The sequence below is a fragment of the Shewanella sp. Sh95 genome (genome assembly GCF_001308045.1).
In the GTDB taxonomy this organism is placed as follows: Bacteria; Pseudomonadota; Gammaproteobacteria; order Enterobacterales; family Shewanellaceae; genus Shewanella; species Shewanella xiamenensis.
In genome coordinates this window covers 1-57,671 of the sequence record NZ_LGYY01000232.1, presented here as the reverse complement: position 1 = coordinate 57,671, position 57,671 = coordinate 1, and the positions used below count along the sequence as shown (strand labels likewise).

Genomic DNA, 57,671 nt, shown 5'->3' with positions numbered 1-57,671 from the left:
TAGATACTGTCCAGCGCTGCTCGGCTTTGAGCCAGCCGATATCAATGTTAGATTGCACGCCCGTGTCTTTGATCACTAATTGCAGATGCTGTGCCAACAGTTTGTCGTCATCTAAAGTGCCAATGTCGGCTAAGGGATGGCTCGGGTGGCAAACCAGATGCAGCTCTTGTTCACATAGAGGCTCGGATAAATAGCCTTTGGGTGGGATGCCTGCACAAATGGCGATATCGACTTTATTCTGCAAGATCAGCTCCTGCGTCCCAGTGATCACTGAATCAAGCATAATAATGCGAGTACCACGGCTATGGGGCAGAAAGTCACTTAGCGCACATACAAGGCTTTCCATCGGATAGACAATTTCACGGGCAATGGTCAGCGTTGGCTCCCAACCTTGCTCTAGGTTGCTAGCAAGTTGTTCTAATTCATTCACAGATTGAGTGACATGGCGTGAACGTCGCAGTAACACTTCGCCCTGTGGCGTCAGATAGGCTTTACGCCCACGGACTTCGAGTAGCTCAATTCCCAATTGATGTTGCAACTTGGCGACAGCATGGTTGAGAGACGATTGGCTCTTGTTGAGTTTTTCTGCCGCCTGCGCGTAGCCGCCATAATCGACGACGGCCTGTAAAATACGCCATTGCTCAAGGGTGGATTTAGCGCGAGTCATGGAGATCCTAATGTCTAACGACAATTTTCTAAAAAAACGATAGGTTTAGCCCTATAGTGGCGAGTCATGATCGTTTTTTCAATAGTATCGGTGATTTAATTGGAAGACGATAATCGCGGCGATGTGCAGCGGTATGATTATTACTGACGGTAAGATTACGCGTGGATATTGTTTGCTGGTGTGTGCAAATCACCGTTCCCATTGTGTTAAACCGCTAAAAAGCACAATGGCTAGCGTTAGCGTGCGATCCTAAAACAACGATAATCCTCTGGATAAGCGATGCCGCATCAACGGGATCGCCAATAGTAGCGTGTAGTTGCTCACTTAAGGTGAGTGCAGCCTCATTGACTACCAACAGATTAAAAAGCCCAAGTTTATCTTGGCAGTCTTGTGTGGATAAATAGACAAATTTAGCTAATTGCGTTTGCCACAGGGATTGATAATAGCGTGGGCCTTCATTAGCGATTGCATTGAAACTATATGCATAGTCAATTGGTTGTTCCCAATTTGCGCCAAAACTCTTACTAAACTCTGCTTGTAGATCGGGATAGCTTTGCTGTTTTAAAGACTGATAAAAATTAAGCGCCACTTTAGCGCGAAAAACATTAAGTTGTTTGGTATAGGCCTTGGCGAGTATCTCCCTTGGCGCTATATGTTGAATATCATATTTTGGAAAGAGTGTTTCGTGTAATACATTGGCTAGCCAAAGGCTTGGTAACTGATTTGAATCGAGACTCGGGCCTAAGGTATTGTTTAGATAAAAATGGCTTCCCCGTGCAAGTGCTACAACAGCTTGGGCTAACGCATTGCAAAAACGTTCAATATCTTTGTCACTGTTGAGTGTGGGATTAAGCTCGAGTGCCTGTTGACCAAACTGTTGGCCAATTACACTTTGTCTGAGGGTATGTTGACTGGCACTGGCATGCCGACTATTTACGTCAAGATACACTTCACCAAGCAAACGATGTTGGTGGTAAACCCGGATGATTTGTTGCTGCCGTTGAGCCGCGGTTGATGCAATATGCCCATCTATCACTTCAAAACTCAATCCATACTCACCGAGAATAGCAAAAGCATTATCGAGCACTTCGCCAGTGTGTAAGGAAATCTGTTTGGCACTACTTAGCTGCGATAATTTACGGCCGACATCCCAAGGTGCGACTCCAATTGATTCAGTTTGGCTGTCGAGAAACTGTTTTACTAACGCAGGAGAATTGAGTTGCTGTTCAGCTAAGCTGTAACTGGCAAAATCGATAAAGTTTGCGTCATTTGCCATTTGTTGACGCAATTCTGCAATACGATGCAATGCGAGTTGGTTATGCTCGCGGGCACGACCTTGATAGGCCTGCCACAGAATTTGCCGACAGTGGCGATCGGGTTGTTTTAAGAGATAACCGACAATCGTGCCGGAAAATGTTGTATTTGATGTTTCTGTGGCGTTGTCGGTTGCATCAACGGCGACATTTTCTGTGTTGGCAGTAGTAACCTCAGTTGGCAGTTGGCATTGGGTTGCTTGAACCGCTAAATGAAATTGTTGACTGCCTAATCCTTGTCGAATAGTAGCTTGTGCTGTGTGCAGTTTGGCCTTATCAAGGGGAGATTGATGTTGACGTAGTAATGCGACTAATTGTTCACCGAATAAGAGTTGATCTTGGGTGAGATGCTCATCATTGCTATGTTTATCAGCCGCATCAGTGAGCTCATCGACAAGTTGGTTGAATGTTGCTTGGCTCAGCAGGTCGTTTAGGATATCGGCAAGGCGCAACTGACATTGCAGTAGTCCTTGGCGTTCTTCGCCCGAGAGGGATAAACCTCGGTAGTAGTTGAGTCTGTCATTAATGTTATTAAGCCCTATGGTGTGTTGCTCTAATACCAAGGCTTTATCTGAGAGCGTTAAAGTGGGCAAATTATGTGTATTGGCATAGCGGCTAAAGGCGCTAGTCAAGTCAATATTAGGATGACGTAAACACTGTTCCACTAGCAGAGGTACAGGGCTTGGTGCAGCAGAGGCTGCACCAATAGAGGATAATAAACACCAGCCAAACAGGCTAGCCGTAAACAATGTTTTTGGCATAGGCAACGGGGCAGTGACTCTCATGGTATGGGATGACATGGCTTTAACATGCCTAAGTGTATCATGCCTTAATTCAAATCTTGATTCGGCTGATTTTTCACTGCAATAATCGTTGCACGTTTCGGTGCGGGGTAACCCTCGATAGTCTTAGTGATATCGTTAGGGTCAAGATATTCAACCAGTGATTCATTTGGCATCCAATCGGTTCGGCGCTGCTCGGCAAGGGCGGTGACATCGGTATCGACACAACGTATGTCGGTGAAATCACATTTTTTAAGCCAGAGCATCAGTGCCGCAACGGATGGAATAAACCAAACGTTATTCATTTTGCCATACCTATCTTGCGGGACGAGTACGGCGTTTTCATCACCATCAATCACTAACGTCTCTAATACTAATTCTCCCCCCATACGTAACTGATCGCGTAATTGCAACAAGTGATCAATGGGTGAGCGTCTGTGATACAAGACGCCCATGGAGAATACCGTATCGAAGGCATCCAATGGCGGAAGTTCTTCAATACCAAGTGGCAACAGGTGCACAGGGTGATTCTCACCACTCAAGCGTTTAACCGCTTCAAATTGGCATAAAAACAGCGGGGAAGGGTCGATACCCACGACACGCTTAGCGCCGGCCCCTAACATACGCCACATGTGATAGCCGCTACCGCAACCTACATCGAGTACTGTACGGTTTTGCAGGGGCGAAATATGCGGTTTAACCCGATCCCATTTCCAATCGCTGCGCCATTCGGTGTCGATATGAATGCCGTGAATATGGAATGGACCTTTACGCCAAGGCATAAAGAGCCGCAGTAAATTCTCGAGTTTTTCCTTTTCGCCTGGCGTGAGCTGCTCACCCGTGCCTATCGTGACACTATCAACAAAATCGACTTTATCTGGGCTTGGATAGTGCAGTTTATTAAGCACTTTTTCCCATTTCGGGAGGTTGCCGTGTTTGTGTTCTCTTTGCCATTTACCGAGGATTGCTGGCAAGGTTTCAAGCCAATGTTGTAAATTTGAGTCGGCGATTTGTTGATAAAAGGAGCTAAAATTAATCACTTGATGGCCACCATAGAAGCAAAGTTAAAACATTGGAACCATGTACTAAAGTGACTAAACCCTTGGCGAGTTAAGCGCTGTTGATGCGTACTTAAGGTATCTGGTTTCATGACATTTTCCAGCGCACTACGTTTTTGACTGATTTCGAGCTCGCTATAGCCATTGGCTCGTTTAAAGTCGAGATGCAGTTCTTCAAGTACACTTTGAATTGGCGCATCATCAAAGCGAATTTTTTCCGAGAGTACTAAGATCCCTCCTGGATTTAAGCCTTGATAAATCTTGGCAATAAGTGACTCTCTGTCCTCGGGAGGTAAAAATTGTAGCGTAAAGTTGAGCACCACTAAGGAGGCGTTTTCGATGTGAATATCGCGAATATCACCGCAGATCAGCTCAACCTCAGTATCACTGACATAGGCATTGAGGTTTTCTTGGCAGCGCGTCACCATAGACTCACTATTGTCTACGGCAACAATTCGGCAGTCACGGCCTTGGATCTGGCGGCGAATGCTCAATGTTGCAGCACCTAAAGAGCATCCTAAGTCGTAAATCTGGGTATTAGGTTTAACAAAACGATCCGCAAAATCGCCGATAGTATTGATAATTTGTGTGTAACCAGGCACTGAGCGGCGGATCATGTCACTAAAGACACCCGCAACACGGCTATCAAACTGGAAATCGCTAATGTGCTCGCTCGCTTGAGCGTAGATAGTATCTTGGGAAGCGTTCATTTGGGAATGTCTCGAAAATTCAACCCCGCATTTTAACGAATCCCGTTGACTAGCAGCAAGTCTCGGGCTAGTAATTTGCCAGAAATTTCTGTCTAATATGCGATAAATAACAAAGTATTTACATTGTACATCAGGTACTAGGGACCCCAGTTGAAGTTAGTGTTCCAGCTTATTGTGATCCTGTGTTGTGTTTTTTCGAACAACACAGTTAATGCCAGTCAAGGACCGACTGATTCGCTTATCGTGGTGATGGGGGAAGACAGCTTTCCCTATCAATTTGTGGATAACGAGGGCGAAGCCACGGGGTTATTAGTCGATCTTTGGAAGGAGTGGGGTAAACGTACCGATACCTCACTTGTTTTTGTTGCGCGACACTGGAATGAATCCCTCGCACAGTTACAACAGGGAAACGCCCAAGTGCATATTGGCATGGGTAAAACCCCGGAGCGTGAACAACTATTTGATTTTGCCGATCCGATTGCTGATGTTCGCACCTATTTGTATTTACATAAATCCTTGCAGGGCAAAAAAAACATTAAAGAATTGGTGCCTTACCAGATTGGAATTGTGTCCGGTTCTTCCCATGAAGCGGAATTACGCCGTATCGAACCTGCGTTAGTATTTAAATATTATGAAAGCCGTGAAAAGCTACTTGCAGGTGTGGCGGCGGGTGACACAGTGGTGTTTGCTGGGCTCGACGGTTATCTTCGCGACCCTTCCTCTAACCAAACGATCGCAGCAAATTTTCCTCTCAATATACGTATCCCCATCAAAGCGATGCAATTTGTGCCTGCGGTGATGAAGCACAATACCGCCTTACTGAATAAAATTAAGGCGGGCTTTAATGCTCTTGACCCTAAATTTATCCAACAAACTGAGCGTCGCTGGTTGGGTTACCACGGCCAAAAAGCGGGACTGATAGTCGCAATGCAACTGGGAGTTGAACCTTTTGTTGATTTAGGTGTTGATGGTTTACCCCATGGTTTTTATGTAGATCTTTGGCGACTATGGTCGGCTAAAACGGGGATTGATGTCGATTTTATCTCAGGCGATATGAACGGCAGTGTTAACGATGTACGTCAAGGGTTAGCCGATGCTCATATTGGTTATCCCGAGAGTGATGACATGAAAACGGGGTTAACTCGCGCGTGGCAATTGTATACGGTAAAGAGTCGACTGTTTTTGTATCAGCAGCAATTAACTGATTTACATCGCTTAAAAGGTAAACGTATTGGTGTTGTGCCAACGGCGCCATATTTAGTCCAGTTACGCAAAGCTCTGCCGGATGTGTCATTGCGTTACTATGACAGTATGGATGCGATGGTCGCCGGTGCAAGAGCGGGAGAGATTGTTGGGTTTGTTGCAGCGGGAGCATGGACTACCCATTATCTTCTGCAAAACAAAGCATGGGCCGATTTTAATCAATACCCTGAGCTGGAATTTCCTACCGATATCTATGTGTTAACTCGAAGCGATGATCCAGGACTGACTCAACGGATCAGCAATGGATTTCACAGCATTAGCATGCAGGAATTTGCTGATGTTGAACAAAAATGGATGCTTAACCCTAAAGACCGTATTTTTAATCAGGCAGGCTTACGCAGTATCCAACTCTCAAGCAGCGAACAAAACTATCTTTCACAATTGGGTGAACTCAAACTGGGTTATCTTAAGCAGTGGCCGCCCATGGAGTTTAGTGATGAACAAGGGCAATTCGCGGGCATTAATAGTGATATCGTAAATATGTTCGCCCAGCAATTGCATCTTAAGATCCAACCCGTTGCGTTTGATGATTGGCAGTCGCTTATTCGCGCATTGCGAACAGGAGAGATTGCACTGGCGGGCAGTATTGCTAAAACCGCTGAGCGGCAACAGCATGTGGTTTTTAGTGATACCTATTGGCCATCGCCATGGGGGCTAGTATCGCAGCTTGAACAAGTCTCTGTCTTTAATTTGGCACAATTGGCAGGTCAGAGAGTGGCCGTGGTTGAAGGCTATCATCTTGTCGCTCAACTAATGATGCTACAACCTTCGCTGAAGCTCGTATTGGTACCCGATACGCACTCAGGGCTTTTAGCGGTAAATGAAGGTAATGCCGATGTGTTTATTGATAAGGTGGTGACGCTAGCCTCTGAGTTAAAAACAGGCCAGTATCCTTTACTTAAAATGTCACTCTTAAGCGATTTAGCCGACCAGCATAGTCATTTTGGTATAAATCCGCAATTTACCCCATTGGCACCATTAATCAACCGAGTATTAGCGCAGATCGATCAGCAAAAGCAGCAACAAATCTATTCCCATTGGGTGAATTTCGCGATTGCCACTGACGATGGGCAATACTTGCGTTGGATCCGCTATTTATTGCTTGGAGCGTTGAGTTTATCGGTGGTGATGATCGCGGTATTAGTGGTTAATCGTCGTCTAAATCGTGAGATCACGCGCCGTATTGCGGCGGAAAAACGTTTGCAATACGTTGCGAACCATGATGCATTAACCCAGTTACCTAATCGAGGCTTACTCGATGATCGATTATCGCAGGCACTATTAGCCCATCGTCGCGATCAGAGCCATTTTGCGCTGCTGTTTATTGATTTAGATGGATTCAAACAAATCAATGATCAGCATGGACATCCAATAGGTGATGCCTTGCTTCTACGGGTGGCGGGATTACTGACGCAAGCCGTTCGCCATTCTGATACTGTGGCTCGATTTGGCGGCGATGAGTTTGTTATCCTGCTAAATCGTGTGCAAGATCTCGATGCCGCGACCCAAGTTGCTGATAATATTCTGCACTCGCTTTCATCGCCCTTCACTTTTGAAGGCGTAAAGGTAGAAATTGCTGTGAGTATCGGTGTGGTGATTTATCCCCGCGATGGTGATACGGCGATTGAATTATTAAAAAAAGCGGATCAATTAATGTATCAAGCCAAAACGGCGGGTGGGCGTTGCTACCGCGTGGCTTGATGTTTTTTTGTACGTTTATGCATAGATAGTGCGTTCGCCTCTAGTCAAGGGCGTAAAACTGTTTGATACTTCACCGCCTAAAAGTGAAGTACTTTGGTAATCGGCATTATTTGACTATAATGCCGGTTTTATCTCGTTTTGATTATTTCCAAAGCACCGGTTTCCGGATAAAGGATAGAGTTAGATGCGCAGTCATTATTGTGGAGACGTCAATAAGTCTCACGTTGGACAAGAAGTTACCTTGGTAGGTTGGGTTAATCGTAGCCGTGATTTGGGTGGCGTTGTCTTTTTAGATTTAAGAGACAGAGAAGGTCTGGTCCAAGTGGTTTACGATCCAGATTTACCTGAGGTGTTCAATGTGGCTAGCACACTGCGCGCTGAGTTTTGTGTGCAGGTAAAAGGTGTGGTTCGTACCCGTCCTGATAGCCAAGTTAACGCGCAAATGAAAACTGGCGAAATTGAAGTGTTAGGTAAAGCACTGACTATTATCAACAGTTCAGAGCCACTGCCGCTGAGCTTGGATAACTATCAAAACAACAGTGAAGAGCAGCGTTTAAAATATCGCTATTTAGATTTACGTCGCCCAGAAATGGCACAGCGGTTAATGTTCCGCGCTAAAGTGACCAGTGCAGTGCGTCGTTTCCTCGACTCAAACGGCTTCTTAGATATCGAGACGCCTATCCTGACCAAAGCAACGCCAGAAGGTGCCCGTGACTATTTAGTGCCAAGCCGCACTTACAAAGGTCAATTCTTCGCGCTGCCACAATCACCGCAGCTGTTTAAACAGTTGCTGATGATGTCAGGCTTTGATCGTTACTATCAAATCGTAAAATGCTTCCGTGACGAAGACTTACGTGCTGACCGTCAGCCAGAATTTACTCAAATCGATATCGAAACCTCATTTATGACGTCTGAGCAGGTGATGGCTAAGACTGAAGAAATGATGCGTGGTCTGTTCCTTGAGATGCTGAACGTCGATTTAGGCGAATTTCCACGTATGACCTATAACGAAGCCATGCGTCGTTTCGGTTCAGATAAGCCAGATTTACGTAACCCATTAGAACTGGTTGACGTGGCTGACTTACTCAAAGAAGTGGAGTTTGCAGTATTCTCAGGTCCAGCCAATGACGAAGAAGGCCGTGTTGCGGCGCTGCGTATTCCTGGCGGTGCAAGCCTGTCTCGTAAGCAAATCGACGATTACACAAAGTTTGTTGGCATATACGGCGCCAAGGGCTTAGCGTGGATGAAGCTAAACGACCTGACTCAAGGCCTAGAAGGCATTCAATCGCCTGTGCTTAAGTTCTTGAATGAGAGCATTGTTAACGAAATCATAAGCCGCACTGGCGCACAAACTGGCGATATTATTCTGTTTGGTGCTGATCAAGCGACTGTGGTTGCTGAATCGATGGGTGCACTGCGTCTTAAAGCCGGTGAAGACTTTAATCTGCTTGAAGGTCAATGGCGTCCTTTGTGGGTGGTTGACTTCCCGATGTTTGAGAAGATCAACGGCAGCTTCCACGCGGTTCACCATCCGTTTACTGCGCCACGCGGCGTGACACCACAAGAGCTGGAAGCCAATCCGGCTAACCGTGTGTCCGATGCCTACGACATGGTATTAAACGGCTGTGAATTAGGTGGTGGTTCGGTACGTATCCACAACCAAGAGATGCAATCTGCGGTATTCCGCATTCTGGGCATTACCGACGAAGAAGCGAAAGAGAAATTCGGCTTCCTACTCGAAGCGCTGCGCTACGGTACGCCACCACATGCGGGTCTGGCATTCGGTTTAGACCGTATTATCATGCTGATGACGGGCGCAAGCTCCATCCGTGATGTGATGGCATTCCCGAAAACCACCACAGCGGCGTGCCCGTTAACCAATGCGCCAGGTTTTGCTAATCCACAACAATTAGCTGAACTAGGTATTTCCGTGGTGAAAGCCGCGAAGACTGAAGACTAATCTTTAGCGATTATCGAGTACCGAGGCGCAAGCCTCGGTCTATTTTTACCCCGTCATTTCATTTCTTATCAATATCTGCGTTATCGACGTCACTTAATTTGCCGTCATTCACTGTGTAAAGGAACATTGAGTAAAGGCGCCTTATTCGAGGCACCGTCAAGGTTACCTTAGGCTATTGATAAGATGTGCAATGGCTACATGTAGAGGAGAACTCCCATGGCAGGTCATAGTAAGTGGGCCAACATTAAACACCGCAAAGCAGCGCAAGATGCCAAGCGCGGTAAACTCTTTACCAAATTTATCCGTGAACTAACGGTTTCGGCCCGCGAAGGCGGCTCAGATCCCGATTCAAACCCCCGTTTACGTATCGCCATCGATAAGGCGCTGGGTGGCAATATGACCCGCGATACCATTGAGCGCGCGATTAAGCGCGGTGCTGGCGAGCTTGAAGGTCAGCAGCTCGAAACCATTATTTACGAAGGTTACGGCCCAGGCGGCACAGCGGTGATGGTGGAAACCATGACAGATAATCGTAACCGTACCGTCAGCGGCGTACGTAATGCCTTTAGCAAATCGGGCGGTAACTTAGGAACCGATGGTTCGGTTGCCTATTTGTTCACTAAGCGCGGCGTGTTGTCCTATGCGCCGGGCACCGATGAAGATGCCCTAATGGACGCGGCGCTCGAAGCGGGCGCTGAAGATGTGGTGAGTTACGATGATGGCGCGATTGATGTATTTACTGAACCAACCGCGTTTTACGGGGTGAAAGATGCCCTCGATGCCGCAGGGTTTGTCAGTGATAACGCCGAAATCGCGATGATAGCCTCGACCAAAGCCGAGTTAGATGCCGAGACTGCCGAGAAGTTTATGCGCCTTATTGATACCCTTGAAGAGCACGATGATGTGCAAGAGGTGTATCATAATGCGGAAATTTCTGATGAGATTATGGAAAGTTTGGGTTAAGCCAACTTGGGGAGGTACAAGTGTTTGCAAGCTAGATGCTGAGAAGACAACGTGTCTCCTTTGGTTGAATGAACGCGAGCAGGTTTTGAGTGGTTCTTTAATGGTTCTTTAATCAGTCATGATTTGGTTGAGGCGCTGTTAAGGCGCAAATCGACCGATTTACGTAAGGCGCACGCATAAGGAAACAATGGCAATTATTTTAGGTGTAGACCCGGGATCGCGGATCACAGGTTACGGCGTTATCCAATGCCAAGGGCGGCAGCAACTTTATTTAGGCAGTGGCTGCATTCGTACCTCGGGTGATGATCTGCCGTTAAGATTAAAGCAGATCTTTGATGGGATCAGTGAAATTATTCGCCAATATCAACCCGATGAGTTTGCCATTGAACGGGTGTTTCTGGCTAAAAATGCTGACTCAGCCTTGAAATTGGGTCAAGCCCGTGGCGCAGCAATTGTCGCAGCAACCGTGGCGAATTTACCTGTTGCAGAATACAGCGCAACACAGATAAAAAATGCGGTGGTAGGGACGGGACGTGCCAAGAAAGAGCAGGTTCAACATATGATCCAGCAATTGCTAAAGCTCCCAGCCGCACCACAGGCAGACGCCGCGGATGCACTCGGCGTTGCAGTATGTCATTATCACACCAATCAAAGTTTGGTTGCCTTAAGCGGCCGAGCGACAACAAGAACATATGGACGGTACAGATGATAGGTCGTTTACGTGGAGTGTTAATTGAAAAGCAAGCGCCAGAGGTGTTGATTGATGTAAACGGGGTCGGTTACGAATTACAAATGCCGCTGACCAGCTTTTATGAGCTCCCTGAACTCAATCAACCGACCACGGTTTATACCCATTTTGTGGTGCGTGAAGACGCCCAGCTGCTGTATGGTTTTATCACCAAACAAGAGCGTTCACTGTTTCGCTTATTGATTAAGGCTAACGGTGTTGGCCCAAAACTCGCATTAACAATTCTTTCTGGCATGACGGCCAGTGAATTTGTGGGCTGTGTTGAGCGCGATGATATAGTGACACTGGTAAAATTACCCGGTGTTGGTAAAAAGACCGCCGAGCGGTTATTGGTAGAAATGCGCGATAAACTCAAGAGCCTGATGGAGGCGTCAGTGGGCTCCGAGCGTGAGTTTGTGCTGCAGTCTAATTATTCACCTGCACCTATGGTCAACAGTGCTGAAGAGGATGCGATTTCAGCGTTGATCTCCCTCGGCTATAAACCGCCACAGGCGAGCAAAGCGGTTTCAGCAGCCTTTAAAGAAGGCATGGACAGTGAGACCTTAATTAAGGCCGCGTTAAAATCGATGCTCTAACGCATGGTTTTGATTGAGGCAGTTTATTGCGGTGCGCGATTTTTGCAGCCAAGCAGGCTGCAACTGCAGCAAAATAGCAAGTGCCGCATGCCAAGAATGCAATGCGGTAACAGGAATAGGTAAATGATTGAAGCAGATAGACTGATACAGCCACAGCTGCAAGGTCAAGATGATGTTATCGATAGGGCAATGCGCCCTAAATTGCTCGATGAATACACTGGGCAGGATGATACGCGTGCCCAATTAAAAGTGTTTATTCAAGCGGCGAAGAATCGCGAAGAAGCTTTAGATCATATGTTGATCTACGGCCCGCCAGGTTTAGGTAAAACCACCTTGGCGATGATTGTCGCCAATGAAATGGGCGTCAATATAAAATCGACCTCGGGTCCCGTGTTGGAAAAAGCCGGGGATTTAGCGGCGCTGCTGACTAACCTCGAAGCAGGTGATGTACTCTTCATCGATGAAATCCATCGATTAAGTCCTGTGGTTGAGGAGATCCTGTATCCGGCGATGGAAGACTATCAACTGGATATCATGATTGGTGAAGGACCTGCGGCGCGTTCCATTAAGCTCGATTTACCACCTTTTACTTTAGTCGGCGCGACCACGCGGGCGGGGGCCTTAACCTCTCCGCTAAGGGCGCGTTTTGGCATTCCATTGCGACTTGAGTTTTATAATGTCAAAGATTTAAGCACCATTGTGACCCGTTCTGCACAAGTGATGGGATTAGCCATTGATAGTGAGGGCGCGACCGAAATTGCCAAACGTTCGCGCGGTACACCAAGGATTGCCAATCGATTACTCCGGCGGGTGCGTGATTATGCGGAAGTGCAACACGATGGGGCTGTGACTCGACATGTTGCTGAGCTGGCGCTCAATTTACTCGATGTCGATGGCGAAGGCTTTGATTATATGGACCGCAAATTGCTACTCGCGATTATCGATAAGTTTATGGGCGGCCCCGTGGGTCTTGATAACCTTGCGGCAGCAATTGGTGAGGAGCGCGAAACCATTGAAGATGTGCTCGAACCTTTCCTTATTCAACAAGGTTTTATCCAACGCACTCCCCGTGGTAGGATCGCAACGGCCAGAGCGTATTTACACTTTGGAATGATAAAACCAGAGTGATCGCTAAATAGTGTTATCTATTGCTTAATATAAAAGCGACTTAGGTCGCTTTTATATTTTTTGAATAGAAATAGATGAAAGCTGGATTTAATTTAATCCTTATTGTTTTTATTAGCTTTTTACGTAATCTCTGCTAGTAATTTAAGTGCTGCGTTATTTAGTGTTGTTTGATCGTATATCATCTATCTTCTTCGTATTTTCGTTATCTTTATGCATTTTTATTCCTTAACGATTGACCCAATAGCAAATTAGTTCTCAATTTATAAATTGACAACCAATTGTTGCATTTATGTTTGAATCTTCCTGGGTTTGCATAAAAACCACACATTATTCATTTTGTATCTACTAACTCACCAAAACCACTTATGTTTTCTCAATTCTTAGTATTGCAAAGATTGCTAATATGCATATTTTCTCATAATTAATCGATACATTATTCTGTGCGCAAGACGGTTTACCTTTGGTAAAGTGTGATGTGAATCACACTTTTGAAGTGTTTAAATGTTTTTTAAATGTTGCGCCGTTAACAGTTCTTGTGTCTATCTAAAATTGGTTTTATTGGTGTTTTATGCTGAATAAATCTAAAAGAAAGTGCATACGATCTTTTTGAAACAAATAAAAAACAAAGTGACTAAATAAATTAAACATTTTGATTTTTAAAGTTAAAAAAATGAACGTTGACTGAATGAAAGTGAATCCTCAGTATCAAGCGCAACAGTCGTACAGCAATAGTTGTACATACTGTAAGCATAAAAATAATAGTAAGATCTAGGGAGCATTCATTCATGATTAAAAGAACCAAAGTTGCGTCGGCTATCAATTTAGCTGTCGTTAGCTCAATTGCTGCTGGTACCTTCGTGGTATCAAGCGCATTTGCAGCTGAAGAGACTGCAAAAGTCGAGCGTATTGAAGTCACGGGTTCACGTATTCAACGTCAAGATATGGAAACAGCTTCTCCTGTTACCGTTATTGATGCTGCTGCAATCAAAGCCGAAGGCTTTACCTCTGTAGACCAAATGCTACAAGTACAAACCTCAATGGCAGGTGCTGCGGTAGGTTCAACCACTAACAACGGTGCTGACGGTGTTGCCCAAGTTGACTTACGTGGTATGGGCTCGCAACGTACTCTCGTACTATTAAATGGCCGTCGCATGGTGAACTCAGGTTCAGGCGCTAACAGTTCTGTGGATTTAAACTCTATCCCTGTTGCGATGATCGCTCGCGTTGAAATCCTGAAAGACGGTGCTTCAGCGGTATACGGTTCTGATGCGATTGCTGGTGTAGTGAACATCATCACCAAAAAAGATTTTGAAGGTTTCCAATTAGACTTCAACGGTAGCGGCACCGACAAGGGTGACGGCGAAAACGGTGATGTGAGCGCACTGTATGGCTTTAACACCGATGGTGGTAACTATACATTTGGTGCAGCATATGCAGACCGTCGTGGTGTAATCCAAGGTGACCGCGATTGGACTGAGCCAGGTGCAAGTTCTTATATCCCAACAGGCACCTTAGGCGGTAAAGTTCAAGATGCAAATGGCAACTGGGTTGACCGTACTTATGGTTATGATTTTACACAAGATAGTTACTATCAAACTCCAAATGAGCGTCGTAGTTTATTTGCAAACATGACCCAAGAGTTAGGTAATGATGTGGTATTAACTGCTGACGCTATCTACACTAACCGTCGATCTAATCAGCAAATGGCCGCACAACCTGCTGAAGTTTTCTTAGATGTTTGTAAAACGGCAGGTCAAAAGGATTGTTTAACCCTTGATCAAGCAATGATCGCCGGTGGTATCACTGCAAATAAAGATGATCAAGTTAGTTACCGTCGCCGTACTAATGACGTTGGTCCACGTATTTACACTCAAGATACTGATACTTGGCGTTTATCTGGTGGTTTAGCGGGTACTCTAGATGTACATACTGGTATGAACTGGGATGTGACTTACACCTATGGTAAGAACCAAGCTAAAACCGCAGTAGAAAACTCAATCAACGGCTCTGATATGAAAGCTTCAGTGCTGGCAAATCAAGCTGCATGGTTCAGTGGTGCTCCATTAACTCAGCAAATGATTGACGCGATTAGCTACACTGAAGAAGCTAAAGGGGGTAACGAGCAACAAACGCTATCTGCTGGCTTAAACGGTGAGTTATTCGACTTGAGTGCAGGTGCTGTAGGTTTCGCTATCGGTGCTGAGTACCGTCGTGAAAGTGGTTTCTACACGCCAGACGAAGTGGTTATCGCTGGCGAAAGTACTTCAGCTCAGCAAGACCCAACTAACGGTAACTACAACGTAGTATCTTTCTTCCAAGAAGTGAGCGTACCATTTACGGAAAAACTGACAGGTGAATTCGCGCTGCGTTTAGACGATTACTCAACCTTCGGTAAAGCGACTACTTGGAAAGTTGGTTTAACTTACACTGCGACTGATGAATTGATGGTTCGTACTGTGGCTGCTACGGGCTTCCGTGCACCAAGCGTTGCAGAATTGTATGGTGGTAACTCTGGTTCATTTGATTACTTAACGGATCCATGGGGTAATATTAAGGATGCACAGATCCTTGTAAACCGTACTTCAGATCCAAACCTGAAGCCAGAAGAGTCAGAGTCATATACTGCTGGTTTAGTGTACTCTCCTAGCTATATCGACGGTATGTCTGTGACATTAGACTACTGGCGTTTCAAGGTAAGTGATGCAATTGCTCGCGCTAATACTCAAGACGGTTTAGATGCGTGTTTCGCGGGAGATACAGCAGCTTGTGACAAGTTTAATATTGGTGCCGGTGGCGATTTAACCAATCTGTCAAATGCGCTGACAAACGTAGGCTCTCAAGATACAAGCGGTATTGACTTTAACTTAGCCTATAGCTTTGAGTTAATTGGTTTAGATTGGAAAGTAAGCAACGATACAACCTACTTAGTGCAATTCGAGCAGGACGGTGTTGATTACACTGGCACTATTGACGGTAACTTCGGTGCATACTCTCGCGTACGTAACAACTTCAGCATCAGTGCTGGTCAAGACGATTGGAGTGTCATGTACTTCAACCGTTACATTGGTGATATGCGTGATCTTGAAGGTGGTAACAAAGTGGGTGATATCGTTTATCATAACATTTCTGGTACCTATCACGTTAACGACAGCACTGCAGTTAGCTTAGGTGTGAAGAACTTTACCGATGAAAAACCATTGACTGTATCTAACGGTAGTGATGGTGGTACTGTTCCAGAAGTTTACGACACTATCGGCCGTACCATTTACGGCGGTGTGACTGTTAAGTTCTAATTTTAATTTGAACCCACTCTAAAAAGCGCCTTCGGGCGCTTTTTTGTTTTGGTGCAAAAGGTTACAAGCGTTATCTATCGCTGCCAACTTGATCACAATTAAGTAAATACTGATTTTTAATCTTCTTCTTATACTAGAGCCAAACATCTAGGTATGGTAACATAAATGATATTGATTATCGTTTGGTGTTTTGAGATGAGTAGAATACTGTTAGTCGATGATGATCCATTATTCCGAGTGTGGTTAACTGATGTGCTCCGAGCACAAGGACATGAGGTTGAATGTGCCGTTAACGGTGTTGATGGGCTTTCACGCATTTGCTCCTTTGCGCCCGAGATTGTTATGCTCGATCTGGTGATGCCGCAAATGGATGGTTTTGAGCTTTTACAGGCAAGGGATTGTTTGACGCCGATAATGATGTTGTCAGCCCGCGATAATGAAGAAGACAGGATCAGAAGCTATGAACTCGGTGCGGATGACTTCTTAGCTAAACCCTTTAGTATTAAAGAGTTATTGGTACGTTTACAGGCGATTGAGCGACGGTTAGTGCAGCGGCATAAGCCACTAATGGCGATAGATCAAACCGCAGCCATTCAATCGATTAAGTTTGACGAAACCGCCTACAGGATAACCATCGACAAGCATGCCGTGGAGTTAACCCAAACTGAGTTTAGGTTATTTAAGTACCTGTTTGAACGAAAAGGGCAAGTGATCACTAAGCAAGAGCTGCAAAAGTCAGTTTTGCAGAAGGACTTAGGGCGGTTTGATCGTAACTTGGATATGCATATCAGTAATACAAGGCGCAAACTGGCAAATACTCGTTTACCGCGGACATTAATCAATACGGTACGTGGTCAAGGATACAGTTTTTCCGCTTGATGAGTTGTGAAGGGCTAACAAACTAGGCACTGGATGAATTACAGCGTGACTGATGGCTTCTTAGGCAATTTTATTCGCTTTCATTTTCCCCAGATACGGATTTGGTTTATTCTAACGGGCATTATAGTAGATGCGTATTTTGCATCATTACCCTCACATGAATAACCAAGTAGGAATCAGTATGCGGATCAGTGCCAATTTTGATGGCGGAAATATCCAAGTCATTAATCTTGATAATAAAGACGATATTCAACTGGCAATCCGTCCCGATGCGGGCGGTGAGTTTTATCAATGGTTCAACTTCCGATTCGAAGGTGATGTGGGAAACCAGTACACCTTAAATATTATCAATGCGGGCACCGCTTCCTATCCTAAGGGCTGGCAGGATTACCACGCAGTCGCCAGTTACGATCGTCAGCATTGGTTCCGTGTACCAACTCAATATATTGATGGCAAACTCAGTATCCAGCTTGAACTTGATTGTGATGCGATTCAAATCGCTTACTTTGCGCCGTACAGCTATGAGCGTCACTTAGATTTACTCAGCAACGCGCAATTACATCCCGATGTAAATCTTGAACATTTAGGCTTAACCTTAGATGGCCGTGATATTACCCTGATGAAAGTGGGCGATGGCAATCCTGATAAACGCAATATTTGGATCACCGCAAGGCAACATCCCGGTGAGACTATGGCGGAATGGTTAGTCGAAGGCTTAGTGAATCGTCTGCTGGATAATGATTGTCCAACCGCAAAAGCACTGCTCGATAAAGCGAACTTCTACATTGTGCCTAATATGAACCCGGATGGCAGCGTAAGAGGCCATCTGCGTACCAATGCGATTGGGGTTAACCTTAACCGTGAATGGCAAACCCCGAGCTTAGAAAGAAGCCCTGAGGTCTACCATGTAGTGCATAAGATGCAGCAAACGGGCGTAGATTTATTTTACGATGTCCATGGTGATGAAGGTCTTCCCTATGTTTTCCTCGCGGGTTGCGAGGGGGTACCAGCTTACAATGAGCGATTGGCGCAGCTGCAAGCGGACTTTAGTCAGGCACTAACCTTGGCCAGTGCCGATTTCCAAACCGAGTTTGGGTACGCTAAAGACGAGCCTGGTCAAGCCAACTTGACCGTGGCGTCTAATTGGGTGGCGCAAACCTTCGATTGCTTGTCGAACACCTTAGAAATGCCTTTTAAAGACAACAACAACCTGCAGGATCCGTTTGTGGGTTGGTCACCTGAGCGCAGTATTTATTTAGGCGAAGCGTCATTGATTGCCATGCTCGCCGTGGTTGATAAGTTAAGATAGGTGCGACTATGGCATTAATCGAATGTCCAATCTGCCGTAAACGGATGTCGAGCAAAGCGCCAGCTTGCCCGCATTGTGAGGCAAAAACCAATGGTGACAATAGCTCGCTCGCTCGGATCAGTCATATCCAAAAGTCCAGCAGCTTAATGAACCAAAGCTTTGTCGCCATGACGCTGTTTATTGCGGGGGTGGTGATTTGGTTTTGGGGCGGTGAGCCCGCTGAAGGTTTACGCGCGACCATTGGCGCCATCTGTTTTGTCTTTGGTTTTGTGGGCTATTTAATTACCCGCGTTAGAATCGTATTACATAAGCGAAAGAGTGTATGACCGACATTAATCAAGTAATCGACCAAATGCCTGAAGAAGTCTATGAAAGGCTGCGTAGCGCTGCTGAATTAGGCAAATGGGAAGATGGCACAGTATTGACCGAAGCCCAGCGTGAATCGACTCTTCAAGTGGTGATGCTCTATCAGGCGCGCCGCTTAGATCAAACGGAGCATTTCACCATAGGTGCTGGCGGAAAATTAAATGAGCTGTCAAAGGCGGAGTTGAAGAAACAATTCCGTGGCGAGTCGATAGCCGAGTTTAAAGCTGACGACCTGTAATCTCAGTTGACGCAACGTAGTAAAAAGCCCACTAATGTGGGCTTTTTACTACGCAAAGTTGCGATCCTTAATCGGGGCTGAGCTCACCAACTAAGTTTTGTAACATAGCAGCCTTAATTTCGCTCGGCTTTAAGTTTTTCGACAGCAGATAATGCAACTTAGCCAATGCAGCCTCAATGGTCATATCTGCGCCACTGATCACGCCTGCTTTAGCGAGGGCATTTCCCGTTGCATAACCGCCCATATTCACTTTGCCTTGGAAACACTGAGTCAGGTTCACTAACACAATTCCCCGTTCATCCGCTTGCTTTAGGGTATCGAGTAATGCCGTATCCTGTGGCGCATTACCTACACCAAAGGTCAGTAAAATGAGCGCCTTAACGGGTTGCTGCAGAATATTCTCAAAAATCTGCGTGGAGATACCTGGGTAGAGGGTGACCACACCTACGGGTTGCGGACTGATATTAGCGACTTCTAACGGTTTATCGCTTGGCGTGGCAATTTTACCTGCGCGCAGATTAATTTTGATCCCCGCTTCAAGCAGTAAGGGGAAGTTTGGTGAGGCAAATGCATCGAAGCCGTCGGCGTGGGCTTTGGTGGAACGATTGCCACGGAATAGTTTGTTATTAAAGAATAAGCACACTTCAGCCACTGGATAATTAGCAGCGATATACAAAGAGTTGAGTAGGTTGGTTTGGCCGTCGGAACGCAACTGCGCCAAGGGGATTTGTGAGCCGGTGACAATAACAGGCTTTGACAGGCCTTGAAGCATAAAGGATAAGGCCGATGCCGTGTAGGCCATTGTATCAGTGCCGTGGAGGATCACAAAGCCATCGTACTTGTCATAATTGGCTTTGATATCATCGGCAATCATTTGCCAGTCGGTCGGTGCCATGTTTGATGAGTCGATGAGCGGGCAGTACTCGTGGATCACAAACTCAGGCATTTCAGCATGGTAAAACTCGGGCATGGATTGGACGCATTGGGTCAAAAATCCTGCTACTGGTGCAAAGCCATTATCGGTTTTTTGCATGCCTATGGTGCCGCCCGTGTAGGCGACATAAATGGAGCGTTTAGTCATTCTTGTCGTTATCTTAGCTGCAAGTGAGCTAATTATACGATTTTACAGGCATAAACCCAATAAAAAAGCCCGAGGTATCGGGCTTTTGTGTCTTTCATCTTGAGTCTGCGCTAGTTGATCGCACAGCTGTCACAATATACATACACATGATTAGGGTCGTTAAAGGCCGCGATAGTCTTTAAGCTACCGGTCCATTGGCTCAGCATTTGCTCAAGCAGCGTTGAATGGCTGAGTGAAGCGGGTAAATAAGCCGACACTGAAGCAAACATTTGCTGCACAAAACGCTGCTCAGGCGTGAGTTCTTGCTCAATCACACGGGTGTCAAACAGGCTTAAATCCGCCAGTTTAGCGGCTTTGGCGACAGCTTGGTCGATATCACCTAGCTCATCAACTAAGCCTAATTCTAGAGCTTTTTTACCACTCCACACACGGCCTTGGGCGATGTTATCCACTTGTTCTAAGGTCATTTTTCGTTCCTTAGCCACCAGTGAAATAAAGTCTAAGTAGCCACGCTCAATATGGCGCTGGATTACCGATTCAATTTGTGGCGAGAGGGTGCGCGTGACTGATAAACCCGCCCATTCAGAGGTTGATACGCCGTCGGTATGAATGCCTAAGCTGGCGAGTGAATCTTCGAAGGTGGTGATCATCCCGAAGATGCCGATAGAGCCCGTCAGTGTTGTTGGTGTCGCGAAGATATAATCGGCGCTGGCCGAAATCCAATAACCGCCGGATGCCGCAAGGCTACCCATACTGACCACCACAGGTTTACCCGCCGCTTTGAGGGCGAGTAATTCTTGGCGGATTTGCTCCGAGGCAAAGGCGCTACCGCCAGGGCTGTCAACTCGTAACACCAGTGCTTTAATATGTTTATCAAATCGCGCCTTACGAATGAGTTCAGCCGTGCTATCGCCACCAATCTGGCCGGCGGGTTGGCTGCCATTTAAAATAGTGCCGCTTGCAACGATAATACCAACACTGTCTTGCTCAACAAAGCTTGGCAGAGGTGTCACTAGGGTTAAATAGTCGTAAAAGCTGACCTGCTTAAAGCTGTCACCCGACTTTTCTTTACCCACGGTCTCAAGCATAACTTTGCGGAAATCTTCATCGGTCGCTAGGGTATCGACCCATTTCATATTGAGGGCCATAGTCGCAGAATCGCCCTCAGCCTTATCGAGTTGCGCGAGGTAATTTGCCGAGTCTAAAACCAAGGCTTTGGTATCAATTTGGCGATTTGTCGCCACCGTTTGAGTGTAACTTTGCCAAACATCAGCAAGTAGGACGCTGTTCGCCTCTCTGGCCGCATCTGACATATCGTCACGCATATAAGGTTCTACTGCGGATTTAAACGTCCCAACACGGAAAATATGTGCTTTTATCTTGAGTTTTTCGAGGGCGGATTTGAAGTATTGGTTATACATACTTAATCCCTCAAGTGAGACGCTACCTTGAGGGTTGAGATAGATGGTATCGGCAAAACTGGCAAGAAAATATTGGTTTTGTTCGTAATAGTTACCAATCGCTACAACCTTTTTGCCGCTTTCTTTAAAACGATTTAAGGCGTCGCCAATGGATTGTAATTTGCTGATCCCCGCACGCTTTAGCTCTGCCAAGTCTAAGACTATAGTGCTTATCCTGTTATCGTGCGCCGCATTATCAATCACATAGATAATATCCGCCAGTAGGATTTCGCCATCGCTGCTGCCGTTATTACCTTGCTTGAGTGCGGCTTCAAGTGGGTCGACCTGTTGTTTTTGATCAACAATCGATCCCGCAAGATTAAGTACCAGTGCCGAATTATCTTCGACCTGAATATCTTCACTACTGCCAATGACAATCAGAATCATGGCGAGGAGGCCAAAAAAGATCAGGTTGAGTATGAATTTACGGATCCCGTTAAGGGCGTTCCAAATGAATAAGCATATTCTCTTGAAAAACGATGGGTTAGCGGACATTAGCCACTCCTTTGCATATCGAATGTGCCAATGCTAACTGAAAATCTCTTCACTGGCTAAACACAATTGTAAAGGTTTTTAACTTTTAACCCGTTAGCAACAGTTGAGCTTACATTTGACTCAAGGTATGCTCATTTAAATCACTTGTTTAAAAAGGATGTTTGAATGTCGTTTCCCCATTTATTAGAACCCTTAGATCTGGGATTTACCCAGCTCAAAAACCGTGTGTTGATGGGCTCCATGCACACGGGGTTAGAAGAAGAAAAGGGCGGATTTGAGAAACTGGCAGCGTTTTATAAAGAGCGCGCGTTGGGCGGTGTAGGATTGATCGTCACTGGCGGAATTTCACCAAACCTACGTGGTCGATTGACTCCCCATGCTTGTCAGTTGAGTTTCCCCTGGCAAGTGGGCAAGCACTGCATTGTGACTCAAGCGGTGCATGAAGCCGGAGGTAAAATCTGTATGCAAATCCTGCATGCTGGCCGCTATGGTTATCATCCTTTTTCGCAGGCACCGAGTAAAATCAAATCGCCGATTACTCCCTTTACGCCTTCTGCCATGTCGAGCCGTCAAGTACGCGCCACCATTAAGGATTACGCCAGTTCAGCCGCCTTAGCGAAAAGAGCAGGGTACGATGGCGTTGAAGTGATGGGCTCTGAGGGGTATTTGATCAACCAATTTATCAGTTCCCGGACCAATACGCGCACCGATGAATGGGGCGGCAGTTTTGAAAAACGCGCGCAATTTCCGCTAGAGATTGTGAATGCCATTCGCGCCAAAGTGGGCAAAGACTTCATCATTATCTTCCGCTTATCCATGCTCGACTTAGTCGATAACGGCTCCACTTGGGACGAAGTTGTGCAACTGGCCAAATGGCTTGAAAATGCGGGAGTGTCTATTATCAATACTGGGATTGGCTGGCATGAGGCCCGCGTGCCAACCATTGCGACTAGCGTGCCCCGCGGCGCCTTTGCTTGGGTAACTGAAAAACTTAAGAAGTCGGTTTCAGTGCCCTTGATTGCCACAAACCGTATTAATACGCCTGAGATTTGCGAGCAAATCATCGCCTCTGGTCAAGCGGACATGGTATCTATGGCGAGGCCGTTTCTGGCCGATCCTGAGTTTGTGAATAAAGCGGCGGCCAATACGCCAGAGCTGATTAATACCTGTATTGGTTGTAATCAGGCCTGTTTAGATCATACCTTCTCTCTGAAACGTGCCACTTGCTTGGTCAATCCTCGTGCCTGTTATGAGACCGAAATAAACTTTTTACCTACCAATAAAAAGAAGCGAATTGCAGTGATGGGCGCGGGTCCCGCAGGCATGGCATTTTCGGTGTATGCAGCGATGCGTGGTCATGAAGTCGTGCTTTTTGAGGCGAAATCAGAGGTGGGTGGTCAGTTTAATCTGGCACGTAAAATCCCAGGAAAAGAAGAGTTTAACGAGACAATCCGTTATTTCCTCAATCAAATCAAACTGTATAAAATTGATCTGCGCTTAAATACCCGCTTGGATGCTAAGGTACTGGAAACCGAAACGTTTGATGAAATCGTCATTGCTTCCGGCGTGGTCCCGCGCGAGTTGAGCTTGCCAGGATTTGATAGCCCCAAAGTGGTGGATTATCAACAGGTGCTGACGGGCCAAGCTACGATTGGCAACAAAGTGGCCCTGATTGGTGCTGGCGGTATTGGCTTTGATATGGCGCATTACCTCTGCGAATCTGAGTCTAGCACCCTCAATCCTGAAAAATGGTTAAAGCAGTGGGGTATAGACAAGCAATATCAGCATGCGGGTGGATTAGCCGAGCCTGAAGTGGATAATAGCGATCACAGACAAGTTTATTTGCTGCAACGTAAGACCTCTAAGATGGGCCAAGGTTTAGGTAAAACCACCGGTTGGATCCACCGTTTAGTGTTAAAACAGCACAATGTGAAAATGAAAACCGGCGTCAACTATGAAAAGTTTGATGACGCTGGCCTACATATTCGGGTTGGTGAGCAAACTGAAGTGCTAGCCGTGGATAATGTGATCCTCTGCGCCGGACAAGAATCAAACCGCACCTTAGTCGATGAGATGAAAGCAACGGGTATTCCGGTGCATTTGATTGGCGGTGTCGATGTTGCCGCTGAGCTGGATGCAAAACGGGCCATTCGTCAAGGCGCCGAGCTTGCTATGCGGCTGTAGTTTTTAAGCGGTTTCACCAATAAAAAGCCTGAGTCTGACTCAGGCTTTTTGTTGATTGATATGAAGATAAGCGCTTATCTATATGAGTGGGCCATTTGCTTAGTTGGGTAAATGCCCATAACTGACGACTCGAGTGACTTGCCTCTGGCCATTGGTGTGTTGCCAGACCATTAAAAATTTGGCTTTGCCGTTAAACTGCCAGTTTCTTGGCTGCAAAATTTATGTACACCCTCTGTTATCGCGCCAAAGTCCTTGATGGGATAGGGGCTTGAAAGCTTTCTTAGACGCGAGTGAGCGTGAGTATTGACCGCAGGCAAAGTTTTTGGTGTTGTTGATCATCGACTCGCGAACCCAAGTCACACCCGAAAATGCCTAAGAGTTTAAGACAACTATTTTAGTCTTCAACCACTTCTTGCTGTGGCACGGCTTTGAGGTTGGCGGTTTTACGTGTAGATGTAGACTGAGCGCGGGTGTGGCAAGAATAGGTCACCACGGCAGCGCCTTCGGGCGATAAGTCGAGTTCTAAATCTTCGCTGGGTATACAGCAGCAGGGCAGACATTCGTCGGCATTGAGAACGGCTAGAGGCTCGGTTAAATAGCTGACACGACCACTAAGCACTTTTGTTTTACAGGCACCACAAAAGCCACTACGACATTCAGAGAAAATTCTGACTTTTTTGGCTTCAAGAGCTTGCAGTAAAGAGCCGTGCTGCGGGGTAAATAGCAGCACAGGTTGCCCTTGCAGGCGCACAATGGGCGCCTTGGCAAAGGGATTATTCAATGGATGGCTCTTTAGCTGGTTCGACTTAGTCATTTCGTAATCTAGTCATTTCACAATCAAAAGTGATTAGAGATCGAAATCAAGAAATTCATCACTGTCGACGGCTGCATCGATTTGGCCGACCAGATAGGATGACACTTCCACTTCTTGCGGAGCAACTTGCACTGCGTCACTCTCTAACCAGTTTTTCATCCATGGCAGTGGGTTAGTTTGTTCTGCATAAGGTAGCGGCAGGTTAACTGACTTCATCCGTTGGTTGGTAATGTACTCAACATATTGGCAGAGGATCTGCTCGTTTAGACCGATCATTGAGCCGTCTTTGAACAGGTATTTCGCCCATTCTTTTTCTTGTTCGGCGGCTTTTAGGAACAGGTTATAGGCTTCCTGTTGGCATTCTGCGGCAATCTCGGCCATCTCAGGGTCGTCTTTGCCGCCCTGCATAATGGTTAAGATATGCTGAGTGCTGTTTAAGTGCAGCGCCTCGTCACGGGCGATAAGACGAATAATTTTCGCGTTACCTTCCATAAGCTTACGCTCAGCGAAGGCAAATGAGCAGGCAAAGCTCACGTAGAAGCGAATGGCTTCGAGCGCGTTAACTGACATCATGCACAGGTACAGTGCTTTTTTCAGGGTGCGGGTATTTACCTCTAAAGGCTCACCATCAATCACATGGGTGCCTTCACCGAGTAGATGATATGTCTGGGTTAATTTGATGAGGTGATCGTAGAACTCTGCAATGTCTGTGGCACGGCGCAGGATCTCATGGTTCACCACGATATCGTCAAAAATCACTGAAGGATCGTTGACGATATTGCGAATAATGTGAGTGTATGAGCGCGAATGAATTGTCTCGGAGAATGACCAGGTTTCAATCCAGGTTTCTAACTCAGGCAGTGACACTAATGGCAAAAAAGCTACGTTAGGCGAGCGACCTTGAATTGAATCGAGCAGCGTTTGGTATTTCAGGTTCGAAATAAAAATATGCTTTTCATGATCGGGTAGTGAGTTGTAGTCGATTTTATCGCGGCTCACATCGACTTCCTCTGGGCGCCAGAAGAAAGACAGCTGCTTTTCAATTAGTTTTTCAAACACTTCATATTTTTGTTGGTCATAACGTGCGACGTTTACCGATTGTCCGAAAAACATGGGTTCACGGGTGGCATCGTTGGGTGTTTGGCAAAAAGTAGAGTAGGTCATGGTACGAGTATTCCAATAAGTCGGGATCCCATTGGGATCCCGCAACCGTTAACATTGAAGATTAGATTTTGCAAGCGCCGCCAGCACAGCCGTCATCTTCTTTCTCTATGTTGGTAATGTCATCGTGTTGATCCGATGCTCCATCGCGAGTGTTATGGTAGTACAGCGTTTTTACACCTAACTTGTAGGCATTGAGTAAGTCTTTTAGCAGGGTCTGCATTGGGACTTTACGGCCCTCAAAACGCGCTGGATCATAGTTTGTGTTGGCCGAAATCGCTTGGTCAACGAACTTTTGCATGATACCCACAAGCTGTAAGTAACCTTCGTTGCTTGGCATTTGCCATAACAGCTCATAGTTGTATTTCAGCTCATCGAAATCAGGCACTACTTGTTTTAACTGGCCATCTTTACTGGCTTTCACACTGATCAAGCCGCGTGGCGGTTCGATACCGTTGGTGGCGTTTGAGATCTGTGATGAAGTCTCAGACGGCATCAGTGCAGACAATGTCGAGTTACGTAAACCATACTCTTTAATGTCGTTACGCAGCGCTTCCCAGTCTAAATGCAATGGCTCACTGCAAATCTTATCTAGGTCACGTTTGTAGGTATCGATAGGTAAAATACCTTGAGCGTAAGTCGTCTCATTAAATAATGGGCACGCACCTTTTTCTTTCGCCAGATTCATTGACGCTTTGAGCAGATAAAACTGAATCGCTTCAAAGGTCTTGTGAGTCAGATTGTTCGCGCTACCATCGGAGTACTTCATACCATTCTTCGCTAAATAGTTAGCGAAGTTGATAACACCAATCCCTAAGGTACGACGGTTCATCGACGAAATCTGCGCCGCTTTGATTGGATAATCTTGGTAATCCAGCAGGTTATCTAAGGCTCGCACGGCTAAATCAGCTAATGGCTCCAATTCCGCTAAATCGGTAATTGTCCCTAGGTTTAATGCCGACAGTGTACAAAGAGCGATTTCGCCGTTTGGATCGTCAATGTTATTCAATGGCTTAGTCGGCAGCGCGATTTCAAGGCAGAGGTTAGACTGTCTGATCGGTGCAACTTTTGAGTCAAATGGACTGTGGGTGTTACAGTGATCCACGTTTTGAATGTAGATACGGCCCGTTGAAGCACGTTCTTGCATCATCAATGAGAACAGATCCACCGCTTTTAATGTCTTTTTGCGAATGCTGCCGTCTTGCTCATATTGCAGATATAAACGCTCAAATTCAGCTTGGTCTTCAAAGAAGGCATCGTAAAGACCGGGTACGTCCGATGGGCTGAACAGGCTGATATTTTCACCTTTGATCAGACGTTGATACATCAGTTTATTCAGTTGCACGCCGTAGTCTAAATGACGGATACGGTTATCTTCAACGCCACGGTTATTTTTCAGTACTAGCAGCGATTCAACTTCTAAGTGCCAAATAGGATAGAAGAGGGTGGCTGCACCGCCGCGCACGCCGCCTTGCGAGCACGATTTCACCGCAGTTTGGAAATACTTGTAGAAAGGTAAGCAACCCGTGTGGAAGGCTTCGCCACCACGGATTGGGCTTCCTAATGCACGGATACGACCGGCGTTGATACCGATACCAGCGCGTTGGCTCACGTATTTTACGATAGATGATGCTGTCGCGTTGATTGAATCCAAGCTATCGCCACATTCAATCAGTACGCATGAGCTAAACTGACGAGTCGGGGTACGCACTCCCGCCATGATAGGCGTTGGCAGTGAAATCTTAAAAGTCGATACTGCGTCGTAAAAATCTTTGACGTATTGCAGACGCGTTGCCTTTGGATAGCGGGCAAACAAACAGGCCGCCACCAGAATATAGAGGAACTGGGCGCTCTCATAAATCTCGTGGGTGACGCGGTTTTGAACCAGATATTTACCTTCAAGCTGTTTAACGGCTGCGTAGGAGAAGTTCATATCTCGCCAATGGTCGATATAAGTATCCATAATATCGAGTTCTTCGCGGGTGTAATCCTGCAGAATATGCATATCATACTTACCCAACTCTACCAGCTTAGTGACATGGTCATATAACTTGGGTGGCTCGAACTGACCAAAAGCCTTCTTACGCAAATGGAATACGGCTAAACGCGCAGCCAGAAACTGATAATCGGGTGACTCAGGGGAAATTAAATCCGCCGCAGATTTGATGATCGTTTCGTGGATAGCTTCGGTTGGGATCCCATCGAAAAACTGTAAATGCGTGCGAAGTTCAACTTCAGAAACAGAAACGTTTTTTAACCCCTTGGCTGCCCAAGTAATTACGCGGTGTATTTTGTCGAGATCAATTGTCTCACGTGCACCACAGCGTTTTGTAACTGTCATATTGCTATTCATTGAAGAGAGGCCTTGGTTCTGATATCTGTTCAGGTGAACTAAGTCACCGTACGTTTCCTTGTAAAACAATCAACCTGAAAACCCTTAATACTGTTGACTATGGTGAAAATAGTCGATTTAGCGGGGAACTTCTAGTGTGTCTGATTGCTACCTATACACAAGATATGGTGTTTTAAATAATCTGAGATACAAGATAGTGAGGTTTGCTATTATTTGCAAGTCTCAATTTAGGGGGTATCTTGTGGATATCTTGAGGATAAAAAAATGCGTTAGTAATGACTAACCCTGTAGCTCAAATTGAGATTAGCGTGCGTCTGATATGGCGAATTTTTATTCCGATCCCGCAGTGTGATCGATCGCTAAAATAAGCAGCGATCACGATCGCGGGGATTGACCCATAGCGTTAATTCTATTAATAGCTATCAGCACGAATCCTGATTCGTGCTTATTTTGTTAACGCTTGGCTTAGTGCCGAATGTAAATTCGAAGGCGTCGTAAACTGTGCATAGGCAGGCCATGCATCGGGTGTATCGTCCTCGCCCAAATATCCCCACAGCGCTACACCGCCGAGCATGCCCGCCGCTTGAGCCGCCAGTAAATCCCGCTCAGCATCACCTAAGTAAAGGATTTGCTGTGGCTTGCACTGCAACTGCTGCGCGCCCAATAGCATAGGTGCGGTATGGGGCTTAGGGTAACGGGTCGAATCGCCGCTGATCATCACTGGCATACGCGAGCTGAGCTTAAGCTTATGTAACAGGGGACGAGTAAAGCGGGCAGGTTTATTGGTGATGACTCCAAATGGCACGCGGCATAACTCGAGCCAGTCAAGCAGTGGAGAAATACCTTCAAACAATTGGCAATGGTCGCCATTGATCCTTTGATAGTGGGCAAGGAGTCCTTGCTGGACTTGGGTGCGTAGCACCTCATCTGCGCCTGGAATGGCCGCATCGACTAAGGCAAAGCTGCCATGGGAGGCGGCGCTACGCATGTCTGCAAAGGGTTTTGCTGCAATACCGACATCAGACAAACTGAGGTTAAGGGCCTGAACCAGATCCGGCGCGGTATCGGCAAGAGTACCATCAAGGTCGAATAAGACCCCTTTAACCTCAGCTAAACTCATCTTAATCTGCCTTTTGCGTTGCAATCATATAGTTTACATCGACCTTAGATGTGTACTTAAAAATCCCTGTTAACGGGTTATAAGTGATCCCAAGGGCGTCTTTACAGATGAGGTCGGTGTTATCGACTAACTCAATCAATTCGGAAGGTTTAATAAACTTATTATGATCATGAGTGCCAATCGGTAACATCTTCAGTAGATATTCAGCACCGATAATGGTTTCGACAAAGGATTTAACATTGCGATTAATCGTGGAAAAAAACACAAAACCACCGGGTTTTACCATATCGCAGCAGGCTTGGATCACTGATTGGGGATTGGGTACGTGTTCGAGCATCTCCATGCAGGTCACCACATCATAGTATTCGCGGTGATCTTCCCTATGAGCCTCGGCGGTGTTTTTCACGTAATTGATGCTCACACCGGTTTCCAGCGCATGCAAGCGTGCAACTTCTAACGGTTCTTCACCCATATCAAGACCATCAACCACTGCACCGATGCGCGCCATGCTTTCGGATAAAATGCCACCGCCACAGCCGACGTCGAGCACTTTTTTACCAAAAATCCCGCCAGCAGTTTGATCGATATAGTTTAAGCGAAGGGGATTTAATAGATGCAGCGGTTTAAACTCGCCATTGAGATCCCACCAGGTTTCGGCCATACGTTCAAACTTTGCGATTTCCTGTGGGTCTACGTTGGTATTCTGTTGCATGCGATTACCTAAAGCGGCTGAATAGTGCGGCTATTATAACGACAATGGTGGATAAACACAGTATTGGCTGATTCTAAGTCTTTGTGGTTGAGTGAAATTTCAGCAATTATCATTAATTCTTAAACACTTTGTGAAGCTGAGCGGTTTTTCTGCTCGGATATTAATCAAGTCTTGGACTCAATTTCGCCATTAACAACCGATTTTATCGGGTTTAAAAGTGCAAATTGACAGTGTTTTCATCTATTAAGCCACATCCTTCTCAATTCGCGCAGGATAGGTCTGGCGACATTAAATAACTGTGTTAGAATGCCAAATCACGTTTTTGGGCCGCTCAATGATACGGATTATGCGTTGTCGGCTAATTTTCAGGGGAACGAGCAGTTTATGACTGATCTGGCATCATCTATTTCGCCAATTAATATCGAAGACGAACTAAAGAATTCGTACCTTGATTACGCCATGAGCGTCATCGTAGGACGTGCATTACCAGACGTGCGTGATGGCCTTAAGCCTGTACATCGCCGCGTGCTGTTTGCCATGAGTGAATTGAAGAACGATTGGAACAAGCCGTACAAAAAGTCTGCCCGTGTGGTCGGTGACGTGATCGGTAAATATCACCCCCATGGTGACTCGGCGGTATACGACACTATCGTGCGTATGGCTCAGCCTTTCTCACTGCGTTACACCTTAGTCGACGGTCAAGGAAACTTCGGTTCGGTTGACGGTGACTCTGCCGCGGCAATGCGTTATACCGAAATCCGGATGGATAAGTTAGCGCACCAGCTCCTCGCCGATCTTGAAAAAGAAACCGTTGACTATGTGCCAAACTACGACGGCACAGAACAAATTCCTGCGGTATTACCGACACGCGTACCTAACCTGTTGATTAACGGTTCATCGGGTATTGCGGTGGGTATGGCGACGAACATCCCACCACACAACTTAACTGAAGTGGTTAAAGGCTGTTTAGCGCTGATCGCCGATCCTGCGCTGTCGATTGAACAGCTCATGGAATATATTCCTGGCCCTGATTTCCCAACGGCGGCGATCATCAATGGTCGTAAGGGCATTATCGATGCGTACAAGACGGGGCGCGGCCGCGCCGTTATGCGCGCGCTGGCTGAAGTCGAAACCGAAGATAACGGCCGTGAACGTATTATCGTCACCGAAATTCCTTATCAGGTGAACAAGGCGAAACTCATCGAGAAAATCGCTGAGCTAGTTAAAGATAAGAAGATTGAAGGCATTAGCGGTCTGCGCGATGAGTCTGACAAAGACGGTATGCGCATCGTTATCGAAATCAAGCGTGGCGAAGTGGGCGAAGTTGTTCTGAACAACCTCTATGCCCAGACACAAATGCAATGTTCTTTTGGTATCAACATGGTGGCTTTGACCAATGGTCAGCCTAAGTTGTTCAACTTAAAAGAAATGCTCGAATGCTTTATCCTGCACCGCCGTGAAGTGGTGACTCGCCGTACCGTATTCGAACTGCGTAAAGCGCGCGAACGCGCCCATATTCTTGAGGCATTAGCGGTCGCGCTGGCCAACATCGACCCGATTATTGCGCTGATCAAAGCTTCGCCAACGCCAGCAGACGCTAAAGTCAAACTGGTTGAGCAGGGCTGGGCGCTCGGTCATGTACAGGGCATGCTTGAAAAAGCGGGTGATGATGCGGCGCGTCCTGAATGGTTAGAGCCAGAATTCGGTATCCGTGACGGCTTATATTATCTGACTGAGCAACAGGCTCAGGCGATTCTAGAGCTGCGTTTACACCGTTTAACCGGTCTTGAGCACGATAAGATCATCGCTGAATACGAAGAGCTGCTCGAGTTCATCGCAGGTCTGCTGTTTATTTTGCGCAGCCCTGAGCGTTTGATGGAAGTGATCAAAGAAGAGCTGGAAGAAATTCTTGCTGAATATGGCGATGCCCGCCGCACGGTGATCAACGCCAACGAAATTGATATGAGTCTTGAAGACTTAATCAACGAAGAAGACGTGGTTGTGACCCTGTCGCACTTAGGTTACGCCAAATACCAACCGCTGAGCGATTACCAAGCCCAGCGCCGTGGTGGTAAGGGTAAAGCCGCAACTAAGGTGAAAGACGAAGATTTCGTTGAAAAACTGCTGGTTGCGAACACCCATGATACGATTCTGTGCTTCTCAGATTTTGGTAAGATGTACTGGCTCAAGGTCTATCAGTTACCGCTGGCGAGCCGCACTTCCCGTGGTCGTCCGATTGTTAACTTGCTGCCGCTGGCCGATGGCGAACGCATTACTGCGATTCTGCCGGTGCGTGAATACGCTGAGGACAAGTACATCATCATGGCGACCTCTAACGGTACCGTGAAGAAGACTGCGCTGACAGCTTACAGCAACCCACGTGCTAACGGCATTATCGCTGTTAACCTCAAAGACGGTGACCAACTGATCGGTGTCGATATCACCAATGGTGATGATGAGATCATGTTGTTCTCGAACGAAGGTAAAGTGGTTCGCTTTAAAGAAGGCGAAGAAGTGGCCGTCCTCGATGAAAATGGCAACCCAGTGCTGGATGAAGAAGGCAATCCACAAATCAACTTCAAGGGCGTGCGTCCAATGGGCCGCGGTGCGACTGGTGTTCGCGGTATCAAGCTTGAAGAAGGCCAAAAAGTGGTGTCTCTCATCGTACCTAAGGGCGATGGCGCTATCTTAACCGTGACTGAAAACGGCTATGGTAAACGCACTGAACTGTCTGAATACCCATCGAAGAGCCGCGCGACCAAAGGTGTGGTATCGATCAAGGTGAGTGAGCGTAACGGTGCAGTTGTTGGCGCGGTACAAGTTGGCGGTAATGACGAAATCATGCTGATCAGCGACAAAGGTACCTTAGTGCGTACGCCGGCGAACGGTGTGTCTATCATCGGCCGTAATACCCAAGGTGTGACCATTATCCGCACCGCAAGTGACGAGAAAGTGGTTGGTCTGCAACGTATCGATGAGATCCAAGGCGACGAAGATGACGTCGAGCTGGATGAAAACGGTATGCCAATCGTCCCAGTTGTCGCTGAAGGTGACTCTGTTCAACAAGAGCCTTTAGAGGAAGAGGATGAACTGGAAGAAGAATTAGACGAAGATGAAGAGCTTGACGACGAGCAAGACGAAGACTAATTCGAAAGCATAAAAACGAGCGTCCAATTGGACGCTCGTTTTTTTCATGGCAACGTTTTATTTTATGAATTCTAATATCATGGTTTGTAAATAAGGAGAGTGGCAGTGAGCGCGATTTATAATTTCTGTGCAGGTCCTGCGATGTTACCCGCAGCGGTAATGAAAAAAGCACAACAGGAATTACTCGATTGGAATGGGCTAGGTGTCTCCGTGATGGAAGTCAGCCACAGAGGTAAGGAATTTATCGCGCTGACCAAGCAAGCTGAGGCGGATTTACGCGAGCTGATGCACATTCCACAAAACTATCATGTGTTGTTTATGCACGGCGGTGGTCGCGGTCAGTTCTCTGCCGTTGTGAATAATTTTTTAGGCAACCAAGGCCGAGCCCTGTATTTAGTCAGTGGCCAATGGTCTTCTGCGGCATTAGCCGAAGCCCAAAAGCTGGCGGGCGACGCGCAAATTGATAGCCTTAACATTATTGAAAAACATAATGGACTCAATGCAGTAGTGCTGCCTGATCTGCATAAGATTGATGCCGATTACCGTTATGTGCATTACTGCCCAAATGAGACAGTTGATGGTATCGAAATTTTTGATGAGTTAGACAGTCCATGGCCGATTGTCGCCGACCTATCATCTACCATTATGTCTCGTGAAATTGATGTCAGCCGTTACGGCTTAATCTATGCTGGCGCACAGAAAAACATTGGTCCTTCGGGCTTATCCATTGTGATCGTGCGTGATGATATGTTGAAACTGCCGAGTTTACCGCAGTCATCCATTATGGATTATCGTTTAGCGGTTGAACATGATTCTATGTTTAACACGCCACCGACCTTTGCCTGGTACTTAGCGGCCGAAGTGTTTGCTTGGCTTAAATCGATTGGTGGAGTGGCCAGTATCGCGAAAATCAATCAGCAAAAAGCGCAAATGCTATATGCCTGTATCGACGCCAATCCTTTCTATAAAAATGGTGTGGTGGCTGCGAACCGCTCACAAATGAATGTGACCTTTCAACTGGCTGATGAATCCCTTGATGGCGCCTTCTTAAAAGAGGCCGAAGCGGCGGGCTTAGTGGCTTTAAAAGGGCACCGAATTGTCGGTGGTATGCGTGCAAGCCTATACAATGCAATGCCACTGGAAGGTGTTGCCGCGTTGGTGACATTTATGAACGAGTTTGCAGTTAAACATCACAAGATTTAGTCCGCGCTCACCCTAGAGCACATAAGTTTTAAGCTGTTATACGCAAAAAGCGAATGCACATGTGCATTCGCTTTTTTGTTAGTTGAATTACGCCAAGTTTCTTACCCTGATAAGCTTGCGGCAATGGCACTTGTACCGAGCAAGCCTGTGAGCCGGCACGCATAACAGACCAATATACATAGTAATCTATGGGTAAGTTTTATCTTATTGTTTATCATCATTAAAAGTTGATATTTTGTTTTTTACCATAAGATAAATTACCAGGAAACCACTGATGGATTTAGCCAAGCTTTCGCGTATTAGTATGAAGCACTTAATCACTTTACACGTGATGCTCGATACTCTGAGCGTTACCGCCAGCGCTGAGCGCTTATGCTTAAGCCCTTCATCTGTCAGTAAAACCTTAAGTCAGCTTCGAGACAGTTTGAATGATGAACTGTTTTACCGTAATGGTAATTCACTGGTTTCAACACCTTTAGCCAAACGATTAGGCCCAAGCGTGCAACAAATGATCAATGATATGAATCAGATCATGAGTCAAGATGCGTTTACCCCAATAAACTATGAGGGACGTTTTTCGCTTGCAATGCGTGAAAGCACCTTTGAACTGCTGGCCGCCAAACTTAGCGCCCATATTTTGAGTTTGGCGCCCCATATTCATCTCGATATTTACAGCAAAGACAATATTGGTTTTGATGGACTCATTAATGGCTCGTTAGACTTTGTACTGTTACCCCATGATTTGAGTCAGCCTAATCCTTCGCAAGATGATCTAGTGTGGGAAACCTTGTTCAGTGATGAAATGATTTGCTTAATGAATGCATCCCATCCCTTAGCCAAACAATCGCATATCAGCTTTGATGACTACCTAAGCTACAGCCATATAGGCATCACAGATACGGATCTGAGTACACCTTATTTTGATATTTTACTCGCTCAACAATCTAAAAAGCGTGCCGTCCCCATTTCAGTGCCAGACTTTGGCAGCGCGGCGTTAATGTGTCACAACAGTGAACTGCTGTTTACCTGCTCGCGCCGCTGGGCATCCATCGCGAGCCAAGCCAAAGGCTTAACCGTGAAACCGTTACCCATCGAATATGGAAAAGTGGCTTACAGCCTCGTTTGGCATAAACAAAGTATGAAGGATCCCGCGCTACGCTGGCTGTACGAGCAGATCCTACTTTGTAGCCGTTAAAGGTAGATGGACGGTAACACGATATTTGTTAAACCTCGCTGGGTAAGAGAGGCCGCTAAGGCTTCAATATCCGTCTGTGTGCAACTAGGCCAAGTTAACGCTTCATCAACCACGCCATGGTGGTGAAAGGCGTTTAATTTCACCCGCGTATCGGCACCGAGTCTCAGTAAATAGCAAGATAGCGCGTCTATTTCCTGTTCAAAATCCGTAATGCCTGGAATATGCAGCAATCTTACTTCATACAGTTTTTGCTGCTGCGCCAAAAGTTCAATTGATTTGAACACCGCATGGTTATCTCTCCCGGTAATGTACCTATGGGTATCTCGTTGCCACGCTTTAAGATCCACCATAGCGCCGTCTAAAAAGGGCAGCAGTTTATGCCAGCCCGTGAAGCTCAAACTGCCATTGGTATCAAGCATACAGGTTAACTGTGATAACTGCGGTGAGGCCTTAATCGCTTTAAATAATTCAATAATAAATGGCAGTTGTAGACTTGCTTCACCACCGCTCACTGTAATGCCATTAATAAAGTGACGCTGATGGTGAAGAATCGCCAAGATTTCTTCAACAGTGTATCGGGTGACTTTGGGATTGGCTTGTTGTGGACACACAGCAAGACAAATATCGCACTGGCTACAACGTTCTTTATCCCAATGGATTTGATGCTTATTGTTAGCCTTTATCAATGTCAGCGCCTTGTCAGGGCAGGTGGCAATACAATCGCCACAGCCATCACATAATCCGATGGTATGTGGGTTATGGCAGTTTTTACATTGATAGTTGCAGCCCTGCAAGAATAACACGAGCCTGCTGCCAGGTCCGTCGACGCAGGAAAACGGCAATAGCTGACTAACTATTGCCTGTTTATTTATGGCCGATTTATTGAATGACACAGGGGGAGTGCTCATGGGCAATAACGCGTGCTTGGCGTTGCAATATTCCGGTATTTTGTGCTGCTTCTGCCCCTAAACCCGTGGTATTAAGGCGCGAGCCGCATTGTTTAAATGCTTCAATATCAGAGCGTTTTACCATATAGCCAGTGACGCGCATTAAATCGTTAGAGGCCACATTGGCGGTAAACTCCCTAAAACCTAGCTCAAGCGCCGCTTTACACAGCTGGAACATCGCTTGAGGATTCGATTTGACAGTTTCATCGATAGTCAAAATATCGCTGATCCCCGCCGTATAATACTGGTGATGCTGCGCGAGGGCTTGAATATGAGCGATGGGATTGGGTTCCGTGCCATAGGGAATACGAACACCTGGCGTCACGTCTTTATCGAGGCTAATACCGCCCTGTGAATGCAGCAGCGCTCGTCCATGGTAGCCATAGGTGACGGGCGTGGATTTTACTATGGAATCGAGGGCGGCAGAAATACGGTAGCCAAGTTGGTTTGCATCCATGCTAAGGCCATAACCTGTGGGTTTGTTTGATTCAGATAATTTGTCTGTCTCACTTGTCATCTGAGCTTGCAGAATATTCACCGCTTCAGCCATACCGTAAATACCAAACATGGGGGCAAAGCGCGATTCATCAATCAATTGTTCTTTAACTAAAAAGCTATCAAAGAAGTGCGACTCTTGATGTAAAAATGCTGAGCGCGCCTCGATAAGTTCGAAGGTGAGTGAGCAGTAATAGGGCAAGACACACTCAAAAAAGTCATTGATTGATGTGGCCTTTAATGCCACTTCTTTCAGATTGAGTCTAACTAAGGTATTAGCACCGCCTGCTAATGGTAAGGCATTGTAGCAACTCACAATACCAAAGCCGCGTTTGTCAAATGCACTGGCATGCAGAGGATAGTTGGCGATATGCGGTTTACTGCACTGACAAATATTGGTGGCCGCAATTTGCAATAATTCATCCGGCGTGACGGCGGGGTCATACATAAAGGTCAAATTGGGGGCAACTTGTTTGAGCTCGGCATCAATACGCAGTAGGGTACGGCAAACAATGTTGTCTGTCGGGCCAATATTGACGTGCATAAAGGCGTCGGGCAGGGTTCTGTCGAGCATTATCCAGAACAGCTTTAGTTTACGATAAAGGGCATCCGCATCCATTCCTTCCACGAAAGGCATCAAAGTATCGTCCAACTGACCCAAATACACGGGGATATTGGTCACCGATGGCACATGGTGATACAGAATCGTTAAGGCATTGAGAGCTTCATCTAAATCCTGTGCAGGTGAAAGTTCTAAATATTCAGAGCCTTGCTGAAGATAACGGGCATAATCTGGCAATACATAGCGTGGTTTAAACGGTGTATGGCCTTCAAACATATCGCAGATCACGCCATCATTCATCGCCGCGTTTACCTCAGTCGATATCGGCATGTAGGGCAAACTTGCCTCAGCCTCCAACGCTAAATAGTTAGATTTTTGCTTAGGTGAAAGCTGCGAGTTCGTGACGATTTGCATTAATTTATCTTGTAATAACATGGCGGAATACCCACAAGTTCAATAATGACGATTAATCTACTCAGCAGCTTTGGCTTTAAAAAGTGAAAATTACCGTAGCCCCGATTGATAAAATGGAAATCCGCCGATTGAGATCACAACGTGCGGTTTATTGTGATAAGACCGTGGAGTCAACATCATTCAAATAGGGTTTTACGATTGAAAATAAATGCTTAAAGGGTGACGATGGCGTGGCTTATGAGGTTTTTTGGGGAGAAACGAAAAGGAAGACTCGTCAATCCAAACTAAATAGAACTTGAGTGTAATATTTACAAGCGATAGATAACTCTGCTGCATCCTAGATAGAGAATACAGCAGAGTAACTAGATGGTTAAAAAGTACTAAATCGCGTGTATTTAAAGCACTTGTATTTAAAGCGTGTATTTAAAGCGTGTATTTAAAGCACTTTGGCAATCGACTTAGCTAAGTAATCCACATTGTCTTCGCTAATGCCTGCAATGCTAATGCGGCTTGAACCCACCATATAAATGCTAAATTCTTTCTGTAGACGCGCCACTTGCTCTGGATTAACTCCAAGGAAGGAAAACATGCCTTTTTGGCGAGCGATAAAGCTAAAATCGCGCTCAACGCCATTGGCTTTGAGTTTTTCAACTAAAATCGCGCGGTTACCATTGATGCGATCGCGCATCACTTTGAGCTCATCAAGCCATTCTTGAGTTAATTCTTTTGATCCTAAAATCGTCTCAACAATCGCCGCGCCGTGGGCTGGCGGCATGGAGTAGAGGCAGCGAACCACATAAAGCAGTACAGATTGCGCGATATTGGCGGTATTGGCATCTTTGGCAATCACAGAGCAGGAACCAATACGCTCACGGTACAGACCGAAGTTTTTCGAGCATGAGCTGCACAGGATCATATTATCGACCGCGGCAGCCATTTTACGCACGCCGTAGGCATCAATATCAACACCATCACCAAAACCTTGGTAAGCCATGTCGATAAGCGGGGTAAAACCTTGCTCTTTGGTGAGGGCAACCACTTTGTCCCATTGCTCAGTGGTTAAATCCATCCCACTTGGGTTATGGCAACAAGCGTGAAATAACACCACGTCATCAGGACTCACTTGCGATAATGCAGCAAGCATCTCATCAAATTTCAATGATTTACTATCGTAGTCATAATAGGGATAAGTTTTTACTGTGATCCCAGCAGCTTCGAATAAACCGGTATGGTTAGCCCATGTAGGATCGCTTACCCACAATACCGCATTAGGATTGCAGCGCTTAATAAAGTCACCCGCAACACGCAGGGCGCCTGTACCGCCGGGTGTGGAAACTGTACGAATACGGTTAGCGATAATCGCGCTATGATCACTGCCAAAGGCTAATTGTGTCATCAGGGTATTAAACAGAGGCGAGCCGGTTGGACCGATATAGACCTTTGTCGTCTCCGTTTCTAAACGAAATTTCTCGGCTTTTTTTACACAATTGAGAATGGGGGTGTTTCCCGCGGGGTCTTTATAAACACCGACACCTAAGTCTACTTTCTGTGGATGTGTGTCTTCGCGGTACTGGGTCAACAAGCCGAGGATCGGATCCGCAGGCATTGCGATGAGTGAGTTAAACATAGCTCCATCTACCTTTCTAGTTATTAAGCGACAGCATGAATCACATAGGATGTGCGTGATTTATCGATTGAAACCTAGGATAACGTGAATAGATGAAAACTTTAAAGTAAAAATGGTGTTTAGAGACCAATTAGTCTGGCAAAAAAGCCTGCCGAAAAAGCGTTTAGATCACAATTTCACCCATTATATTTAGTATTTTTGTTATTTTTAGGCTGACTTGAGTAAATTTCCGGTTTCAAAAGCCATTTTTTAGTAAAAAACGGTTGAATCCTGCGTCACTATCGGTAATTTTATAACGACGAAGCACCAACAAGGTCCCCAATCTCCTTTTATTAGTAACGTAAACTTGACGTCCTGTAGCGTGAAGTTGCCATTAGCCTATTCAGTTCGCGTGATGACATCAATCACGCCCAAAGAGAAAGAAGATTTATTCATGAAGCAATTACGTCTTGAACCTGTTGTGCAAGTCCGCGGTGAGATCAATATTCCCGGCTCAAAAAGTATTTCAAACCGCGCTTTATTATTGGCGACCTTAGCCAAAGGTACCACCACGCTCACCAATCTGCTCGACTCCGATGATATTCGCCACATGTTGGCGTCTTTAAAGCAGTTAGGGGTTGAATACCGTCTATCGCAAAACAACACTGTCTGTGAACTCATAGGGTTAGGTGGGACGATTTCGGCAGACAGCGCGCAAACGCTGTTTTTAGGTAATGCGGGCACGGCAATGCGGCCATTGTGTGCTGCGCTGACCTTGGGGCGAGGCGAATTTACCTTAACCGGCGAGCCGCGCATGGAAGAGCGTCCTATCGGTGACTTAGTCGATGCCTTAAGGCAACTTGGTGCCAATGTTGTGTATTTAAAAAATGACGGTTTCCCGCCTCTAACCATTAATGCGACAGGTCTTAATGGTGGCGATGTGGAAATTGCCGGCGATCTGTCTAGCCAATTCTTAACGGCGTTGTTAATGGTTGCGCCCCTTGCGAAAGGTAGCGTGAATATTCATGTTAAGGGAGAACTGGTTTCTAAGCCTTATATCGACATCACCTTAGCGCTGATGGCGCAGTTCGGGGTTAAGGTCATCAATCATGATTACGCACGCTTTGAGATCCCCGCCGGGCAGCAGTATGTGTCACCGGGTAAAGTGTTAGTAGAAGGGGATGCCTCTTCCGCATCTTACTTTTTAGCGGCGGGTGCCATCAAAGGCGGTGAGGTGAAAGTCACTGGTGTTGGCCGTTTAAGCATTCAAGGCGATGTGAAATTTGCCGATGTGCTGGAAAAAATGGGCGCTGATATTGAGTGGGGCGATGATTATATTATTGCCCGTGGCGCGCCGTTAACTGCGGTTGATTTAGACATGAATCATATTCCCGATGCGGCGATGACCATTGCTACCGCAGCATTGTTTGCTAAGGGCACAACCACCATTCGTAACATTTATAACTGGCGCATTAAAGAGACCGACCGTTTGGCGGCGATGGCAACTGAGCTGCGTAAAGTCGGCGCGTTAGTCGAAGAGGGACATGATTATATTCAAATCACGCCGCCAGCTGTGCTGAATACCGCAGAGATTGACACTTATAACGATCACCGCATGGCCATGTGCTTCTCCATGCTGGCCTTTGCCGATTGCGGGATCACTATTAATGATCCTGACTGCACCTCGAAAACCTTCCCTGACTATTTTGCTCAATTTGCCAGTCTGAAGGCCTAACGTTTTCAGCTAACAGATTGACTTCTGACCATATCAAACAAAAGAAGCCGCATTTGAGCGGCTTCTAAACTTCATAAAAAATCCACGGATTTTATTTGTATATTATTGTACAATGCGGCGCGCTCATTTTCGGGGCTCTACTTATGAACTCACGGATGATGATTATTTTTTGCGGAGGAATGTATGTCTGAACGGGCTCCTGTAGTCACAATCGACGGCCCAAGTGGTGCTGGTAAAGGGACAATTAGCCAATTATTAGCTAAGCATCTAGGTTGGCAACTGCTTGATAGTGGTGCAATTTATCGAGTACTTGCACTAGCTGCCATTCATCACGACGTAGAATTGGAAAATGAAGAGTCCATCACCTTGCTAGCTTCACACCTCGATGTGAAATTTTTAACGGGCAATGAGAAAGATCCCGTTCAAGTGATCTTAGAAGGTGAAGACGTCACCACAGCTATACGTACCCAAGAATGTTCAAATGCAGCCTCTAAAGTGGCGGCGTTTCCCCGTGTTAGGGAAGCCTTATTGCGTCGCCAACGAGCCTTTAGAACGGCACCGGGATTGATTGCCGATGGCCGCGATATGGGGACGGTAGTTTTCCCAACTGCATCGGCTAAATTATATTTAACGGCATCGGCACAAGAGCGGGCTCAAAGACGCTATAATCAGTTGCAGGACAAGGGCTTCGATGTTAATATCGAGCGCCTTTTAGCTGAAATTATCGAACGTGATGACCGCGATATGAATCGTCCTGTGGCACCATTGGTCCCAGCCGAGGATGCGCTCGTTATCGATACAAGCGATAAAGGTATTGATGAAGTACTGGAGCTTGCGCTCAACTTTATCAAGCAAAAATTATCCAGCACTAACTAAAATTATTGCTCGGGTAGGTATTCGTATTAAGGATGATACGGATAATTTGACTGACTCCACGTCTAGGATTGACTGTGGTTTATTACATTAAAGTAACTTAAACATGACTGAATCTTTTGCTGATCTATTTGAACAATCCCTTCAAACTCTGGAATTCCGTCCAGGCTCTATCGTTCGTGGTACTGTAGTTGCTATCGAAAACGGTATGGTTCTGGTTGATGCAGGTCTGAAGTCTGAAAGCCCAATCCCAGCTGAACAATTCAAAAACGCTCAAGGTGTTTTAGAAATCGCTGTTGGTGATGAAGTTGACGTAGCTCTTGACTCTGTTGAAGACGGCTTCGGTGAGACTCAACTGTCTCGCGAAAAAGCGAAACGTCACGAAGCTTGGATCGTTCTGGAAAAAGCTTACGAAGATGCTGAAACTGTAATCGGTATCATCAATGGTAAAGTGAAAGGCGGTTTCACTGTTGAATTAAACGGTATCCGTGCCTTCTTACCAGGTTCTCTAGTTGACGTGCGCCCAGTTCGCGACACCGCTCACTTAGAGTACAAAGAATTAGAATTCAAAGTTATCAAACTAGACCAGAAGCGTAACAACGTTGTTGTTTCTCGTCGTGCAGTTATCGAATCAGAAAGCAGCGCTGAGCGTGATGCACTGTTAGAAAACCTGCAAGAAGGTCAAGCAGTTAAAGGTATCGTTAAGAACCTGACTGACTACGGTGCATTCGTAGATTTAGGTGGCGTTGACGGTCTGTTACATATCACTGATATGGCATGGAAACGCGTTAAGCACCCATCTGAAATCGTCAACGTTGGTGACGAAATCAACGTTAAAGTACTGAAGTACGATCGTGAGCGCACTCGTGTGTCTCTAGGTCTGAAACAACTTGGCGAAGATCCATGGTTAGAAATCAGCAAGCGCTACCCAGAAAACACTAAGTTAACTGGTCGCGTAACTAACCTGACTGACTATGGTTGTTTCGTTGAAATCGAAGAAGGCGTTGAAGGTTTAGTTCACGTTTCTGAAATGGATTGGACTAACAAGAACATTCACCCATCTAAAGTGGTTAACTTAGGTGATGAAGTTGAAGTTCTGGTTCTGGACATCGATGAAGAGCGTCGTCGTATTTCTCTAGGTCTGAAGCAATGTAAGACCAACCCATGGGATGACTTCGCAACTCGTTACAACAAAGGCGACAAGGTTTCTGGTAAGATCAAGTCAATCACTGACTTCGGTATCTTCATCGGTCTTGACGGCGGTATCGATGGTTTAGTTCACTTGTCTGACATTTCTTGGAACGGCACTGGCGAAGACGCAGTATCTGAGTACAAGAAAGGCGACGAAATCCACGCAGTGGTTCTGTCTGTTGACCCAGAGCGTGAGCGTATCAGCTTAGGTGTTAAACAAACTGAAGACGACCCATTCAACGCTTACTTAGCTGACAAGAAGAAAGGTACTATCGTACACGGTACTGTTTCTGCTGTTGATGCTAAAGGTGTGACTGTTGAACTGGCTGACACTGTTGAAGGTTACATCCGTGTAGCTGACATCAGCCGTGAGCGCATCGAAGATGCATCTACTGTTTACTCAGTAGGTGACGCAATCGAAGCTAAGTTCATGGGTGTTGACCGTAAGAACCGTTCTATCAGCCTGTCAATCAAAGCGAAAGACGAAGCTGAAGAAAAAGAAGTAATGGCGACCTTGAATAAACAAGAAGACGCTGTTATTAGTAATGCAATGGCTGAAGCGTTTAAAGCAGCTCGCAAATAATCGCCTGTTGTATGGGGAGATTTTCTCCCCATTAGGTGACTGTGTTTGGCTTGATAATAGGGGATAGCTAGGATGACAAAATCCGAACTGATCGAAAAACTCGCCACCAGGCAGTCGCAGCTGTCGGCGAAAGAGGTAGAAGGCGCAATCAAAGAGATGTTGGAGCAAATGGCATCAACATTAGAAAGCGGTGATCGTATTGAGATCCGTGGCTTTGGTAGTTTCTCGCTTCATTATCGTGCGCCGCGTACTGGCCGCAATCCAAAGACGGGTTCATCCGTCGAATTGGAAGGCAAATACGTCCCGCACTTTAAGCCAGGCAAAGAACTGCGCGAACGCGTTGACGCTGTCAATGTTTAATTGACCGCATTGCAAAAAGCCTCCGCAAGGGGGCTTTTTTATATCTAATGTAAGGCAAAGCTGGTCAGCTCAGTAAATTTCTTGGATAATCAGAAAATTGAAAGGCGTTTAAGGGAGTGCGACGTGAAATCTTTTGTAGCGACAGTCCTAGTGGCACTGTTATTTATAGTGGCTTTGATTTTTGGCGCACGTAATGAACAAGTCGTGACAATCAGCTACTTTGTGGCACAAGGGGAGTACCGTTTACCCGTTGTGTTAGCGATTGTTTTCTTTGCAGGCTTTATGCTTAGTTGGCTGGTAGCGAGCTATTATATTGTGAAACTTAAATTGGCTTTAGCGGCAACGAAAAAGAAATTAACGGTTCAAACTGCTAAAAAACCTCAAGGTGTAGACGCCTAATATGCTTGAGATCCTCTTCCTGTTGCTTCCTATTGCTGCCGGTTACGGTTGGTATATGGGGCGGCGGAGCATAAGGCAAAATCAGAGCAATCAGCGTAAACAATTAAGTCGTGATTACTTCACCGGCTTAAATTATTTATTGTCTAACGAGTCGGACAAAGCGGTCGACTTGTTCATCAGTATGCTCGATGTAGACGATGAAACCATCGACACCCATCTTTCCCTCGGTTCCTTATTCCGTAAGCGTGGAGAGGTTGACCGTTCGATTCGTATCCATCAAAACTTAATTGCCCGTCCTACGCTCACCAATGAGCAGCGCGATATCGCCATGATGGAGCTGGGCAAAGACTATCTTGCCGCGGGATTTTACGACCGTGCTGAAGAAATTTTTCTGAATTTGGTGAGTCAAGATGACCACAGCGAAGAGTCTGAAACTCAGCTGATTGCGATTTACCAAGTGATAAAGGAATGGCAAAAAGCCATCGATATCACCAAACGTTTAAGCCGTAAACGTCAACTCATACTCAAACCGATAACAGCGCATTTTTATTGCCAACTTGCCGATGAAACCAGTGATGATGCTGAGAAGGTCAAGCTACTGCAACAAGCCTTAAAACAAGATCCCAAATGTGGCCGAGCCTTATTGACTCTTGCCAAGAAATTTCTCGATGCGAAGGATTACAGTCAGTGTAAATCCATGCTGATAGCATTAAAAAAGGCCGATATTGAGCTTTTTGCTGATGCCCTGCCGACGGCTAAAGAAGTATATCGCGATACTCAAGATAAAGAGGGCTATCAAGAGTTATTAGCTGGCGCTATGGCTGAAGGTGCTGGCGCATCCGTAGTGGTGGCGCTTGCTCAACATATGATAAGCCTTGATGACATTAAAGCTGCTGAAAACATGGTGCTCGATGCGCTTTATCGCCATCCGACCATGAAGGGTTTTCAGCACTTAATGCAAATGCATCTACGCCAAGCAGAAGAAGGCCAAGCTAAACAAAGTTTGACGATGCTTGAGCAACTTGTTGAGCAACAAATTAAATTCCGGCCAAGCTACCGCTGTAAAGAATGTGGTTTCCCATCCCATACACTATATTGGCATTGTCCTTCTTGCAAAAAGTGGGGCACCATTAAACGGATCAGAGGCTTGGATGGTGAATAACTTTTTAAAATATCTAGTTAGTGTAACCCTGTTGGAGAGATGATGACGACTAAACCTATCCTCGTAGCGCTTGATTACGATAATAAAAACCACGCTTTACAATTGATAGATCAACTCGATCCCAACATGTGCCGCCTGAAAGTTGGCAAAGAAATGTTTACCCTGTTCGGCCCGCAGTTAGTTAAAGATATCCATGACCGTGGCTTCGATCTTTTCCTCGACTTAAAATTTCACGATATCCCTAATACGGTTGCGAAAGCGGTTGCTGCTGCAGCGGAACTTGGTGTGTGGATGACGAATGTCCATGCTAGTGGCGGCTTAGCGATGATGGAAGCGGCGAAAAAGGCTTTGCTGCCTTACGGTAAAGAGGCACCAATGCTGATTGCTGTGACGGTATTAACCTCTATGAGCGATGACGATCTGAAGCTCGTCGGCATTGATGTGCCAGCATTTGAGCATGTTCAGCGTTTAGCTAAATTGACTAAACAAGCCGGACTTGATGGTGTTGTCTGTTCAGCCCAAGAGGCGAGTGTGCTTAAATCTTTATTAGGCCAAGACTTTAAACTTATTACACCTGGTATTCGTCCTGTGGGTAGTGAGGTTGGCGACCAACACCGTGTGATGACGCCGCCTGAGGCGCTTGCTGCCGGTTCTGATTATTTAGTGATTGGTCGTCCGATCACTAAGGCGACAGATCCTCTGGCTACGCTGCAGGCGATTCACCAATCTTTGCTTTAGTATACTGAACAGCACACTATTTAGCTGTTAAGGTTCGTATTCGCGACAAACTTTAACCGTTCACGGAGAACGTCCATGCTCAATACTACGATGTTTAATTATCAGGGTAAGAATGTTGTCGTTGTCGGTGGTACCAGTGGCATAAACCTCGCAATTGCCATTGCGTTTGCCCATGCGGGAGCCAATGTGGCGGTGGCGAGTCGCAGCCAAGATAAAGTCGATGCTGCGGTGTTACAGCTCAAACAGGCGAATCCAGATGGGATCCATCTTGGGATGAGTTTCGATGTCAGGGATTTAGCCGCAGTAGAACTGGGCTTTGAAACCATCGCCTCAGAATTTGGTTTTATTGATGTATTGGTGAGCGGCGCTGCGGGCAATTTCCCAGCAACTGCCGCTAAGCTTTCGGCGAATGGTTTTAAAGCCGTCATGGATATTGATTTATTGGGCAGTTTCCAAGTACTGAAAATAGCTTATCCTTTACTGCGTCGCCCACAGGGGAATATTATTCAAATTTCTGCGCCACAGGCATCGATTGCGATGCCAATGCAGGCCCATGTTTGTGCGGCAAAAGCGGGGGTTGACATGCTGACGCGAACCTTAGCTATTGAATGGGGCTGTGAAGGCATTCGAATTAACTCCATTATTCCAGGCCCGATTACAGGCACCGAAGGCTTTAATCGTTTAGCGCCGAGCGCTGCACTACAGCAACAAGTGGCACAATCGGTACCGTTAAAACGTAATGGGGAAGGGCAAGATATTGCCAACGCCGCGTTATTTTTAGGCTCTGAGCTGGCATCCTATATCACGGGTGTTGTTCTTCCCGTCGATGGAGGTTGGTCACTGGGCGGTGCCAGTATCGCGATGACTGCCTTAGGTGAATTAGCAGCAAAGGGCAGTAACTAAATAGTTATAACTCATTTATTTAATAGAAAATCGGGTGAAAATCCATGGCGAATGCATTACAAGAGCAGCTACTGAAAGCTGGACTTGCTAGTAAACAAAAAGTGCGTGATGTAAAAACGCAAAAGCGTCGCGATAAAAAGGCGCGGGTTGACGATGGCTCAAGCGCGTTAAAACTTGAGATTGCCGAGCAAAAACGCTTACAAGCTGAAAAAGACAAAGCCCTCAATGAACAACGCTTTGCAGAGGCAACGGCCCGAGGACAAGTGCGAGGATTAGTGAGTGAATTCACGCAATTTGCTATCAAGATCCCAAGTCATGCCGAGATCAAATTCAACTATACGCTCGACAATAAAATTTACTCTGTCTATATCGATGAGAAAATTCAATCCGAATTGCTTAAAGGCCAATTAGGGATTGTTCGATACGAAGATAAGAGCTACCTCGTCCCCCACAAGCTTGCCGAACGTGTGAATCTATTGGTGCCACAATGGTGCGGCTATTTGTGGCAACAGGATGCGGGTAAGGCCGTAGAAGTCGAAGATGACCCTTATGCTGATTATGCGATCCCTGACGATTTAATGTGGTAATCAATGCGTTAATCGTGAGCTAAGCCGACGACAACCAAGTTTACTTCTCGCTACACTATAACCCTTAAGGTCACTTAAGGGTTTTTTATTGCCCGTTCTTCACTCTGTTATGTTGCGTAGATTAGTGCTTAGCATCAAAGTGAATTTGTAATGAGATTGTTTTCTGTATAGAACTGGTATAAATTAAAACAACTGTTTAAATCCTACGTTTAAGAGTCTCCCAATGAATCCTTACCAAGCCCCGTTAGCAGATATGCGTTTCTTACTGGAACAGGTTTTTGATGCCCCAAATACGTGGTCACAATTACCTGAGATTGCAGAAATGGTTGATATGGATACGGCCAATGCAATCCTTGAAGAAGCGGCAAAAATCAGTGCTGAATTAATCCATCCGCTAAACCGTGCTGGTGATGAGCAAGGCGTTTTACACCAAGATAATGGTGTGATTACCCCTGAGGGGTATAAAGCCGTATATAAGCAATATTCGGAAGGTGGTTGGGTAGGCCTATGTGGTGAGCCTGAGTTTGGTGGTATGGGCATGCCTAAAATGCTTGGTGTATTAGTGGATGAAATGGCCTACAGTGCCTGCAACGCGTTTACGCTTTATGGCTCATTAACCGCGGGGGCTGCTTTGTGTATCAATGCCCACGGTAGCGAAGCATTAAAACAAGCTTATTTACCCAAGTTATATTCTGGTGAATGGGCTGGAGCGATGGATATGACAGAGCCACAAGCTGGCTCTGATCTGCGTAATATTCGCACTCGCGCTATTCCATTGGAGGACGGCAGTTATGCGATTAGTGGCAGCAAAATTTTTATTACTGGTGGCGATCACGATCTAACTGAAAACGTCATTCACTTAGTGCTGGCAAAATTACCAGAAAGCAAAGGTATTTCACTGTTCCTCGTACCCAAAATCACGGTTAATGATGATGGTAGCTTAGGTGAGGCGAATGGTGTTAGCGTGGGGTCAATCGAGCACAAAATGGGCCTTAAAGGCTCAGCAACCTGCGTGATGAATTTTGATGAAGCAAAGGGTTATCTGATTGGCCAGCCTAATCGTGGCTTGGTTTGTATGTTCACCATGATGAACTACGAACGTTTAGCTATTGGTATTCAAGGACTTGGCAGCGCACAAGCCGCATATCAGATGGCCGCCGATTATGCTAAAGAGCGCAATCAAGGCGTTGCAGCCGGTGGCTCACCTACGGGAAGCGATTCTGATCCTATTATCGTCCATGGCGATGTGCGCCGTATGCTACTGACAATCCGCGCGATGATAGAAGCGGGACGTGCCTTATCCATATTTACCGGCAAACAGCTCGATTTGGCGAAATATGCTCAAGATGAGGTTAAAGCTAAAGCTGCCCGCTACGTGGGGTTATTAACACCCGTTGCTAAAGCGTTTTTAACTGACCGTGGTTTAGACGCGACTATCATGGCGCAGCAAGTCTTTGGTGGACATGGTTATATTCGTGAAACAGGCATTGAGCAATTGGTACGTGATACCCGCATTGCGCAAATCTATGAAGGCACAAATGGTATTCAAGCCATTGACTTCCTTGGTCGAAAAGTCACTGGCGACAACTTAGCGACGCTAAAAGAGTTTGTGGCCGAATTAAAAGCACAAATGCGTGAATTTACACAGGTCGACGGTGTAAAAGTTGCCGCCGTTTGTGCTCGTTTAGATGCTTTAGTCCATGTGGCCGAATCGATCAATGAGCAAAAACTGACTCAACCTGCGTTAATCAATGCTTGTGCAGTCGACTTTTTAGATGCCTTTGGTTACAGCTTATATGGTTTTTATTGGCTAGCCATGTTGGATAAGGTCCCTAGTGCAGAGGATAAAAACTTTGCCGAGCAAAAAGCTTACCTAGCTAAATTCTATTTTGATAAGTTATTGCCTAAGGCCGATTATCATTTAGCGCAAGTGCGTGCGGGTGATGCCAGTACTATGGCAATGCCAGCAGAATTATTCTAAGTTTGGATTGGTGAGATAAATGATGTAAAAAGCACTGATTTATCAGTGCTTTTTAGTTTTGTCAGTCAATTAATTTAACCGTGTTGAGTTCTTTAGTCGATGTTTGGTTTGTTTGTGCCTGTTGCTCAACCGTAGTTATGAGACGAGTCAAAAAGTCAGCGCTAAACGCAGGCGTGCGTTGTTTTTTCGTTTCAGGACTAATGCCATTCTCAAGAACCACAAATAAGATATCCCGCTGTGGTATTCGAATAAAACCAGCTAAATTGGCAACCCCTTGCATTGAACCTGTCTTGGCAAAAACACGGTTTTTGAGCGGTGGTTGAGTGTAACCTTGTCGATATTTTAGCGTACCGCTGACTCCCGCCTCGGGCAAACTGTCAATCAGACTGTGAAAGCGGGCATCTTGATAAATTAGTGTAAGCACATTGGCTAATTGCCTTGCGCTCAATAAGTTATAACGAGAAAGCCCTGAACCATCGACGATATTGGCGTGGGTTAAATCTACTCCCAAATCGCTAAGGATATGGCGCATGGCCGCCGCACCATTGGTAAAATTTCCTTGGGTTTTGTAATAGCGTTGTCCGACTAACTTAAACAGGCTGTCGGCGATCAGATTATCCGACTTAAGCAACATAGTCTTTAACAACTCCGGCAAAGGCGCACTACTGTGACTGGCGATAAGTTTTGCCTTTGAAGGTATTGCGTTGCCAATTTTAACTTTACCCGAGAGCGACATTTCCCCCTTGAGTGTGGCCGTTAACGTATCCATGGCGAATTTTTCAGGATCGGTTATTGCGATAGCGAGGGGAATAGCCTCACTGCCAGGATAACATCCCCGAAGGTGATATTGATTTTGCCCAAGTCGCACTAAATCGAGCTGACAAAAATCATGGCTAGCTTTGGGAGAGAATATCGCGTCACTGCTGACCTTTACCCCAAAACTAGATACCCTTAATTTGACCTCAGAGGAATGCTTGTTCGAGCTTGGAACGAATTGCCCATAAACACAGTTTTGATTGATGATGTAACTCGACACCGGCGCCGCAAAACAAATGCCGAGGTCGTCCCACACCCAGCCAGGAGCTTGTAATTGCTCTTGTTTATCACCTATAAGATAAATATGCCCGTCAATACTGTTGATACCCTGTTTTTGTAGGTGGGCCAACAAGGCCTTAAGATCGTCTTGAGTGAGGGTAGGATCGCCACTAAAGCGCAGATAGACACTTCCCGCAATATGGCCTTGGCGAATAGGGGCATCGCTCCACAGCTCCGTCACATAACGAAAATCGACCCCAAGGTTGGCCAATGCTGTGACGGCAGTAAGGACCTTTTGTGTGCTGGCGGGGATAAACAAGGTATCAGCTTGCTGGCTATAAAGCTGTTTACTGTTCGCCATATCCAGTGCCAGCAGCGCAATTTGCGAGTGACGTGGTGCAATATCATTAATTTGTTGACTCAAGATCGCATGTTGAATATCTGCAGTCGTAGCCCACAGCTGATGTGGTAATAGGGCTGTTGCGACTACCGTTAGCAATATGCCTGCCGAACGCTGTAAATTGAATAATGGGGAGAACGTTTCCATGTCTGTTGTATGTTTACTCTCTTAATTAGCGGTCATGACTGCCATCATCTTTTTCCATCAGACGATACAACCTTAGGGTAACAAATAAAACCAGGCCAATAAAAAGTGGCAAAATGAGTAATCCAAGTTGCGCTTTAAAATGAAAAATGCCCCACGCTAAAGCTAAAGTCAGTGCGAGGGTTAACAGGATTTTTTTATTCATAGCGTTTTGCAGTGTTGACTGGTGACGTTTTAGTTTACGCTAAAACACGTAAAACGGGCATGCTTGCATTAGGAGCAACCCATATTTTGTGATTAAACTACCATTTTGGGCACCCTATGTAGATAAGCAAAATGAACAACCGATAAAGAGTGCAAGCGTATTTGGTTAGTCGTTGAAGTCGGCTTGTCTGCTCGTATATATTTAGGCTGAACCGACGTAATTTTACACTTATTATTGCCAATGACTTGTTTCAGCTCAAATTACCAGCAAAATAGGCGTTACGCCGCGCTCTTTTCATCGAAAAGTCTTGCCGAGTTGCAGTGAAGTCGGTAATTTCTACCCCTTACGATTTTAGGATCTTAGGTAACCACTAAAACCATGCCTCATATTAGTATGCGCGGCTTACCCCAGGCAGTCGTTGCAGAGCTTAGCCAAACATTACTGCAGTCTTTGGCGGCTATATGTAAAGGTAAAGCAGAGAGTTTTACATTAGATTGGATCCCCAGCATCAGTTACCGTAATGGTAGAATTGATCAGCGTTTTGTCCAAATCGAATTGCTTTGGTTTCCGGTAGACCCTGATATTCATCTTAAAGTAGAACAAACAATCAGGCTGGCAGTGACAGAAGCCTACCCAGAATTAACACAGATTGCTGTGATGTTTTTGTCACTGACCCCAAGCGCTTCCTATCGGGGTGGTCAGCATGTTTAAAGGAGGATGCCTTGCTAGATAAGCTTGGTGGAATAGCCGTTCAACCCGAGGCTTTAACGTGGTTGCTTACGCCATGCCGATTTAAGGCAGAGTTACTTACTCGCATCGAAAATGCCAAGAACAGCATCTACATCGCTGCACTCTATTTAGAAGATGATGAAGCAGGGCGGGAGATTTTACAGGCCTTGATGACGGCGAAGGCTAAAAATCCTGCGTTGGATATCAAAATCTTGGTCGATTTTCACCGTGCTAGACGTGGCTTGATTGGCCATAAGGGTGATAGCGGCAATTATTTGATGTACCGCAAAGTGATGGCTGAAGCTGAATATCCAATCGAGATTATGGGCGTACCAGTCAAATCCCGTGAGTTTATGGGTGTATTACACCTTAAAGGCTTTGTAATTGATGATGCGGTGATTTATAGCGGCGCAAGTCTTAATAATATCTATCTACAGCAAAACGATAAATACCGTTTCGACCGCTACCATGTGATTGAGTCAGCAGAGCTGGCACGCAGCATGCGCGCAATGATCCAACGTTATATCATTGCCGATCCAGCAGTGACATCGCTTACTCAAGATGCGCAGCAGGAAGTGTTACCGCCTAAAACCGATGTGCGCAGCTTTAAATTACGTTTGTCACAGGCACAGTACGAGTTTAACGCAACTCGGACAGGTAATCGGGTAACACCATTACTTGGCTTAGGCCGTAAACATAATTTATTGAATAAAGCGGTTATTGCGATGGTTGAGGAGTCAAAAGATAGACTCTTTATCTGCACACCTTACTTTAACCCTCCTTATATTTTGGTCCGCGCCTTAGCTAAACATCTGCGCAACGGCAAACGGATTGATATTGTCGTCGGCGATAAAACGGCGAATGACTTTTATATTCCGCCTGAGCAAGATTTTTCCACCATCGGTGCCTTGCCGTATTTATATGAACAGTCGCTGCGTAAATTTGCCAAACGTCAGCAGTGGGCGATTGATAATGGCCAACTCAATATTCATCTGTGGAAGCATGGGATCAACAGTTACCACCTCAAAGGTATCAGTGCTGATGGGCGTAAGCATTTGATCACAGGCTCAAATCTAAACCCTAGGGCATGGGCGTTGGATTTAGAGAATGGGCTCTTGATCCACGATGAAACAGGTAGCTGGAAGGCGCAATTTGAGGCCGAGCAAGCGCATATTCTTGAGCATACACAGAGGTTATATCACTATAGCCAAGTGGATACTTTGCAAAGCTATCCCGATCCGGTGAAGAAGATTATGAATCGTATTAGAAGATTAAAAGCAGACTTTTTACTAAGACGGATCCTGTAATCGATAAGCATCAGATAAAACTAAAGCCCACATAAGTGGGCTTTGTTATTTTGATAGAGCAAACCTCAGGTTTTTTGCGGCAATAGTGTTTGATGGGTATCATTTTGATCTCGGGCATAATGTAAGGCCACAATCACTAAAAGCACCATCAGCGCGCTCAGTAAACCGATACTTAACTGGCTTCCCATAGGTACGAGCGACATGGTTAATGCCGCCAGCCCTGCGCCAAAGTTTTGTAAACCACCGAGCAAAGCCCCCGCAATGCCCGCTTGACGCGGAAAAGGTTCTAACGCAGCCGAGGTTAATGTCGGAAATAACATGCCTGCGCCGCTGAAAAATAAAATTGAGCCTATCAACAAACTCCAACCTACAACCAGTTGAAACAACCCAGGGATCAACATAAACAATGCGCCAGCACCGAGCAAGGCAACACCTTGAAATACGGTTCGTTGTGCTTGTTTTTGTCTTCCAGCTATTAGTGCACCGAGTAAATAGCCGGGGATAGGCGCCACAAAATAGCTGCTCACCATAAAAGATGAGAGTTGCAAATATTGGCCATAGAGCACGCCCGCAATGGCTTCAAAGGCGGCAATCCCCGCAAAGGTGGCGATTAATGAAAATAGATATGCCCTAAAACTGCGATGGCGTAGCACATGGCGATAGGAGGCTAACACTGGTTGTTGCTCTCGTTTGTCTTTTGGTAAAGACTCTTTAAAACCAAAACAAAGCAGTAGCCAAACAAAGACGCCAAACCCAAATAACACCCAGTAAACGGCTTGCCAACCTAAGTAGGCTGAAGCAAGGCTCCCTAAGAAGGGCGCCACCAAGGGTAAAAACACTACCGCCATGGACACATAGCTATTAAATTTAACTAAGTTATCGCCAAAGTAATGATCCCTAGGAATGCTGCGGCACAGGGCGCCGGCACTAGCTGTGCCTAGGCCTTGAAGCAGACTCGCGCAAATTAACTGATTAAAGCTTGTGGCTTGTGTGGCAATTAACGCGCCGATCATAAAAATCCCAATACCAACCAACAGTGGGAGTTTTCGTCCATAGCGGTCAGATAATGGGCCATAGATAAATTGACATAAACCGTAGGCGAGCAGATAACAGGCCATGACTGCTTGTAGCTTGCTTGCATCGACGGCTAAACCTTGGGCAATCAGCGGGAGTGCTGGCACAAAAATCGTTTGGGCCATCTGTCCACAGGCCACCATAAAAACCAGCATAAAGAGCAATCGAGTGGTACTTCCTGCTGATGAAGCCGACGCTTTTGATGAGATTGAAGACGGTTTTTCGCCTGACATCATAATTCCGTAAAAAAGCACAGTTGAACAATGGCGCGCATCTTACGCCCAAAATTGAGTAGTTCAATGGCTAATCGTCTTGATTTTCAGGAATATTTTTTCATCCAACTCATAAGTTTTTCTATGCTTTTATGGCTGTAAAACTAAGCTTACATTTGGTTTTTATCTTGTTAATCAGGTTTTATAATTGATAAAGGGTGGATTCTTAAGTCAACAATATAACACGTTTGTTAACATGGGTTTTGATCAATAACGAGATATTCGTAGCAGAGAAATTGAATGGAGAGAAAACAAAACCTCTCCATTTTGACAAGCGCGGTTTTGGACTGAAATATGATAACGCGATATTAATTTTGCAGCGTTTCTAAGCCTGTTAATATCTGGTAACCCGCGGTTACCCGTGGCGGCACGGGATAATTTTTATTATTCAACAACACCAATGCTAGCTTTTTAGCTGGAATATAAGCCACATACACAGCAAAACCACCCGTTGAGCCAGTCTTATTTATCCAGACATTTTGCTGTGGCGCTTGAGGTGGTGTAATGGCTTTCACTGGCATGCTGCCAAACACTACATCTTGTGTATGTCCAGTGAGGAGCTTATCAAGGGCAATAGGATACGGATATTGCTCCCAAATCATCGCTTGAGTCATCATGCCGACATCAAAATAGCCTGTATGGGTGGCATCAATGGCACGTTGCAACCTTGCAGGCACCGAATGCTGCTGCATATTGGTTTCAACAAAACGGAGCAGATCTACAACCGTCGTTTTTATTCCGTAGGCCTCATCGGCTAACACACCGGGATTGAGGCGTACTGGCTGATCTTGCTTATTGTAGCCTTGGGCATAGTCAGTCATTTTATTGGTTGGAACCATAAAATAGCTGTTTGTCATGCCAAGTTGTCGAAAGAGAGTTTGCTCTACGGCCTCAGGAAAACCTTGACCAAGCTGCTTTGCCGCGATCACACCGAGAAGACCAATGCTGGGATTGGCATAATTGCGGTGAGTACCTGCGGCATAAGCTGGTTGCCAGGCTTTTAAATAGCTTATTAACTCAGCATTATTGGTTATATTATCAGGGACCTGCATGGGCAGATTTCCCGCTGTATGGGTGGCTAAATGAATAAGATTGATCTGGTCAAAATGGCTACCGGTTAATTCAGGCAGATATTGGCTTACCTTATCTGTTAGCGTCAGTTTACCCTCAAGTTGAGCGTATGTTGCGAGGGTCGCGGTAAAGGTTTTACTGATAGAACCAATCTCAAATAGGGTATTTTCATTCACCTTTTCCCCTGTCTTTTTTGAACTGACACCATAAGAAAAGAAATACTGTTGTCCATTGATACTTACCCCGATTGCAATCCCAGGGATCCCGTATTCGTTCATTAAAGGATTAACAGTAGAATCGATAAGGGCTTCTATAGCCTGGGCATTCGGAGGGAAGCTGACGCCCCGTTGTGGCGCGGCATTTACCATTAATGGTGTCACTGCTAGCAATATTCCGCCAAAAATGATCGAGCCTACGTTGTGTGAACTTAATGGTGTAGATAACAAAGCGAAGCGGGTGAGCTTTACCGCTTGCAAGATAGACGTGGGCATATAATTCCTTGCATTTTTGTTGGGGCCTGCAAATGGCACTGATTCAACATAGATTGATGGATGAAAGATTTAGCACGATTTAAATCAGATTGGCTACAAATTTAGCCTAAGCGGTTTTGATCTCCGGCGATCGTTTAGCAAAGCGTAACCAATTAGTTGGCCTATGTGTTCTCTTGTTATGACTTAGGAGTTTTTGATTGTATTTTATGCAACTTATCACGATGGTCATAATCGCTAAGTACCACATAAACTTCGGCAAAGATTAACGCTTCTGATAAGGCTAATTGGTGTAGGATCGTAATATAGAATCATATTGAGCATCAAAATATCATACTAAAATGGCAGCGTTCTTTTCGGTACGCAGCCTTTTCTACAATGTTTATGCCCCAAAATGAGTTAGAGCCGACTTTCCGCACCTGATTTAGGAATAAATTTGCCGATACCGTTCGCCTAACACGTCGAGAATGATCTGCTGGTCCACTGTGAGTCCTGTGACTTGAGGTGGCGCCTCTCCCAACTGGTACTCGTG

44 protein-coding genes and 1 pseudogene (1 of these 45 running past the window's edge) are annotated in these 57,671 nt (G+C 45.9%); 27 read left to right on the top strand and 18 right to left on the bottom strand.

Features of this window, described 5'->3' with window-relative positions; all coding sequences use genetic code 11:
• The 4 genes and pseudogenes from AEA42_RS17000 to cmoA form a co-directional block, all read right to left on the bottom strand.
• Positions 1-667: pseudogene (locus tag AEA42_RS17000) on the bottom strand (LysR family transcriptional regulator); its annotated part reaches 110 nt to the left of the window's first position; the annotation flags it as partial.
• A 214-nt stretch (positions 668-881) separates the two neighbouring features.
• Positions 882-2,780 (bottom strand): M3 family metallopeptidase, encoded by a 1,899-nt coding sequence (locus AEA42_RS16995; RefSeq protein WP_231640414.1) that lies wholly within the window; start codon positions 2,778-2,780, stop codon positions 882-884.
• Positions 2,781-2,809: 29 nt separating this feature from the next.
• Positions 2,810-3,802, bottom strand: a complete 993-nt coding sequence (gene cmoB, locus AEA42_RS16990) for a tRNA 5-methoxyuridine(34)/uridine 5-oxyacetic acid(34) synthase CmoB (protein WP_047539995.1) — start codon at positions 3,800-3,802, stop codon at positions 2,810-2,812.
• Positions 3,799-4,530 carry a carboxy-S-adenosyl-L-methionine synthase CmoA gene (gene cmoA, locus AEA42_RS16985; RefSeq protein ID WP_037418836.1) on the bottom strand — a complete coding sequence of 244 codons (732 nt, stop codon included), beginning with the start codon at positions 4,528-4,530 and terminating at the stop codon, positions 3,799-3,801. Before cmoA ends, cmoB begins: the two co-directional genes overlap by 4 nt.
• Positions 4,531-4,680: 150 nt before the next feature.
• Here cmoA and AEA42_RS16980 point away from each other — a divergent pair, with 150 nt between their 5' ends.
• The 11 genes from AEA42_RS16980 (at position 4,681) to AEA42_RS16930 (ending at position 18,953) form a co-directional block, all read left to right on the top strand.
• On the top strand, positions 4,681-7,494 hold the full coding sequence (locus AEA42_RS16980; protein WP_055648361.1) for a transporter substrate-binding domain-containing protein: 2,814 nt from the start codon (positions 4,681-4,683) through the stop codon (positions 7,492-7,494).
• Positions 7,495-7,678: 184 nt separating this feature from the next.
• Positions 7,679-9,454, top strand: a complete 1,776-nt coding sequence (gene aspS, locus AEA42_RS16975; RefSeq protein ID WP_055648360.1) for an aspartate--tRNA ligase — start codon at positions 7,679-7,681, stop codon at positions 9,452-9,454.
• Positions 9,455-9,670: 216 nt separating this feature from the next.
• A complete protein-coding gene (locus tag AEA42_RS16970) occupies positions 9,671-10,417 on the top strand; it encodes a YebC/PmpR family DNA-binding transcriptional regulator (protein ID WP_055648359.1) in 747 nt (248 codons plus the stop codon).
• 187 nt (positions 10,418-10,604) lie between these two features.
• Positions 10,605-11,126 carry a crossover junction endodeoxyribonuclease RuvC gene (ruvC, locus tag AEA42_RS16965; RefSeq protein ID WP_037418845.1) on the top strand — a complete coding sequence of 174 codons (522 nt, stop codon included), beginning with the start codon at positions 10,605-10,607 and terminating at the stop codon, positions 11,124-11,126.
• Complete coding sequence (gene ruvA, locus AEA42_RS16960; protein ID WP_037418847.1) at positions 11,123-11,740, top strand: Holliday junction branch migration protein RuvA; 618 nt, start codon at positions 11,123-11,125, stop codon at positions 11,738-11,740. Before ruvC ends, ruvA begins: the two co-directional genes overlap by 4 nt.
• A gap of 123 nt (positions 11,741-11,863) precedes the next feature.
• Positions 11,864-12,868, top strand: a complete 1,005-nt coding sequence (gene ruvB, locus AEA42_RS16955) for a Holliday junction branch migration DNA helicase RuvB (protein ID WP_055648358.1) — start codon at positions 11,864-11,866, stop codon at positions 12,866-12,868.
• A gap of 785 nt (positions 12,869-13,653) precedes the next feature.
• On the top strand, positions 13,654-16,161 hold the full coding sequence (locus tag AEA42_RS16950; protein ID WP_055648357.1) for a TonB-dependent receptor: 2,508 nt from the start codon (positions 13,654-13,656) through the stop codon (positions 16,159-16,161).
• Positions 16,162-16,356: 195 nt separating this feature from the next.
• Positions 16,357-17,040, top strand: coding sequence for a response regulator transcription factor (locus AEA42_RS16945; RefSeq protein WP_055648363.1), 684 nt, complete (start codon positions 16,357-16,359; stop codon positions 17,038-17,040).
• Positions 17,041-17,221: 181 nt separating this feature from the next.
• Positions 17,222-18,349 carry a M14-type cytosolic carboxypeptidase gene (locus tag AEA42_RS16940; protein ID WP_037418855.1) on the top strand — a complete coding sequence of 376 codons (1,128 nt, stop codon included), beginning with the start codon at positions 17,222-17,224 and terminating at the stop codon, positions 18,347-18,349.
• A gap of 8 nt (positions 18,350-18,357) precedes the next feature.
• Positions 18,358-18,675, top strand: coding sequence for a hypothetical protein (locus AEA42_RS16935; RefSeq protein ID WP_039977219.1), 318 nt, complete (start codon positions 18,358-18,360; stop codon positions 18,673-18,675).
• A complete protein-coding gene (locus AEA42_RS16930; protein ID WP_037418861.1) occupies positions 18,672-18,953 on the top strand; it encodes a DUF1315 family protein in 282 nt (93 codons plus the stop codon). The genes AEA42_RS16935 and AEA42_RS16930 overlap by 4 nt, the downstream gene beginning before the upstream one ends.
• Before the next feature lie 67 nt (positions 18,954-19,020).
• Here AEA42_RS16930 and ansA read toward each other — a convergent pair whose 3' ends face one another.
• Positions 19,021-20,034 carry an asparaginase gene (ansA, locus tag AEA42_RS16925; RefSeq protein WP_037418865.1) on the bottom strand — a complete coding sequence of 338 codons (1,014 nt, stop codon included), beginning with the start codon at positions 20,032-20,034 and terminating at the stop codon, positions 19,021-19,023.
• Positions 20,035-20,144: 110 nt separating this feature from the next.
• On the bottom strand, positions 20,145-21,989 hold the full coding sequence (sppA, locus tag AEA42_RS16920) for a signal peptide peptidase SppA (protein WP_055648356.1): 1,845 nt from the start codon (positions 21,987-21,989) through the stop codon (positions 20,145-20,147).
• Positions 21,990-22,154: 165 nt separating this feature from the next.
• Here sppA and AEA42_RS16915 point away from each other — a divergent pair, with 165 nt between their 5' ends.
• Complete coding sequence (locus tag AEA42_RS16915) at positions 22,155-24,173, top strand: NADPH-dependent 2,4-dienoyl-CoA reductase (protein WP_055648355.1); 2,019 nt, start codon at positions 22,155-22,157, stop codon at positions 24,171-24,173.
• A gap of 394 nt (positions 24,174-24,567) precedes the next feature.
• Here AEA42_RS16915 and yfaE read toward each other — a convergent pair whose 3' ends face one another.
• From yfaE to ubiG, 5 genes are all read right to left on the bottom strand, one after another.
• On the bottom strand, positions 24,568-24,987 hold the full coding sequence (gene yfaE, locus AEA42_RS16910) for a class I ribonucleotide reductase maintenance protein YfaE (RefSeq protein ID WP_055648354.1): 420 nt from the start codon (positions 24,985-24,987) through the stop codon (positions 24,568-24,570).
• Positions 24,988-25,020: 33 nt separating this feature from the next.
• A complete protein-coding gene (gene nrdB / locus AEA42_RS16905) occupies positions 25,021-26,151 on the bottom strand; it encodes a class Ia ribonucleoside-diphosphate reductase subunit beta (protein WP_037418877.1) in 1,131 nt (376 codons plus the stop codon).
• Between the two features lie 61 nt (positions 26,152-26,212).
• Complete coding sequence (nrdA, locus tag AEA42_RS16900) at positions 26,213-28,501, bottom strand: class 1a ribonucleoside-diphosphate reductase subunit alpha (protein ID WP_055648353.1); 2,289 nt, start codon at positions 28,499-28,501, stop codon at positions 26,213-26,215.
• A 445-nt stretch (positions 28,502-28,946) separates the two neighbouring features.
• Positions 28,947-29,621 carry an HAD-IA family hydrolase gene (locus AEA42_RS16895; RefSeq protein WP_055648352.1) on the bottom strand — a complete coding sequence of 225 codons (675 nt, stop codon included), beginning with the start codon at positions 29,619-29,621 and terminating at the stop codon, positions 28,947-28,949.
• Between the two features lies 1 nt (position 29,622).
• Positions 29,623-30,333 carry a bifunctional 2-polyprenyl-6-hydroxyphenol methylase/3-demethylubiquinol 3-O-methyltransferase UbiG gene (gene ubiG / locus AEA42_RS16890; RefSeq protein ID WP_037418885.1) on the bottom strand — a complete coding sequence of 237 codons (711 nt, stop codon included), beginning with the start codon at positions 30,331-30,333 and terminating at the stop codon, positions 29,623-29,625.
• 384 nt (positions 30,334-30,717) lie between these two features.
• Here ubiG and gyrA point away from each other — a divergent pair, with 384 nt between their 5' ends.
• From gyrA to AEA42_RS16875, 3 genes are all read left to right on the top strand, one after another.
• Positions 30,718-33,480 carry a DNA gyrase subunit A gene (gene gyrA / locus AEA42_RS16885; protein ID WP_037419047.1) on the top strand — a complete coding sequence of 921 codons (2,763 nt, stop codon included), beginning with the start codon at positions 30,718-30,720 and terminating at the stop codon, positions 33,478-33,480.
• A 105-nt stretch (positions 33,481-33,585) separates the two neighbouring features.
• The gene (gene serC, locus AEA42_RS16880; RefSeq protein WP_055648351.1) at positions 33,586-34,683 is read left to right on the top strand and encodes a 3-phosphoserine/phosphohydroxythreonine transaminase; all 1,098 of its coding nucleotides are present in this window, start codon (positions 33,586-33,588) and stop codon (positions 34,681-34,683) included.
• Between the two features lie 274 nt (positions 34,684-34,957).
• A complete protein-coding gene (locus tag AEA42_RS16875; RefSeq protein ID WP_055648350.1) occupies positions 34,958-35,878 on the top strand; it encodes a LysR family transcriptional regulator in 921 nt (306 codons plus the stop codon).
• On the opposite strand, the gene AEA42_RS16870 is transcribed toward AEA42_RS16875, so the two are convergent.
• From AEA42_RS16870 to AEA42_RS16860, 3 genes are all read right to left on the bottom strand, one after another.
• Positions 35,875-36,786 (bottom strand): YjjW family glycine radical enzyme activase, encoded by a 912-nt coding sequence (locus AEA42_RS16870; RefSeq protein WP_055648349.1) that lies wholly within the window; start codon positions 36,784-36,786, stop codon positions 35,875-35,877. The genes AEA42_RS16875 and AEA42_RS16870 overlap by 4 nt on opposite strands.
• Positions 36,758-38,317 carry a YjjI family glycine radical enzyme gene (locus AEA42_RS16865; protein ID WP_055648348.1) on the bottom strand — a complete coding sequence of 520 codons (1,560 nt, stop codon included), beginning with the start codon at positions 38,315-38,317 and terminating at the stop codon, positions 36,758-36,760. The genes AEA42_RS16870 and AEA42_RS16865 overlap by 29 nt, the downstream gene beginning before the upstream one ends.
• Positions 38,318-38,732: 415 nt before the next feature.
• The gene (locus AEA42_RS16860) at positions 38,733-39,923 is read right to left on the bottom strand and encodes an amino acid aminotransferase (protein WP_055648347.1); all 1,191 of its coding nucleotides are present in this window, start codon (positions 39,921-39,923) and stop codon (positions 38,733-38,735) included.
• Positions 39,924-40,356: 433 nt separating this feature from the next.
• Here AEA42_RS16860 and aroA point away from each other — a divergent pair, with 433 nt between their 5' ends.
• The 10 genes from aroA (at position 40,357) to AEA42_RS16810 (ending at position 50,414) form a co-directional block, all read left to right on the top strand.
• Positions 40,357-41,637 carry a 3-phosphoshikimate 1-carboxyvinyltransferase gene (gene aroA, locus AEA42_RS16855; RefSeq protein WP_055648346.1) on the top strand — a complete coding sequence of 427 codons (1,281 nt, stop codon included), beginning with the start codon at positions 40,357-40,359 and terminating at the stop codon, positions 41,635-41,637.
• 183 nt (positions 41,638-41,820) lie between these two features.
• Positions 41,821-42,513, top strand: coding sequence for a (d)CMP kinase (gene cmk / locus AEA42_RS16850; protein ID WP_037418896.1), 693 nt, complete (start codon positions 41,821-41,823; stop codon positions 42,511-42,513).
• A 103-nt stretch (positions 42,514-42,616) separates the two neighbouring features.
• Complete coding sequence (gene rpsA / locus AEA42_RS16845; protein WP_011072381.1) at positions 42,617-44,284, top strand: 30S ribosomal protein S1; 1,668 nt, start codon at positions 42,617-42,619, stop codon at positions 44,282-44,284.
• Positions 44,285-44,356: 72 nt separating this feature from the next.
• Entirely contained in the window at positions 44,357-44,644 is a 288-nt protein-coding gene (gene ihfB / locus AEA42_RS16840) for an integration host factor subunit beta (protein ID WP_037418898.1), read from the top strand.
• Between the two features lie 123 nt (positions 44,645-44,767).
• Positions 44,768-45,043, top strand: a complete 276-nt coding sequence (locus tag AEA42_RS16835) for a lipopolysaccharide assembly protein LapA domain-containing protein (protein ID WP_037418900.1) — start codon at positions 44,768-44,770, stop codon at positions 45,041-45,043.
• A gap of 1 nt (position 45,044) precedes the next feature.
• Positions 45,045-46,205 carry a lipopolysaccharide assembly protein LapB gene (gene lapB, locus AEA42_RS16830; RefSeq protein ID WP_055648345.1) on the top strand — a complete coding sequence of 387 codons (1,161 nt, stop codon included), beginning with the start codon at positions 45,045-45,047 and terminating at the stop codon, positions 46,203-46,205.
• Between the two features lie 42 nt (positions 46,206-46,247).
• On the top strand, positions 46,248-46,943 hold the full coding sequence (gene pyrF / locus AEA42_RS16825; protein WP_055648344.1) for an orotidine-5'-phosphate decarboxylase: 696 nt from the start codon (positions 46,248-46,250) through the stop codon (positions 46,941-46,943).
• 75 nt (positions 46,944-47,018) lie between these two features.
• Positions 47,019-47,846 carry an SDR family oxidoreductase gene (locus AEA42_RS16820; protein ID WP_055648343.1) on the top strand — a complete coding sequence of 276 codons (828 nt, stop codon included), beginning with the start codon at positions 47,019-47,021 and terminating at the stop codon, positions 47,844-47,846.
• Positions 47,847-47,890: 44 nt separating this feature from the next.
• The gene (locus AEA42_RS16815) at positions 47,891-48,433 is read left to right on the top strand and encodes a DUF2058 domain-containing protein (protein WP_037428086.1); all 543 of its coding nucleotides are present in this window, start codon (positions 47,891-47,893) and stop codon (positions 48,431-48,433) included.
• Between the two features lie 223 nt (positions 48,434-48,656).
• Positions 48,657-50,414 (top strand): acyl-CoA dehydrogenase family protein, encoded by a 1,758-nt coding sequence (locus tag AEA42_RS16810; protein WP_055648342.1) that lies wholly within the window; start codon positions 48,657-48,659, stop codon positions 50,412-50,414.
• A gap of 61 nt (positions 50,415-50,475) precedes the next feature.
• Here the strand turns inward: AEA42_RS16810 and dacB are convergent, their stop codons facing one another.
• Both dacB and AEA42_RS22420 read right to left on the bottom strand, forming a co-directional pair.
• Positions 50,476-51,996 (bottom strand): D-alanyl-D-alanine carboxypeptidase/D-alanyl-D-alanine-endopeptidase, encoded by a 1,521-nt coding sequence (gene dacB, locus AEA42_RS16805; RefSeq protein WP_055648341.1) that lies wholly within the window; start codon positions 51,994-51,996, stop codon positions 50,476-50,478.
• A gap of 25 nt (positions 51,997-52,021) precedes the next feature.
• On the bottom strand, positions 52,022-52,198 hold the full coding sequence (locus tag AEA42_RS22420; protein ID WP_037418920.1) for a hypothetical protein: 177 nt from the start codon (positions 52,196-52,198) through the stop codon (positions 52,022-52,024).
• Positions 52,199-52,576: 378 nt separating this feature from the next.
• On the opposite strand from AEA42_RS22420, the gene AEA42_RS16800 reads away from it, so the two are divergent.
• Positions 52,577-52,909 carry a DUF1904 domain-containing protein gene (locus AEA42_RS16800; protein WP_011072371.1) on the top strand — a complete coding sequence of 111 codons (333 nt, stop codon included), beginning with the start codon at positions 52,577-52,579 and terminating at the stop codon, positions 52,907-52,909.
• 11 nt (positions 52,910-52,920) lie between these two features.
• Complete coding sequence (gene pssA, locus AEA42_RS16795) at positions 52,921-54,234, top strand: CDP-diacylglycerol--serine O-phosphatidyltransferase (protein ID WP_037428083.1); 1,314 nt, start codon at positions 52,921-52,923, stop codon at positions 54,232-54,234.
• Positions 54,235-54,299: 65 nt separating this feature from the next.
• Here the strand turns inward: pssA and emrD are convergent, their stop codons facing one another.
• Together emrD and ampC are read right to left on the bottom strand one after the other, a co-directional pair.
• Positions 54,300-55,544 (bottom strand): multidrug efflux MFS transporter EmrD, encoded by a 1,245-nt coding sequence (emrD, locus tag AEA42_RS16790; RefSeq protein ID WP_156312362.1) that lies wholly within the window; start codon positions 55,542-55,544, stop codon positions 54,300-54,302.
• 344 nt (positions 55,545-55,888) lie between these two features.
• The gene (ampC, locus tag AEA42_RS16785) at positions 55,889-57,019 is read right to left on the bottom strand and encodes a class C beta-lactamase (protein WP_055648362.1); all 1,131 of its coding nucleotides are present in this window, start codon (positions 57,017-57,019) and stop codon (positions 55,889-55,891) included.
• Positions 57,020-57,671: the final 652 nt, after the last annotated feature.

Bases quoted from the DNA above. Each gene is read 5' to 3' on its own strand.
- AEA42_RS16995 (WP_231640414.1), bottom strand. From the start codon at position 2,780: ATGTCATCCCATACCATGAGAGTCACTGCCCCGTTGCCTATGCCAAAA.
- cmoA (WP_037418836.1), bottom strand. From the start codon at position 4,530: ATGAACGCTTCCCAAGATACTATCTACGCTCAAGCGAGCGAGCACATT.
- aspS (WP_055648360.1), top strand. From the start codon at position 7,679: ATGCGCAGTCATTATTGTGGAGACGTCAATAAGTCTCACGTTGGACAA.
- AEA42_RS16970 (WP_055648359.1), top strand. From the start codon at position 9,671: ATGGCAGGTCATAGTAAGTGGGCCAACATTAAACACCGCAAAGCAGCG.
- ruvC (WP_037418845.1), top strand. From the start codon at position 10,605: ATGGCAATTATTTTAGGTGTAGACCCGGGATCGCGGATCACAGGTTAC.
- ruvA (WP_037418847.1), top strand. From the start codon at position 11,123: ATGATAGGTCGTTTACGTGGAGTGTTAATTGAAAAGCAAGCGCCAGAG.
- ruvB (WP_055648358.1), top strand. From the start codon at position 11,864: ATGATTGAAGCAGATAGACTGATACAGCCACAGCTGCAAGGTCAAGAT.
- AEA42_RS16950 (WP_055648357.1), top strand. From the start codon at position 13,654: ATGATTAAAAGAACCAAAGTTGCGTCGGCTATCAATTTAGCTGTCGTT.
- AEA42_RS16945 (WP_055648363.1), top strand. From the start codon at position 16,357: ATGAGTAGAATACTGTTAGTCGATGATGATCCATTATTCCGAGTGTGG.
- AEA42_RS16940 (WP_037418855.1), top strand. From the start codon at position 17,222: ATGCGGATCAGTGCCAATTTTGATGGCGGAAATATCCAAGTCATTAAT.
- AEA42_RS16935 (WP_039977219.1), top strand. From the start codon at position 18,358: ATGGCATTAATCGAATGTCCAATCTGCCGTAAACGGATGTCGAGCAAA.
- AEA42_RS16930 (WP_037418861.1), top strand. From the start codon at position 18,672: ATGACCGACATTAATCAAGTAATCGACCAAATGCCTGAAGAAGTCTAT.
- ansA (WP_037418865.1), bottom strand. From the start codon at position 20,034: ATGACTAAACGCTCCATTTATGTCGCCTACACGGGCGGCACCATAGGC.
- sppA (WP_055648356.1), bottom strand. From the start codon at position 21,989: ATGTCCGCTAACCCATCGTTTTTCAAGAGAATATGCTTATTCATTTGG.
- AEA42_RS16915 (WP_055648355.1), top strand. From the start codon at position 22,155: ATGTCGTTTCCCCATTTATTAGAACCCTTAGATCTGGGATTTACCCAG.
- yfaE (WP_055648354.1), bottom strand. From the start codon at position 24,987: ATGACTAAGTCGAACCAGCTAAAGAGCCATCCATTGAATAATCCCTTT.
- nrdB (WP_037418877.1), bottom strand. From the start codon at position 26,151: ATGACCTACTCTACTTTTTGCCAAACACCCAACGATGCCACCCGTGAA.
- nrdA (WP_055648353.1), bottom strand. From the start codon at position 28,501: ATGAATAGCAATATGACAGTTACAAAACGCTGTGGTGCACGTGAGACA.
- AEA42_RS16895 (WP_055648352.1), bottom strand. From the start codon at position 29,621: ATGAGTTTAGCTGAGGTTAAAGGGGTCTTATTCGACCTTGATGGTACT.
- ubiG (WP_037418885.1), bottom strand. From the start codon at position 30,333: ATGCAACAGAATACCAACGTAGACCCACAGGAAATCGCAAAGTTTGAA.
- gyrA (WP_037419047.1), top strand. From the start codon at position 30,718: ATGACTGATCTGGCATCATCTATTTCGCCAATTAATATCGAAGACGAA.
- AEA42_RS16875 (WP_055648350.1), top strand. From the start codon at position 34,958: ATGGATTTAGCCAAGCTTTCGCGTATTAGTATGAAGCACTTAATCACT.
- AEA42_RS16870 (WP_055648349.1), bottom strand. From the start codon at position 36,786: ATGAGCACTCCCCCTGTGTCATTCAATAAATCGGCCATAAATAAACAG.
- AEA42_RS16865 (WP_055648348.1), bottom strand. From the start codon at position 38,317: ATGTTATTACAAGATAAATTAATGCAAATCGTCACGAACTCGCAGCTT.
- AEA42_RS16860 (WP_055648347.1), bottom strand. From the start codon at position 39,923: ATGTTTAACTCACTCATCGCAATGCCTGCGGATCCGATCCTCGGCTTG.
- aroA (WP_055648346.1), top strand. From the start codon at position 40,357: ATGAAGCAATTACGTCTTGAACCTGTTGTGCAAGTCCGCGGTGAGATC.
- cmk (WP_037418896.1), top strand. From the start codon at position 41,821: ATGTCTGAACGGGCTCCTGTAGTCACAATCGACGGCCCAAGTGGTGCT.
- rpsA (WP_011072381.1), top strand. From the start codon at position 42,617: ATGACTGAATCTTTTGCTGATCTATTTGAACAATCCCTTCAAACTCTG.
- ihfB (WP_037418898.1), top strand. From the start codon at position 44,357: ATGACAAAATCCGAACTGATCGAAAAACTCGCCACCAGGCAGTCGCAG.
- lapB (WP_055648345.1), top strand. From the start codon at position 45,045: ATGCTTGAGATCCTCTTCCTGTTGCTTCCTATTGCTGCCGGTTACGGT.
- pyrF (WP_055648344.1), top strand. From the start codon at position 46,248: ATGACGACTAAACCTATCCTCGTAGCGCTTGATTACGATAATAAAAAC.
- AEA42_RS16820 (WP_055648343.1), top strand. From the start codon at position 47,019: ATGCTCAATACTACGATGTTTAATTATCAGGGTAAGAATGTTGTCGTT.
- AEA42_RS16815 (WP_037428086.1), top strand. From the start codon at position 47,891: ATGGCGAATGCATTACAAGAGCAGCTACTGAAAGCTGGACTTGCTAGT.
- AEA42_RS16810 (WP_055648342.1), top strand. From the start codon at position 48,657: ATGAATCCTTACCAAGCCCCGTTAGCAGATATGCGTTTCTTACTGGAA.
- dacB (WP_055648341.1), bottom strand. From the start codon at position 51,996: ATGGAAACGTTCTCCCCATTATTCAATTTACAGCGTTCGGCAGGCATA.
- AEA42_RS22420 (WP_037418920.1), bottom strand. From the start codon at position 52,198: ATGAATAAAAAAATCCTGTTAACCCTCGCACTGACTTTAGCTTTAGCG.
- AEA42_RS16800 (WP_011072371.1), top strand. From the start codon at position 52,577: ATGCCTCATATTAGTATGCGCGGCTTACCCCAGGCAGTCGTTGCAGAG.
- emrD (WP_156312362.1), bottom strand. From the start codon at position 55,544: ATGATGTCAGGCGAAAAACCGTCTTCAATCTCATCAAAAGCGTCGGCT.
- ampC (WP_055648362.1), bottom strand. From the start codon at position 57,019: ATGGTAAATGCCGCGCCACAACGGGGCGTCAGCTTCCCTCCGAATGCC.